The following is a 55,231-nucleotide window of genomic DNA, read 5'->3' on the forward strand; positions in this document are numbered from 1 at the left end:
GACGCAGAGCGTCGAGAACTGCATTCTCACGCTGGAGCGTGAGGAACGATAATCTCGACTTCGTGCTGATGCTTTGCGTCGGTCTGTACAGACAATCCGATTATCGTGCGACGCTCCGCGTCGTCATGCCGTTCTGGACGCTCCGCGTCCTCTTGGCACGCTGGAGCGTGAGGAGCGAGGTGCTAGCCTCTTTCATGCACCAATCGGCCACCCGACCAGGTCTGCTTCACCGTCCGGTCATCACCGATGGTCATCAGCACGAACAGAATCTCTTCGATGGTCTTCGCCTGCTTCAAGCGATACGACAGCAGCGGGGTGGCGTTGTAGTCGAGCACCAGGAAGTCCGCCTCGTTGCCGGGCTTCAGGCTGCCGACCTTGTCTTCCAGACGCAGCGCCCGCGCGCCGCCCAGCGTTGCCAGGTACAGTGACTTGAACGGATTGAGCCGCGCGCCCTGCATCTGCATGACTTTGTAGGCCTCGTTGAGGGTCTGCAGAATCGAAAAGCTGGTGCCGCCGCCCACGTCGGTGCCCAAGCCGACATTCACCTTATGCTTCTCGGCCATCGGCAGGTTGAACAGGCCGCTGCCCAGAAACAGGTTGGAGGTCGGGCAGAAGGCAATCGCCGAACCGGTCTGCGCCAGTCGGGCGCATTGTTCGTCGCACAGGTGCACGCCGTGGGCGAACACCGATCGCTCGCCGAGCAGGTTGAAGTGATCGTAGACGTCCAGGTAATGCTTGCGCTCCGGGAACAGCGCCTTGACCCACTCGATCTCCTGAAGGTTCTCGCTGATGTGGGTCTGCAGGTACAGGCCGGGATACTCGGTGAGCAACTGGCCAGCCAGACTCAACTGCTCCGGGCTACTGGTCGGCGCGAATCGTGGGGTCACTGCGTAACTCAAACGTCCTTTGCCATGCCAGCGTTCGATCAGTGCCTTGCTGTCGGCGTATCCGGATTCTGGCGTATCAACCAGGTAATCCGGCGCATTGCGGTCCATCATCACCTTGCCGGCGATCATGCGCAGATCAAGTGCCTGGGCCGCACTGAAAAACGCCTCGACCGATTCCTTGTGCACACTGCCGAACACCAGCGCCGTGGTCGTACCGTTGCGCAGCAGTTCCTTGATGAAGATGTCGGCCACCTGCGCCGAATGCGCGGGGTCGGCGAACTGGCTTTCGCAGGGGAAGGTATAGGTGTTGAGCCAGTCCAGCAGTTGCTCGCCGTAGGAGCCGATCATGCCGGTTTGCGGCAAGTGAATATGGGTGTCGATGAACCCTGGTGTAATCAGTGCGTCCGGGTATTCGATCAACTCGACATCGTCGTCGAGGCGCTCCAGCAAATCGGCAGCGTGACCCACCGAAACGATCTTGCCGTCCTCGACCAGTAGCAAGCCGTCGGCAAAGTATTCATAGGATGCCTCCAGCACCACTTCGGCCGGGTCGGCGAGGCTGTGAACGATGGCGGCTCGGTAGGCTTTACAGCAGGAAACTGAACTCATGGCACTCTCGTTGTGACTCATTGCGACTGACTGCGGCGCGATGCAGGCAGCAGTCTGGCGATAGGTTCGGCGTTGGCGGTGTGTTGGCCAAAGCTGACATTGTAAGTGGCGATTATTTCCGCGGCGATCGACACCGCGATCTCGATGGGCAGCTTGCCTTTGACCTCGGCCAGGCCCATCGGGCAACGCATGCGTTGCAGCAGACTGGCGTCGAAACCGCGTTCCCGCAAGCGATGTTCGAACTTGACCCGTTTGGTTTTCGAGCCGATCAGCCCGAAGTAACCGAAGTCGCCACGCCTGAGGATGGCGGCCGTCAGTTCCAGATCCAGCTGATGGTTGTGGGTCATCACGATGCAATAGGTGCCGACCGGCAGTTGCGCGACCTCGTCGACCGGCTCGTCGTTGATGATCTTCATCACGCCCTCGGGCATCGGCTCGGGGAATTCCTGCTCACGGCTGTCGATCCAGCGCACCCGGCAGGGCAGGCTGGCCAGCAGCGGCACCAGCGCGCGGCCGACGTGACCGGCACCGAACACGGCGATCTGCGCGACGGGCTCGCCCATCGGTTCGAACAACAGCACGTTCACGCCGCCGCAGCACTGGCCCAGGCTTGCACCCAGGTTGAAGCGTTCCAGGCGCGTCTGCCGGGTGCCGCTGGCAAGCATCTCGCGGGCGATTTCCATGGCCTTGTATTCCAGGTGGCCGCCACCGATGGTGTCGTGGATGTGCTCGGCGCAGACCACCATTTTCGATCCGGCATTACGTGGCGTGGAGCCCAGCTCCTCGATGATCGTCACCAGAATGCCGGGTTCTCCACGGGCCTGCAGCTCGGCCAGGGCGCTGATCCAGTTGTTCATTTCTGCTCCAGGACAGAGTGATCCAGGCCAGGCGCCTTCGCGAGCAAGCTGGCTCCCACGGGGGCGTCCTGAATAGGTGAAGACGAGCCTGGCGAAGCTTCACTTGCTCGCGAAGAGGCAGAAACAGTCGGCTCGGCCCTTTCGCTGGGGGCAAGACGCGCAGCGCTGTTCTGGCGCATCTGTTCACAGCCCCACAGCACTTTTTCCGGTGTCGCCGGGGCGTCGATGTTCGGTTGATGACGGTAGTCACCCAAGCTCGCCACGGCGTCCTTGATGGCACACCAGGCGGCAATGCCGAGCATGAACGGCGGCTCGCCGACGGCCTTGGAATGAAACACCGTGTCTTCAGGGTTCTTGCGGTTCTCTACCAGCTTGATGCGCAGATCGAGCGGCATGTCCGCCACTGCCGGGATCTTGTAGGACGCCGGGCCGCTGGTCATCAGCTTGCCCTTGTCGTTCCACACCAGTTCCTCGGTGGTCAGCCAGCCGGCGCCCTGAATATAGCCGCCTTCGACCTGACCGATATCGATGTCCGGGTTCAGCGACGCGCCGACGTCGTGCAGGATGTCGGTGCGCAACATCTTGTATTCGCCGGTCAGCGTATCGACGATGACTTCCACGCAGGCAGCGCCAAAGGCGTAGTAATAGAACGGCCGGCCACGCGCCTGGCTGCGGTCGTAAAAAATCTTCGGCGTCTTGTAATAGCCGGTGCTCGACAGCGACACCTGGCCCATCCATGCCAATTGCGCCAGCTCGGCGAACGGCAGGAGCAGCTCGCCGATCCGCACATGGCCATTGCGGAACTCGACCTCTGCTTCGCTCACCTGATAGTGCCTGGCGGCAAACTCCACCAGCCTTTGCTTGAGGATTTCAGCGGCATTCTGTGCCGCCTTGCCGTTCAGGTCCGTGCCGCTCGAAGCCGCAGTGGGCGAGGTGTTCGGCACCTTGTCGGTGTTGGTCGCGGTGATCTGGATGCGCTCGATGTCCACCTGGAACACCTCGGCCACGACCTGCGCGACCTTGGTGTTCAAACCCTGGCCCATTTCGGTGCCGCCATGGTTCAGGTGGATGCTGCCGTCGGTGTAGATATGAATCAGCGCACCGGCCTGATTGAGAAAGCTGGCGGTGAACGAGATGCCGAACTTGACCGGTGTCAGCGCCAGGCCTTTTTTCAGCACCGGGCTGCCGGCATTGAACGCACGAATCGCTTCGCGGCGCTCGGCGTACTGGCTGCTTTGCTCAAGGTCGGCGGTCATCTCTTCCAGCAGGTTGTGTTCGACCGTCTGGTAATAGTGGGTGACGTTGCGCTCGGTCTTGCCGTAATAGTTGGCCTTGCGCACGTGCAACGGGTCCTTGCCGAGGAAACGTGCAATGCAGTCCATGACCTCTTCGATGGCGACCATGCCCTGCGGGCCGCCAAAGCCCCGGTAGGCGGTGTTGGAGGCGGTGTGCGTCTTGCAGCGGTGGCCGTTGACGGTGGCTTCGCCCAGGTAATACGCGTTGTCGGCGTGAAACATGGCGCGGTCGACGATGGACGCCGAGAGGTCCGGCGAATAGCCACAGTTGCCGGCCAGATCCAGCTGTATGCCCTGCAAACGACCGTCATCGTCGAAGCCCACGTCGTACTCGATGTAGAACGGGTGGCGCTTGCCGGTCATCTGCATGTCTTCGAAGCGTTGCAGGCGCATCTTGGTGGGCTGGCCGGTCAAGTGGGCAATCACGGCGCACAGGCAGGCCGGGCTGGCCGCCTGGGTTTCCTTGCCGCCAAAACCACCGCCCATGCGGCGCATGTCCACCACTATGCGGTTCATCGGCACGCCCAGTACCTCGGCCACCAGCTTCTGGATTTCCGTGGGGTTCTGGGTCGAGCAATAGACAATCATGCCGCCGTCTTCGGTCGGCATCACCGAGGAGATCTGGGTTTCCAGGTAAAAATGTTCCTGGCCGCCAATGTGCAGGTTGCCCTGCAGGCGGTGGGTTGCGCGCGCCAGCGCAGCGGCAGAGTCGCCACGCTTGTGGGTATGGCTGTCGAGCACGAAATGCTTCTGGCGCAGCGCCTGGACCACATCCAGCACCGGTTGCAGGTCTTCGTATTCGATGATCGCCGCCATGGCCGCCTGGCGTGCAATGTCCAGGTCGCGAGCCGCCACCGCGAGCACCGGTTGCCCGACGAACTCCACCTTGTCGATGGCCAGCAGCGGGTCGCCGGGCAGCAATGGCCCGATGTCCTTGAGCCCCGGAATATCCTGATGGGTAATCGCGATGCGTACACCTTCGAAGGCGTAGCAGGGCGAGGTATCGATGCTGACGATACGCGCATGGGCACGGTCGGAAAGGCGTGCGTAGACGTGCAACTGGTTGGGGAATTCCAGGCGGTCATCGATGTACACCGCCTCGCCGGACACGTGCTTGTCGGCACTGTCGTGCTTGACGCTGCGGCCCACGCCGGTGTTCAGACCCTGCTGAAATACCGCCAGCATCTCGGCTTGGGTGGTGTTTGGGGAATGCTCAGACATAGTCAGTCACCCGCGTTGGAACGGCTGGGGTCTGTAATTCGATGAAGTACTTGCGCAGCAGGTTTTGCGCGCTCAACAGGCGGTATTCCTTGCTCGCCCGGAAATCCGACAGAGGAGTGAAGTCCTCGCTCAGTGCCGCGCAGGCGCGCTCGACGGTTGCATGGTTCCATGTTTGCCCGATCAGCGCCTGTTCGCAGGCCGCTGCACGCTTGGGAATCGCTGCCATACCACCGAACGCTACGCGAGCCTCGTGGATGACGCCGTCTTCCAGGGTCAGGCGAAAAGCCGCGCAGACCGCCGAGATATCGTCATCCAGCCGTTTGGAGACTTTATAGGCGCGGAAAATCTGTCGCGCAGAGGCGGTGGGCACGATGATCTTTTCGATGAACTCGCTTTCCTGACGGGCCGTGACCTTGTAGTCGATGAAATAGTCTTCCAGCGCCAGGGTGCGCTGACTGTTGCCTTTGCGCAGTACGACCTGCGCACCAAGGGCGATCAGCAGCGGCGGGGAATCGCCGATGGGGGAGGCGTTGCCGATGTTGCCACCCAGCGTGCCTTGATTACGGATCTGCAACGAGGCGAAGCGCTGCAGTAACTCGCCAAAGTCCGGGTATTCGGCTTTCAGCGCTGCATAGCAATCGGTCAGCGGGGTTGCTGCACCGATCTCCAGGCGGTCGTCGAAACGCTTCACACCCTTCATCTCGTTGATGTGTCCGACGTAAATCATCACCGGCAACTGTTTGTGAAACTGCGTGACTTCCAGGGCCAGATCGGTGCCGCCGGCCAGCAGACGCGCCTGTGGATGGCGGTCGTAGAGGTCCGCCAGATCCGCCACGGTCAGCGGAATGAAGCAGCGTTTTTCGCCGTCATTCAGTTCATCGGTGCCGGCCGGGGCGATGGCGCGTAGGCGTTCGACGGTTTGCGCCTGGCGCTGATCGAACTGGTCTGGCAGGCGCTGCGCGCACGACTGCTCGGCGGCGGCCAGAATAGGGCGATAGCCGGTGCAGCGGCACAGGTTGCCGGCCAGGGCTTCGTGGGCCTGATGGGCATCGGCTTCGCTGCTGTTCTTTTGCAGGGCAAACAGCGACATCACGAAACCCGGGGTACAAAAGCCGCATTGCGAGCCATGACACTCGACCATCGCCTTCTGCACGCTGTGCAACTGGCCCTGATGCTTGAGGTCTTCGACGCTGATCAATTGTTTGCCGTGTAGCGACGCCATGAATGTCAGGCACGAATTGAGGCTGCGATAACGCAGTGTTTGCTCGCCGTCGGCGTCACTGTGCAACTCGCCCACCACGACGGTGCAGGCACCGCAGTCACCACTGGCACAACCTTCCTTGGTCCCGGGCTTGTGTGCCTGCTCACGCAGGTAGGTCAGCACGGTCATGTTCGGATTCAGGCTGCGCTCGGTTTTTAGCTCTTGGTTCAAAAGGAACTGAATCACGGCGCAAAGCCCTCACGTTTATTGTCATCAGACATGTCGATGAATCTATCAGCTCTGTTTATTGGGTCAATTTGTTTCTGACCTCAGAGTCAGGAAATTGAGTTTTTCGGTCATCTGCCGATCAAACAACCTCTGGTTCTTGAATCGCCTGCCGGCTGTATTCAAGGTTTTGCGTATTTCGTGCCAGTTTCCGTGTTTATGGCCCTGCGCCACTCGCGCCGGTTGCGATACACTCCGCGACTTGCATGCGGAACTGGTTTTTTCTGAAGGATAATCATGACGTTCAAGGCCCCGGACAGCCTCGCTGAGCAAATTGCTCATCATCTTGCCGAGCGGATCATTCGCGGTGAGCTCAAGCCTGGAGAGCGTATCCAGGAACAGAAAGTCACGCAGGCGTTGAACGTCAGCCGTGGCTCCGTGCGCGAAGCACTGCTGATTCTGGAGCGCCGCCACCTGGTGGTGATCCTGCCGCGTCGTGGCGCACAGGTTACGGTGCTCAACGCACACAATGTCACTAGCCTGTGCTGCCTGATGAGCGAGCTGTACATTCTGCTGGCCAACGCGGTGGTCGAGCGCTGGAAGACCGAGGAGGATCTTGCGCCGTTCGTGCAGATACAACAGCGTCTGCAGGGCAGTTTCGAGCAGCAGGACGTCAACGCATTCGTCGAAGAGAGCTTCAATGTGATGCGCGCGGCCTATCCGTTCGCCAACAACCCGTACCTCGAGGAAACCGTCGAGAACCTGCAGCCTTCCATGAGCCGCAGCTATTTCCTCGCGCTTGAGCAACGCAAGGCCGATATGGGCGACTACCTGGCGTTGTTCGACGAACTGCTTGGCGCAGTGGTGGCGCGGGATATACCGAAGATTCGTGTCGTGCTGGTCAGCTACTGTCAGCGCAGCTGCCAGCTGGTGCTGGCCGCCCTGGCAAAGGGCTGACGCCGTGCGCCTGAAGTGCATCAAGCTGGCGGGGTTCAAATCTTTCGTCGACCCCACCACGGTGAACTTCCCCAGCAACATGGCGGCTGTCGTCGGCCCCAATGGCTGTGGCAAATCCAACATCATCGACGCCGTGCGCTGGGTCATGGGCGAAAGCTCGGCCAAGAATCTGCGCGGCGAGTCGATGACCGACGTCATCTTCAACGGCTCCACCAGCCGTAAACCGGTCAGCCAGGCCAGCATCGAACTGGTCTTCGACAACTCCGACGGCACGCTGCTGGGCGAGTACGCGGCATATGCGGAAATCTCCATTCGCCGCAAAGTGACCCGCGACAGCCAGAACAGCTACTACCTCAACGGCACCAAATGCCGCCGTCGCGACATTACCGACATCTTCCTCGGCACCGGTCTGGGGCCGCGCAGCTATTCGATCATCGAACAGGGCATGATCTCCAAGCTGATCGAAGCCAAGCCCGAAGACCTGCGCAACTTCATCGAAGAAGCCGCGGGGATTTCCAAGTACAAGGAGCGGCGCCGGGAAACCGAAAACCGCATTCGTCGCACCCACGAGAACCTGGCGCGTCTGACCGACCTGCGTGAAGAGCTCGAGCGTCAACTGGAGCGTCTGCACCGACAGGCTCAGGCCGCCGAGAAGTATCAGGAATACAAGGCTGAAGAGCGCCAGCTGAAAGCGCAATTGTCGGCCCTGCGCTGGCAGGCGCTGAATGATCTGGTGGGTCAGCGCGAGGCGGTGATCGGCAATCAGGAAGTGGGCTTCGAGGCGTTGGTGGCCGATCAGCGCAGTGCCGATGCCAGTATCGAAAGGCTGCGCGACGGCCACCATGACCTGTCTGAACGCTTCAACCTGGTGCAGGGCCGCTTCTATTCGGTCGGCGGCGACATTGCCCGCGTCGAGCAGAGCATTCAGCACGGTCAGCAGCGGCTGCGCCAATTGCAGGATGACCTGCGCGAAGCCGAGCGTGCCCGCCAGGAAACCGAATCGCACCTTGGGCACGACACCACCTTGCTCGCCACCCTCGGCGAAGAGCTGGAGATGCTCGAGCCCGAGCAGGAAATGACCAGCGCCGCCGCCGAGGAGTCGGCCATCGCTCTGGAAGACGCCGAAGCGGCCATGCAGGGCTGGCAGGAGAAGTGGGACGTCTTCAATCAACAATCCGCCGAGCCGCAGCGTCAGGCACAGGTTCAGCAGTCGCGCATTCAACAGCTGGAACAGAGCATCGAACGCCTGGCCGAGCGCCAGCGGCGTCTGGCCGAAGAGCGTCAACTGCTGGCCGCCGACCCGGAAGATGCGGCCATTCTGCAATTGAGCGAAGACCTCGCCACCCGCGACATGACCCTTGAAGAGCTGCACATGGGCGAAGAGCAGGCGGTCGAGCGTCTTGAGCAATTGCGCGAGGCGTTGCAGCACGCCAGTCAGGCGCAACAGCAGGCGCAGGGCGAGCTGCAACGTCTCAATGGCCGGCTGGCGTCCCTGGAGGCGCTGCAACAGGCTGCACTTGATCCGGACACCGGCACTGCCGAGTGGCTGCGTGATCAGCAACTGGCCGAGCGACCGCGTCTGGCCGAGGGGCTGAGCGTCGAAGCCGGCTGGGAACTGGCCGTGGAAACCGTGCTTGGCGCGGATTTGCAGGCGGTGCTGGTGGATGACTTCGACGGGCTCGATCTGACCGGTTTTCAGCAGGGCGATCTGCGCTTGCTCAGCGCGGGTGCTGACACGGTTCGCGCGCCGGGCAGCTTGCTGGAAAAGGTCGACAGCACGGTTGATCTGTCCGCCTGGCTGGGCCAGGTGATTCCGGTCGAGAACCTGGACGAGGCGCTGGCGCGACGCGCACAACTCAGCGCCGGGCAAAGCCTGATCAGTCGTGACGGCTACTGGGTGGGGCGGCACTTTTTGCGTGTACGCCGCGCCAGTGAAGCGCAGAGCGGTGTGCTGGCGCGCGGTCAGGAATTACAGCGGCTGGGTCTGGAACGCGATGAGCGCGAAGCGACGCTGGCCACTTTGGAAGAGCAACTGCTGGTCTTGCGCGAGCAACAGTCGCAGGAGGAAGACGCGCGTGAGCAGTTGCGCCGTCGCGTGCAGGACGAAACCCGTCAGCAAAGCGAACTGAAAGCGCAGCTTTCGGCGGTCCGGGTAAAAGTCGAGCAATTGACCCTGCGGCGCACCCGCCTTGATGAGGAGCTGGCCGAGCTGGGCGAGCAGCGCGCTGTCGAGCACGAGCACCTTGGCGAATCGCGCCTGCAATTGCAGGACGCGCTGGACAGCATGGCGCAGGATACCGAACAGCGCGAGGTGCTGCAGGCGCAGCGTGATGCGCTGCGTGAGCGTCTGGACCGGATACGTCAGGATGCGCGGCAACACAAGGATCACAGTCATCAGCTGGCGGTGCGTCTCGGCTCGATCAAGGCGCAATACGATTCAACCCGTCAGGCGCTGGAGCGCCTGCGCATGCAGTCCGAAAGGCTTACCGAGAAGCGCGAGCAACTGAGCCTTAATCTGGAGGAGGGCGAGGCACCGCTCGAAGAGCTGCGCCTCAAGCTTGAAGAGTTGCTGGAACGGCGCATGGTGGTCGATGACGAAATGCGCATCGCCAAGAATGCACTCGAAGACGCTGACCGCGAATTGCGTGAGGCAGAAAAACGCCGCACCCAGGCCGAGCAGCAATCGCAACTGCTGCGTGGCCAGCTGGAGCAACAGCGCCTGGAGTGGCAGGCGCTGACGGTGCGTCGCACAGCCTTGCAGGACCAGCTGCATGAAGACGGCTACGACCTGCACGGCGTACTCGCCACGCTGACGCCGGAAGCCAGTGAGCAGGCCGCCGAGCAGCAACTGGAAAGCATCGCCGGGCGTATTCAGCGCCTGGGCGCGATCAACCTCGCGGCCATCGACGAGTATCAGCAGCAGTCCGAGCGCAAGCGCTATCTGGATGCGCAGGATGCCGATCTGGTCGAAGCGCTGGACACTCTGGAAAACGTCATCCGCAAGATCGACAAGGAGACCCGAAACCGCTTCAAGGATACCTTCGATCAGATAAATAGCGGAATTCAGGCACTTTTCCCAAAAGTTTTCGGTGGTGGCTCCGCTTATTTGGAACTGACAGGCGAAGATTTACTCGATACTGGGGTGACAATCATGGCGCGTCCCCCTGGCAAGAAGAACAGCACCATTCATTTGCTGTCGGGCGGTGAAAAAGCCCTGACGGCGCTGGCGCTGGTGTTTGCCATTTTCAAACTCAATCCTGCGCCGTTTTGCATGCTTGACGAGGTGGATGCGCCGCTGGATGACGCCAACGTGGGTCGCTATGCACGCTTGGTGAAAGAAATGTCACAAACGGTGCAGTTCATCTACATCACCCACAACAAGATCGCCATGGAAATGGCCGACCAACTGATGGGGGTGACGATGCACGAGCCCGGCTGTTCGCGGCTGGTAGCGGTGGATGTGGAGCAGGCGATGGCGCTGGTGGATGCCTGATTCGACGCCTCGTTCTGCGGACAAGTGGCCGCCCGGAGGCCTGAAAATGAGACGCTGGTACATGAGATGGCAATTTGGGCGGCGAAGAGACGTAACAGACGGTGTAAAGTTACCTTTGGTCGTGCTAGTTTAGTGACCACTTTTTATTTTCGCGTGGGCGAATTGCCAGTCAGAACATAGACTTGGCACCACGTATTAAAGGGGTTTAGGCCCTTATTTTCAGATTTCTTCATTAGAGGCACTGGATTACATGGAAATCGGTCTGCGCGAGTGGCTGATCGTCATCGGCATAATAGTCATCGCCGGTATTCTCTTTGATGGCTGGCGCCGTATGCGCGGCAGCAAGGGTAAATTGAAATTCAGACTGGATCGGAGCTTCTCCAACCTTCCGGACGAAGAAGAAACCACCTCTGCCGAAGTGCTGGGGCCGCCCCGTGTGCTGGATACGCACAAGGAGCCGCAGCTCGACGAGCACGATCTGCCGTCCATGAGCGCCAGCCCGCGTGAAGGCAAGCGCAGCAACAGCGACAAACGCAGTGACAAGAAGCGCAAGGACGAGCCACAGCAGGGCGACCTGAACCTGGATCTCGACGGCCCGAGCCTGTTCACCGGCCGCGACGACGATTTCCCGGACGACAAGCCTGCCCAGCGCATTACCGAAGACAAGGACCTGCCTCCGGTTGAGGAAGTACTGGTCATCAGCGTGATCTCGCGCAGCGAAGGCGGTTTCAAGGGCCCGGCACTGTTGCAGAACATTCTGGAAAGCGGCCTGCGTTTTGGCGAGATGGATATTTTCCACCGTCACGAGAGCATGGCTGGCAACGGCGAAGTGCTGTTCTCGATGGCCAATGCGGTCAAGCCCGGCGTGTTCGACCTGGACGATATCGACCATTTCAGCACCCGTGCAGTGAGCTTCTTCCTCGGCTTGCCAGGCCCTCGTCATCCCAAGCAGGCATTCGACGTGATGGTTGCCGCCGCTCGCAAACTGGCTCACGAGCTGGATGGCGAACTGAAGGATGATCAGCGCAGTGTCATGACCGCGCAGACCATCGAGCATTACCGCCAGCGCATCGTCGAGTTCGAGCGTCGTGCGTTGACCCAGCGTCGCGGTTAAGCAATCCCTTGGGCAGGTCCCCGATCATGAGCGTGCTGCGGTACGCCCTGTCGGGGCCTGACCTGAACAGAACAGAGCCAACAGATTAAGCAGCCTCGGCTGCTTTTTTGCTTTTTGAGAGAACACCGTATGAAGGCCGTCGAAACCCGAATCCTGGAACTGCGTGCACAGCTGGATGAGCACAACTACCGCTACCACGTTCTGGATGAACCGAGCATTCCGGATGTCGAGTACGACCGCCTGTTTCACGAGCTCAAGGCCCTGGAGGCGGAAAACCCCCATCTGGTTACTCCTGATTCGCCGACGCAACGGGTCGGAAGCGCTGCCTTGTCGGCGTTCACCCAGGTGCGTCACGAAATGCCGATGCTCAGCCTGGGCAACGCGTTCGAAGAAAACGACATGCTCGAATTCGATCGGCGGGTGGCCGAGGGGCTGGACTTGCCGGCCGGCGACCTGTTTGGCGAAGGCAGCAAGGTGCAGTACAGCTGCGAACCCAAGCTGGACGGCCTGGCAGTCAGCCTGTTGTATCGCGACGGCGCACTGGTGCGGGGCGCGACACGCGGCGACGGAACCACCGGCGAAGACATCAGTGTCAACGTGCGCACAGTGCGTAATATCCCGCTCAAGCTGCAAGGCAAGGGCTGGCCGGATGTGCTGGAAGTGCGCGGTGAAGTGTTCATGTCCAAGGCCGGTTTCGAGCGCCTCAACGCCAGTCAGCTGGAAATCGGCGGCAAGACCTTCGCCAACCCGCGCAACGCAGCAGCGGGCAGTCTGCGTCAGCTGGATTCCAAGATCACGGCCAACCGGCCGCTGGAGTTCTGTTGCTATGGCCTGGGCCAGACGTCGGCAGAAATCGCCGACACGCATATCGGCGTGCTTGAAGCGCTGAAAAAATGGGGCATGCCGGTCAGTCGCGAGCTGAAACTGGCGAATGGCGTCGAGGAGTGCCTGGCCTATTACCGCGATATCGGTGAGCGACGCCTGGCGCTGACTTACGAGATCGACGGCGTGGTGTTCAAGGTCAATAACCTGGCAGCGCAGCGCGAACTGGGCTTCCGCGCCCGTGAGCCACGCTGGGCGATTGCCCATAAATTCCCCGCCATGGAAGAGCTCACCGAACTGCTGGATGTCGAATTCCAGGTGGGCCGTACCGGCGCAGTGACGCCGGTCGCGCGGCTCAAGCCGGTCAAGGTGGCAGGCGTCATGGTCGCCAACGCCACGCTGCACAACATGGACGAAGTGGCGCGGCTCGGCCTGATGATCGGCGACACGGTGATCATCCGGCGTGCCGGTGACGTGATTCCGCAGGTGGTGCAGGTCGTTGCCGAGCGCCGCCCCGAGAATGCCAGGGCAGTGCAGGTTCCGCAGACCTGCCCGGTGTGCGGCTCGCACGTCGAGCGCACGCAACTGATCAAACGCAGTAAAGGCAAGGAAACTGTCACCGAGGGCGCGGTGTATCGCTGTGTCGGGCGTCTGGCCTGCGGCGCGCAACTCAAGCAGGCGATCATCCATTATGTGTCGCGTCGCGCCATGGACATCGAAGGGCTGGGTGACAAGACCATCGAGCAACTGGTCGATGAGAAACTCATCGGCTCGCCTGCCGATCTGTACAAGCTGAAATACGAACAGATCATCGACCTGGAAGGTTTCGCGGAAATCTCCAGCAACAAGCTGCTCAAGGCCATCGCCGACAGCCGACAGCCGACCTTGGCACGCTTCATCTATGCCTTGGGCATTCCCGATGTGGGTGAAGAGACGGCCAAGGTCCTGGCGCGTTCGCTGGCGTCGCTGGAGCGTGTCAAACAGGCCTTGCCGGAAGTCCTGACCTACCTGCCGGATGTCGGCCTGGAAGTGGCTTACGAGATTCACAGCTTCTTCGAGGACGAGCACAACCGTAGCGTCATCGATGCGCTGCTCGGTGAATGCGGGCTGCAATTGCAGGACCAGGGCGAGCTGGGCGCCGAGTTCGCGGCCAGCACCACACTGGAAGGGCTGATCGACAAACTGCACATTCCGTCGGTAGGGCCGGGTGCTGCGCAGAAACTGGCGGACCGGTTCGGTACGCTGGAGGCCATCATCAGCGCCGACTGGCTGGACATGCGTCAGGCACTGCCGGAGAAACAGGCCAAGTCGGTCCGTGACTTCTTCGACGACAGCGCAAACGCCGAACGCGCCCGCGCCATCGAAGCCCAGCTCAAGGACTTCGGCATGCACTGGCGCAGCGAGAAAAAAACCGTTGAAGGCTTGCCGCTGGCTGGCCAGACCTGGGTGCTGACCGGCTCGCTGGAACGCATGAGCCGCGATGTCGCCAAGGAAAAGCTCGAAAGCCTCGGCGCCAAGGTGTCCGGCTCGGTCTCGGCCAAGACCCACACCGTGGTCGCCGGGCCTGGTGCCGGCTCGAAACTGACCAAGGCCAACGAACTGGGTCTTACCGTGCTGGACGAAGACGCACTGCTCAAACGCCTGACCGAGCTGGGCGTGGCGGTTGATTGAGGGAGGCCGACGCTCCGTATGCCCTGATGATCGTGCGACGCTTCGCGTCGCATGCAGTTCTGGATGCTCTGCGTCCGATCTTGAGTGTGAGGGGGCGGCGTAGATCTGTGACGCGGAGCGTCACGCACTGCAATCCCACGCTGGAGCGTGAGGAACGATAATCCCCACTACCGTGCGACGCACCGTTTTGGCCCATGAACACGCTGTCAGCCTTATCATCCATGCCGCTCGATAATATTTTTGAACCCCTGAAGCGTCGGCATGATCTAGTCCATGCAAGGCCAACGGGAGATCGCCATGTACCGCTTCTTCGAGCAATTGAGTTCACGCATCACCGCCCCATTTGTCGGCGAATCCAAACGTAACAGCAAGGTCTGGCAGTGCACCTGTGGCCAGTCGGTGTTTTTCCCCAATACCCAATGCCTGGCCTGTTCTGCAGCACTGGGCTACCTGCCTGAGCAGGGGCGTGTCGCTACGCTCGAAGCAGGGCCTGAGCCAACTACCTGGCGCTTGAGCGATGAGCCAGGTGCCGGGCTGTATCGGCGTTGCGCCAACCTTGGCACCCCGGCAGCCTGTAACTGGCTTTTTCCAGAGCACAATGCCGGCGAATTCTGTGTCGCCTGCAGCCTCAATCACACCATTCCAGACCTGTCCGTGATTGAAAACGGCGAGCGCTGGCGCAAGGTCGAGACCGCCAAACGGCGTCTGGTCGCGCAATTGATTTCTCTGGGGCTGCAGGTCATTCCCAAGACGATTGACGAAGAAGCTGGCCTGGCCTTCGATTTTGTCGGTGTCGATCTGGAAGGCAACCTGCCAACCACAGGCCATGCCAACGGCCTGATCACCCTGAACATCGAAGAAGCCGACGACGCACACCGTGAAGCGATGCGCGTACAGATGCACGAACCCTATCGCACCTTGCTCGGCCATTTCCGTCATGAAGTCGGTCATTACTACTGGGATCGGCTCATCGCCAATACCCACTGGCAGGACAGCTATCGCAACCTGTTCGGCGACGAGCGCGCCAGCTATGCCGACGCCCTCGATCACCACTACAAGAACGGCGCGCCGGACAACTGGCAGGAAAGCTTCGTCAGTGCCTACGCGACCATGCACTCATGGGAAGACTGGGCCGAAACCTGGGCGCATTACCTGCACATGATGGATGCGGTCGACACCGCGCTGGGGTTTGGCATGAGTGCTCGCGACATGGAGCTCGATTACCAGCCGTTTCCGCTGGAAGTGCTCTACGACCCTCAGCATCCGGGCGGCCCGGCGTTCCTGTCGTTCGTCAATGCCTGGATCGAGCTGGCGAGCATGCTCAACGAGCTGTCACGCAGCATGGGGCAGCCGGATTTCTATCCGTTCGTGCTGCCGCCAGCGGTTATCGCCAAGCTGCACTTCATCCATCTGGTGATTCAGGATGCCGGTGGCAAGGCTGATGAGGTTCTGCAGGCCCAGTAACGCGGGTCGTGCCTGACACGCTTTGGCGGCGTGTCAGGCACTTGTTCAAAAGCGGGTCAAAGCGTCAGGGTCAGCCTGCGCTCGAAACCGATACGTCCGCGATACGCCTCACCGGTATCCACCCAGCCCTGGCCTGTATAAAGCCCGATGGCAGCCAAGTTGTCCGCGTCCACCGACAGCATCAATTGACTAATGTCCGGCCATTTCAGGCGCAACGCCGCAGGCAACGCTTGCAGGCACGCCTTGCCCAGCCCCTTGCCCTGTTCGCGGTGATCGATCTGCAACGCATGCAGTGTCGCCGTCAGATCCTCCTGAGCCCAATGCGGCAGGCAGTCATCGCGCTTGAGCAGCAAGAAACCGACGGGCTTCTCGTCACTGAGCAGCGCGAGGCCGTAAATATTCGGGCTGGGTTTGACCAGAAGCGTATTGAGCGCGGTGTAGATGTCGCCGGAGAACTGTATCTGTTCCTGCGTCACCTCGAGGTATCCGAGCTGTTGGCGTTGAGAGGCGGTAAGGTCGTGGTAGTCGACCAATCGAGTCTGCATGAGCAACCTGCTGGCTGATTATTTTTGAGGCGGGCAGGGTACAGGATCGAACGGGGCCATTTCGAGGATTTGTCACGCCGATGAGCAATACGCATTTGCCTTTCAGCCCCGGCACACAAGTGCTTGAGCCCCCTCGAAATTTTTATCCGCAGCAACGGTTGTAAACTCGCGCAAGACCGGTACAATGGCGCGGCTCGCCAACTGGTGAGTGTCGTTATGGTGACCCCATCGGTCCCCCCGCAACGATTACCCGTGAACCTGGTCAGAGCCGGAAGGCAGCAGCCACAGCGGGAACATTGTGTGCCGGGGTGTGGCTGGTGGGGGCACCACCTATCTCAAGGCCCTTTCTGAAAGGCGCCTGCTCGTAAAAATAACAGCCTGTTCCTGTTTCGACTGCGCCCTGCGCTGGCGAGAACTTCGTGCGTCTGTAAAAACAGTCTGTCCGGCACGGAGATAACCGCCGGATGTCTCCAATCCGGCGGTTAATCCTGCGTGGCCTGCCTTACTTCCATCGCGCCATGAATATGGACCTGCCGGTCTCACTCGGTGAGCGATGTACCAGTTTAGGAATGCTTTCTTCGGTAATGCCTTTGCCAGCAAAGAAATAGAAGCGGTCTTGCTTGGCTTCTTTGGTCTTTTGTGCGACCACCTCGGCGCTCACAGGGTTCATTTCTGCATATTGCCCGTTCGTAAACACGGCTTTTGAATCCGGCGACGTGACAAACTCTGTGCCGCGGCCTTCTATCGCTGAGATGCAAATGACTTTCAGCGGTGCTCTGTCTTGATGCCATTGCTCTGAGCGCGGATTGTCCGCGCGCCGCAGTTGAAATTCGTGGGGGCGTAATTGCTGTTTTCTTCCCGTGAGCGAGGCAGCGATGTCTTTTGCGACTGCCGTTACCGAGCGCTCGTGCTCGGTCGTCCGCAGGTCAACGACTTTACCGACGGTTTCGTTTCGCCATGCAGGGTTACTGAGACGGCTTTGCTCAAGCAAATAGCTTTTCGTGTGCTCCGACATGCGAACGCTGAAATATCCTTCCTTTTCTAGCTTTGCAGTCTTTTGCTGAATTTTCTCGGGTTCCAGCTTCAATTCATCAAAGGGCTGGGGCTGTGGCTGGGTGTAATACGTCGACGGGCCAGCTCCGCCACGGATGCTAAAGGTCATGGGTATTTTCCTCTGAGGTGATGTGATCTTTAACCATGGCTAGCCTTGTGGCCATTTGGTCTCCCTCCTCCACGGCAGGAGTTTGAGTGGCGATGAGTAGAAGAATGGTTCCATGCCGGCCAGCTCGGCAATCAGGAGAGGGCGTGGTGTGATTTCCAGTGCTCTACCAGCAGCCAAATCAAACTGAACCCTCACTCTTACACATCCCCTAACCCCTTACGCGTCGCTTGAAACCGTTTTACGGCAAGGGGCAATTCAAGTCGCTGCGGGTGTCACGGGCTTTTCGGTCAGGCGTCTCGCAGCAGTGGAGCCGGGGGCCGGATGGAACAGGACATCATCAGATTTTTCACAGACTCGCAATTTTTGAGCATATCGCTCGCTAACTGGATATTGGCTATCTTCGCCTCGACCCTGAGTTTTATTCTGGTCAGGGGCGTGATCGGTTTTGTGCTCAGAAAGATGCGTTCGCGTGCGGATGCGCCCAGCACGCATATGCGATACATCGTGGTGCAGGTGCTGTCGGGCACCAGTAATACCTTGTTGCTGCTGGCTTCGATCCTGATCGGCATCGGCATGCTCGATCTGCCGGAACGCTGGCTCGGGCGGGTCAGCAGCCTATGGTTCGTGGTCGCCGCATTGCAGGTCGGGTTGTGGGCGAACCGGGCGATCGCGCTGGCGTTGCAGCGCTACTTCGTGCGTCACAACGCTGGCGGCACTTTTCAGGGCAGTGCGCTGGCCACGTTGAGTCTGTGGGGCGCGAAAGTGTTGCTGTGGGCCACGGTGGTCATGGCGATGCTGTCGAACGTCGGGGTCAATATCACCGCGTTCGTCGCCAGCCTCGGGGTCGGCGGCATTGCGGTCGCGCTGGCGGTGCAGAACATTCTGGGCGACGTGTTTGCCTCGCTGTCCATCGCCGTGGACAAGCCTTTCGAGGTCGGCGACTTCATCGTCGTCGGTGCGCTGTCCGGCACGGTCGAGCACGTGGGCCTCAAGACCACGCGGATCCGCAGCCTGGGTGGCGAGCAGATCGTGATGGCCAACGCCGACATGATCAACAACACCATCCAGAACTACAAACGCTTGCAGGAACGACGCATCGTCTTCGAATTCAGGCTGACCTATGACTGCTCGGTCGATCAGATCAGGGAAGTGCCGAAGAAAGTCGAAGCGATCATCAACGCGCAGAAGCTGGCGCGTTTCGACCGTTCGCATTTTCGGGGTTTTGGCGAGACATCACTGGAGTTCGAGACCGTTTTCATCGTGCTCGACCCCAGCTACAACGTCTATATGGATGTGCAGCAGGCGATCAATCTGGACATCATGGAAGCCTTTGCCGAACTGGATGTGCGTTTCGCGTTCCCGTCCCGCACGGTGTACGTGGCGTCCCTGCCACCGGTTAAAACCGCTCGTCCGACTGCGCTGGAGGCTGCCGACGCGACGACCTGACGGGATCAGGCCGGAAACTGCAGTGCGTTGGTCAGGTCGCCCATCGGCGTCTGGCCTCGCGCAATCATGGCCTCGTCGCGGCGTTTCAGGCCGTCGAGTTTTTCCAAGCCATGCACGCGGGTGATCAGGCGCAGGATCGAGGCGGTGTCGTAAACCGTGTGGTCGACCTTGCCCTTGCGGGCGAAAGGGGAGATGACCAGCGCCGGAACGCGGGTGCCGGGACCGAAGCGGTCGCCTTTTGGCGGTGCGACGTGGTCCCACCAGCCGCCGTTCTCGTCGACGGTGATGACGATCACCATGTTGTCCCACTGCGGGCTCTTGCGCAGCACCTTGACCACCCGGTCGATGTGCCGGTCACCCGCAGCCACATCGGCGTAACCGGCGTGCATGTTCAGGTTGCCCTGGGGCTTGTAGAAGGTTACCGCAGGCAATTTGCCCGCTTCGGCATCGGCGAGGAAGCGATTGGTGCTCGACTCGTCACCCAGCCCACCATCACGCAGGCGCTTCTTGCGCTCTTCAGGGTGCTGCGGACCCTGCTGCTTGAAGTAGTTGAACGGCTGGTGATGGTATTGAAAGTTGGGGATTTTCGGGATCCCGGTGGAGTCCTTGAACTCATCCAGCGTCACTTGCCAGGCGCCGGCATACCAGGCCCAGTCAACATTCCTTTTCGACAGCTTGTCACCGATGTGCTCGTGGCTTTGTGGAACCAGCACGTTGGGTAGATCCGGTTTCGAGTAATCAGGGTTCTGCGGGTCGCGCAGCCAGGTTGGCCAGTACGGCGGGGCCATGGTGTTGACCGCGTAGTTGTCCGGCGTAATGGCGCTGGGGCCGAATTGTGGCGGCCCGTCCATGGCGCTGGCCGGCGACTTGTCGAGCGGTTTGAGGCGCGGGTCCAGCGGGTTGAAGCTCTGCAAGGTGGCGATTTGCGACTTGGCCGGAGATTCGGCGGCGTTCGGGTAAACAGGCGCCGTGGCTGAAATCAGGTACTGGTGGTTGAGGAACGAGCCGCCGAAAGCACCCTGGAAGAAGTTGTCACACAGCACGAACTCCTTGGCTACGTCCCACAGGCGCAGCGAGTACTGAGTCTGTGCGTAGTTGCCCATGGTCAGGCCGCCCGCATCCGCCCAGGCCACGAAGCGGTCGTTCTTGCCGTCGTTGATCTGCATCTGATTCTGGTAAAAGACGTGCCACAGGTCGCGGGTCACCAGGCTCAGCGGCAGGTCTTCACCGTTTGGCCCCTTGAGCGGGAACGGCGCGTTGGGCAGGTCTTGCTGAAACTGCTCGCCCACCGGATAGGTCACGCCATCGACGGTTTGCGGTCCGACCTGCAGCACGCCGCCCCAGGCCGGAGGCAGTTTGGACAAGCGCGTGCCGTCGCGGTCGCGTTGCTCGTAATCGGAAGGCCTGAGCGAGGAGAGTGGCTTTTCGACACCGGGGAAATCGCCGAACAGGTTATTGAAGCTGCGGTTCTCGGCGTAGATCACCACAATGGTTTTCACATTTTCGCGCAAGGCGCGATCCAGCGCGGGTCCGGCAAGGTGATGATGCCGTTCGTTGTCGCCAGGCGGCTTCTCGTGGGCGGAAACGTAACTGCTAAGGGTGACACCTGCACCCAATGCAGCCATCCCGCCCAGAAAACGACGGCGGCTGGGGTTTTCGTTGGTATCTTCGTCGTCTGGTCTGTCGCTCATCGCCAAATACTCGCGCTGGTTAATGTGTTACCAAAGATTTCACGCGAGCGTAACCATGGAATATGACGCTATTGCGACAGCGCAGATCAAGGATCAGGGGGTGGTGGGCGTGGTGTAGTGATCGATGATCTGCTGGATCTCGCCAGACAGACGCATCTGCACCAACGTGCGCAAAATTCTGCCCACTGGCAGTTCGGGGTTATTGCGGATCATGCAGGCGGCCGGCTGTTCGGCGACCATTGATATCGGCATGAGCTTCTTGCCGGCAGGCAGGTTCCGGTTGGTCCATTCGAGGATCAACTGATTGGTCACCGCATAGTTGTAGCGCCCGGCCATCAGTTTGCCGAGCGTTTGGTTTTGCGTGCGTGCATCTTCACGGACCAGTTTATGCGCCTCGAAAAGATGCTGCAGGGCCGGGTAGGTGTAGCCCAGCACGGTGCCGACGGTTTCGTTGTCGAACTGCTCGGGGTAGGGGCCGGCAGCCGTTGCCGCCGAAGCGACCAGCCAGTCGCGCTGATAGAGAATCGGCAGGCTCCACAGGTAGTCCCCGGACAGGTCGGGGTACCACGCCTGTGCGCTGTAGCAGTGCATGTCGACTTCGCCACGCTCGAGCGCCGACTGGATACGCAGGCGCGGCATCACGTGATAACGGGCTTCGAGGCCCACATGGTGCGCAAGGCTTTGCATGATGTCGAACAGAATGCCGGATTCGGGACGAAAGTCGGTAATGTGCATCATCGGCATGGTCCAGCCTTCGTTGACTGCAAAGCTCAAGGTTCCCTGCGCCGCGCGACCGGTTTGCGGCAACAGCAATAGCAGACAGAGCGCTGCTGCACGAGGCAGCCGCGGCGTGGTGAAGGCCCGAATAAAGCGCGTCAATTGAGTCATTTGCACAGCTTAGCCACAATAGAGACGGACACCAGATGCAATTTTGCCCCTGCTCGGCTAGCATTGGCGGTCTTCCGCTTACCAGTTGCGACGGTTTTAAATGAGTTATCAGGTTCTTGCACGTAAATGGCGTCCGCGCTCGTTCCGCGAAATGGTCGGCCAGGCTCATGTGTTGAAGGCCCTGATCAACGCGCTGGACAGCCAGCGCCTGCACCATGCCTATCTGTTTACCGGCACCCGCGGCGTCGGCAAGACGACTATCGCGCGGATCATCGCCAAGTGCCTGAACTGTGAAACCGGCATTACTTCGACGCCCTGCGGCACCTGTTCGGTGTGCAAGGAGATCGACGAGGGCCGTTTCGTCGACCTGATCGAAATCGACGCCGCCAGCCGCACCAAGGTCGAAGACACGCGCGAGCTGCTGGATAACGTGCAATACGCGCCCAGCCGCGGCCGCTTCAAGGTCTACCTGATCGACGAAGTGCACATGCTTTCCAGCCACTCGTTCAACGCCTTGCTCAAGACGCTTGAAGAGCCGCCGCCCTACGTCAAGTTCATTCTCGCCACCACCGATCCGCAAAAGCTGCCGGCGACCATTCTTTCGCGCTGCCTGCAGTTCTCGCTGAAAAACATGACGCCTGAACGCGTGGTCGAGCATCTGACCCACGTGCTGGGCGTCGAGAACGTGCCCTTCGAAGACGACGCGCTATGGCTGCTTGGGCGCGCCGCCGATGGTTCGATGCGTGATGCGATGAGCCTCACCGATCAGGCCATTGCCTTCGGTGAAGGCAAGGTCATGGCTGCCGATGTACGTGCGATGCTCGGCACGCTGGACCACGGTCAGGTGTTCGATGTACTGACCGCACTGCTGGAAGGCGATGCCCGCGGGGTGCTGGAGGCGGTACGCCATCTGGCCGAGCAAGGCCCTGACTGGAATGGCGTGCTCTCGGAAATCCTCAACGTGCTGCACCGTGTGGCGATTGCCCAGGCGTTGCCGGAAGGCGTCGACAACGGTCATGGTGATCGTGACCGGGTGCTGGCCCTGGCGCAGGCCCTGCCTGCCGAAGACGTGCAGTTTTACTACCAGATGGGCTTGATTGGTCGTCGTGACCTGCCATTGGCCCCTGATCCGCGTGGCGGCTTCGAGATGGTCCTGCTACGCATGCTGGCGTTCCGTCCTGCCGACAGCGATGACGCGCCGAGGCAGCCGCTAAAGCCAGTGGGGATCAGCCAGGCCACGGTTGATTCCCGAAAAGCAGTGGCTGATGCGACACCTGTTGCATCGGCAGCTCCCGCAGTGTCGACCGCCCCGGTGATGGCTGCGCCCGACCCGGCCTTCGAAGCGCTGCCGCCTGCAGCAGCCTCGATGCCGGTCGCCGTCCGGCCAGAGCCTGCGGTACAGCCAGAATCGAAGCCAGAGCCACAAGCCGCGCCGGTCGAAGACCTCGACCTGCCGTGGAATGAACCGAAATCCCCGGCTGCCGAACCCGCCGCCGAAACTGCGCCCCCTAGCGAATCTGTTGCCGAATCTGATGCCGAGCCAGTAGCCGAGCCGGTTCTGGAGACCGTTTCCGAGCAGCCCGACCTGACGCCCATGCCGACGCCTGCGCCCGCCAGCCCGGTGCCGGCCGCACCTGAAGCCGAGCCTGCACAGCCGGCCGCCGAGCAGCCGGTCACGCCGGCAATGCTCGAAGCCATCCCGGACTCTGCGTATCTGTCCACGCACACCGATTCGATGTCTTCCGACTCCGGGCCGATGGGGCGTGACGACGAGCCGCCAGCGGATGACGATTACGTCGAGCCGGATATCGACATAGACCCGGCGTCCTACAGCTATCTGGACGAGCTGGCCCACGAAAGTGTCGTCGAGCTTGAAGCCGTCGAGCCCGAGCCTGCTCCAGCCGCCAAACCGGCCACCGGTCTTGCGGCCGAGTGGCTGGACGTGTTTCCCAAGCTGCCGATCTCCGGGATGACCGGCAGCATCGCGGCCAACTGCACACTGATCTCGGCCGATGGCGACAACTGGCTGCTGCACCTGGACCCGGCGCACAGCGCGCTGTTCAACTCGACGCAGCAGCGGCGCCTGAACGATGCGTTGAACCAGTACCATGGGCGCACGATCAATCTGAGTATCGAGCTTATCAAGCCCGAACAGGAAACCCCTGCGCAGGCTGCTTCACGATTGCGTGCCGAGCGCCAGCGCCAGGCCGAAGCCTCGATCCAGGCCGACCCGTACATCCAGCAGATGCTGCAACAGTTTGGCGCTGTGATCCGGGAAGACACGATCAAACCGGTGGACGCGCCTGCGGTGCAGGCTCAATAACTGAACACAGGGCGCCACTGGCGCCACGCAAACGAACCATCCATTTTCGAGGAGATATCCCATGATGAAAGGTGGCATGGCTGGCCTGATGAAGCAGGCGCAGCAAATGCAGGAAAAAATGGCCAAGATGCAGGAAGAACTGGCCAACGCGGAAGTTACCGGTCAATCGGGCGCAGGCCTGGTGAGCGTGGTGATGACCGGTCGTCATGACGTCAAGCGCATCAATCTGGACGACAGCCTGATGCAGGAAGACAAGGAAGTGCTGGAAGACCTGATCGCCGCCGCCGTCAACGACGCTGTGCGCAAGATCGAGCAGGCCAGCCAGGACAAGACGGCTTCCATGACCGCTGGCATGCAGTTGCCGCCCGGTATGAAGCTGCCGTTCTGACGGTCGCCCGGGTCATGATCAATGCCAGGCCCCGTGCCTGGCATTTTTCTGTCTGCTGTCTGGCTGGCCGGGCGCCGCGATGCGGCTTCAGTACCACCATCAGCATTTGGCCTGATCGACTGAATTGAGCGACAATCGTCCCCCGTCTCTGGAGTGCCCCATGTCTGAGCCCATTGAAAACCTCACTGTCGACGCCGAGCTGGATGCCGTCGGGCTGTTCTGTCCGGAACCGGTGATGATGTTGCACCAGAAGGTGCGTGATCTGCCTGCGGGCAGTCTGCTCAAGGTCATCGCAACCGATCCGTCCACGCGCCGCGATATCCCGAAATTCTGTGTATTTCTTGGTCATGAGCTGGTTGCGGAGCGAGCCGAAGAGGGCACGTTCCTCTACTGGATCCGCAAGAAGTCCGACTGATCGCCACATCGCTGCAACCCGCGCCTGTTCACGACGCACCTGTTCCCGATTCGAGCAGGTCCCTGTTCGCCAGATCCAGAGAGTCTTCCATGCGCATTGTTGCTGACGAAAATATTCCCCTGCTCGACGCCTTTTTTACTCATTTCGGTGAGATTCATCGTTTGCCGGGCCGCGCCATGGACCGAGCCGCCGTGGCTGATGCAGACATCCTGCTGGTTCGCTCGGTCACCGCAGTGACCCGCGAACTGCTTGAAGGCAGCTCGGTGCGTTTTGTCGGGACCTGCACCATTGGCACTGATCACCTCGATCTGGACTGGTTTCAGCAAGCCGGTATCCAGTGGGCCAGCGCTCCGGGCTGCAATGCGCGCGGCGTGGTGGACTACGTGCTCGGCAGCCTGTTGACCCTGGCTGAAATCGAGGGTGTTGACCTTGCGCAACGCACCTACGGTGTGGTCGGTGCGGGGCAGGTGGGTGGTCGGCTGATCAGCGTATTGAAGGCTCTGGGCTGGAACGTACTTGTTTGCGATCCGCCACGCCAGGCTGCCGAAGGCGGTGACTTCGTCAGCCTCGACGAGATCCTGCAGCGCTGTGACGTCATCAGCCTGCACACGCCGCTGAGCAAAGCCGGGGCGTCACCGACCTGGCACCTGCTCGACGACGCGCGTCTGCGTCAGCTCCGGCAGGGTGCCTGGCTGATCAATGCCAGCCGTGGCGCCGTGGTGGATAACGCAGCGCTGCACGACATCCTGCTTGAGCGGGAAGACCTGCAGGCCGTGCTGGACGTGTGGGAAGGCGAGCCGCAGGTCAAAGTCGCGCTGGCTGACTTGTGCGTTCTGGGTACACCGCATATCGCCGGTTACAGCCTGGATGGCAGGCAGCGCGGCACGGCGCAGATCTATCAGGCGCTGTGTGGCTTTCTTGATCAGCCTGCGACGATCAAGCTGGACGATCTGCTGCCAAGACCCTGGCTGGCGCAGGTCAGCCTTGACGCGGCCTGCGACCCGGTCTGGGCGCTCAATATGCTGTGCCGTGGCGTGTATGACCCGCGTCGTGACGATGCGGATTTCCGCCGCAGCCTGACCGGTGACACCGCCAGCCAGCGTCTGGCCTTCGATGCATTGCGCAAGCAGTACCCGCCACGCCGGGAAATCGAAGGGCTGAAGGTACGCCTGGAGGGCGAGTCCGAACCATTGGCGCACCTGGTGCGGGCACTGGGCGCGGTGCTGGTCTGATCGCCAACCGGGCTATCGGGCAATAAAAAACCCGACCTGGTGGTCGGGTTTCAAATGTCTGGTACGGCTCGGTTTTATTTTTCCGGTGTTACCCAGTGCTTGTCGCATTCCTGGCAGGCAGCCTGAACCATTTCTTCGGTGATCAGGACTTCTTCCCCGTGCTGGTCGAGAATGGCACCGCCAACCGGCAGATTGGGCGTGGCTCGAACGACTTGAACTTCGTTGCTGCGCTCTTGCGGGTTCATGGTTTTCTCCTTTCATCAGGTAACGGCGTTAAGTTAACCGCGCTTGATGACCGGTCCGTGACAGGTACTGTCAGCCGCTCAAACGCGCTCCAAGTGCAACAGATATGATGCAAATCTGCCAGCAGGCGCTTAGATCGATGTCTTATAGCGGCCTCTGTAAAGCAGTCATAACCTGACTCTGCAAGCCGGCCGCAAGTTCATTCGAAATGATGTTCGGCGCACCCGGCAACACAGGTGTAGGCTTTGCAATTCAGACAGATCGGGCAGACAGGCAGGTTCATCGTTCATGATTTCACGGATTACCCGACGTCATCGCCAGGCCTTGCGTCTGGCTGCGAGTTTCATCGCGCCGTATCGCTGGCAGGCGCTCGGCGCATTGCTGGCAATGGTCATTACCGCGGGCATCACCCTGTCGATCGGGCAGGGCATCAAGCTGATGGTCGATCAGGGGTTCATGACCCGTTCACCGCAGTTGCTCGAACGCTCGATCGGGTTTTTCATGCTGCTGACGGTCGGCCTCGCGGTCGGAACCTTCGCCCGTTTCTATCTGGTGTCGTGGATCGGCGAGCGAGTGGTTGCCGACTTGCGCAAGAAAGTATTCGATCACCTGATCGAACTGCATCCGGGCTTCTACGAGAACAATCGCAGTTCGGAAATCCAGTCGCGACTGACCGCCGATACCACGTTGTTGCAGTCGGTGATCGGCTCGTCACTGTCGATGTTCCTGCGCAATGCGCTGATGGTCATCGGCGGCATCGTGCTGTTGTTCATCACCAACCCCAAACTCACCAGTATTGTGGTGGTGGCGTTGCCGCTGATCATCGCGCCCATTCTCATGTTCGGGCGGCGGGTACGAAACCTGTCGCGCGAGAGTCAGGACCGGGTCGCCAATGTAGGCAGCTACGTGGCCGAGTCCCTGGGGCAGATCAAGACGGTGCAGGCCTACAATCATCAGCCGCAGGACAAACAGCGCTTTTCGCATACGGTGGAGCAGGCGTTCGAGACCGCTCGTAAACGCATCCTGCAGCGCTCCTGGCTGATCACGCTGGTGATCGTCCTGGTGCTGGGGGCGGTGGCGGTGATGTTGTGGGTGGGCGGCATGGACGTGATCAGCGGCCGCATTTCCAGCGGTGAGCTGGCAGCGTTTGTGTTTTACGCGCTGATGGTCGGCATGGCGTTCGGCACGTTGAGCGAGGTGATTGGCGATCTGCAGCGCGCCGCCGGTGCGGCGGAGAGGATCGGCGAGCTGCTTAAGGCGCGCAGCGAGATCAGCGTGCCGACCACGGACCTGCAGAGCCTGCCGCAGCGCATCAGTGGGCGCCTGGCGCTGGAGAATGTCACCTTCGCCTACCCGTCGCGCCCCGAGCGCAATGCGCTGGATGACCTGACCCTGAGCATCGAGCCCGGTGAAACCCTGGCGCTGGTCGGGCCCTCCGGCGCGGGCAAGTCGACCATTCTGGATCTGCTGCTGCGTTTTTACGACCCGACTCAAGGGCGCATCCTGATCGAGGGGGTGCCGATCGCGCAGCTCGACCCCCATGATCTGCGCCGCTGCTTCGCGCTGGTTTCACAATCGCCTGCACTGTTTTTCGGCAGTGTCGAAGACAACATTCGTTACGGTAACGCCACCGCGAGCCTTGAGCAGGTAGAGGCGGCGGCGCGCATCGCCCATGCGCATGAGTTCATTCTCGACATGGCCGACGGCTATCGTACGCATCTGGGTGAGGGCGGTGTGGGCTTATCCGGCGGACAGCGGCAGCGTCTGGCGATTGCCCGCGCCTTGCTGGTCGACGCACCGATCCTGTTGCTGGACGAGGCGACCAGTGCGCTGGACGCGCAGAGTGAGCACTTGATTCAACAGGCCCTGCCGAGCCTGATGCAGGGGCGTACCACGCTGGTCATCGCCCACCGGCTGGCCACGGTGCAGAATGCCGACCGGATTGCCGTCATGGATCGGGGGCGGTTGGTGGCCGTGGGCACCCATCAGCAGTTGATCGCCAGCAATCCGCTTTATGCGCGACTGGCGGCGTTGCAGTTCAATGCCGGGGTTGAGTAGGAGAGGGCGAGAAGGGCGTGTGGGCAACGTGGGAGGTCAAGCCTCCCACTCGCTGAGCCTCAGCGATATTCGCACAGGTAGGCGGTATCGACTTTGACCTTGATCTGGAACTTGCTGTTGGCCGGTACGTTGAACTGGTTACCGGTGGCAAAGGTTTCCCAGTCAGTGCTGTCCGGAAGCTTCACGCTCAACTCGCCGGAGATCACATGCATGATTTCCCGTTGCGCCGTACCGAACTCATATTCGCCCGCTGCCATGACACCGATGGTTGCCTCACCATCGGCCTGGGTGAAGGCGATGGATTTGACGGTGCCGTCGAAGTACTCGTTGACCTTGAACATGGGCGATTCCTTTTGAAAGGGCTGAAAATGGCTCGCCAGTATGCCCAACACGGTAAAACTCGTCACGCCCCTTGCAGGTCGATGCTGACGAAGCGTCGACCTGCAGCGGCATTCAATTGGGCAGGATCAACGGCAGCAGTCTGGCAGTATTGCGCGCATCGACCAGAGCGCGGTGCTGCTGCCCGCTGAACTGCATGCCTGCCAGTTGCAAGGCACTGTTCAGTCCCATCGGTTTCTGCAAGTGGCGGGCCTGGGCGAAGCGCTGTTTGAGATTGACATGCGGCATGCTGGACAGCGCACTGTCGAGGTGATGATGGCGCCATTCCTCTTCCAGTTGCTGACGATCGTAGTCCCCCCAGCTGGCCCAGCCCACGATGCGTGCACGGTGATGGCTCAACCAGCGCTCGAACTGTGGCCACACCGTCGTCAGTGGCGCAGCGCTGTCGATGCTGCTCTGGTTGATATGGGTCAGCTCGCGGCAGAAATGGGTCAGCAACGGCCTGCGTGCCGGGCGCACGAAGCGCTCGAAATGGTCCAGCTCGCGTCCGTCCTGGTTGACCAGCGTCGCGCCTATCTCGATGACTTCCATTTCTGCGACCGGCCATCCACCTTCTTCGGTCGTGGCCTCAAGATCAATCACCAGCCAGTGCGGCATCATCAAGCTTCCTTACGATAGTCAATGGCTTCAGCGTAGCCAGATTAACCCGTTGCGCACACTCTGGGCTTTGCATCGGCACCCTTGTTGTTACAACTGCCCCTACAGTGACCACAGGTGATTGCATTGGTGCCTCGCGGGCCGCTGTCACTCGCCTGGACGAATACTGCAAGCGCACCGCAGAGCACTGACGCCGTCGATTTGACAGTTGTTTAAATCACGGAAACCGCATAGCTTGAACGGCTTTGATTGATGTCGTGTTTTATGAAAAGACTTGCAGTGTTAATTGACGGTGTGGCGCGCGGGATCGTTACCGGTGTCATGCTCTTCATTCCGTTGATGGCAACGCAGCAGGTCTTCGCCGCGCAAATCGTGCGGGTGGCCGCAGTGCATTTCCCCCCTTACATGGTGCGCCCTGAAAAAGGTGAGGACGCCGGTCTTTTACCCAGGCTGGTCGAAGCACTCAATGGCGAGCAGGACGAATATGAATTCGTGATGATTCCGACATCGGTGCCTCGGCGTTTTCGTGATTTCACGGAAGGGCGTTTCGATGTTGCAGTCTTCGAAAACCCCGAGTGGGGCTGGAAGGACATTCCCCATGAACAGCTCGATATGGGGCTAGAGGATGCCGAGGTCTATGTGGCGCGCCGGGTGGAAGGACGCGGGCAGGATTACTTCGACACTCTGGCTGACAAACGTCTGGCATTGTTCAGTGGCTATCATTATGGATTTGCCAACTTCAATACCGATCAGAAGTACCTGAGCGAGCACTTCACCATTACCTCCACGTACTCCCACGACAGCAACTTGCTGATGGTGGTGCGCGGCCGCGCCGATATTGCGCCTGTTACCCGTTCGTACCTGATTGATTTCATGGCGCATAACAAGGAAGAAGCGGCGCAGTTGATGGTGTCCGACCGTATCGATCAGGTCTACCGTCAATACGCGTTGTTGCGCCCGAATGGCAGCATCGACGTGTCGCACTTCAAACAGCTACTGGAAAGGTTGCGTGCAGATGGGCAGTTGGCGAAGATTTTCGAGCCACTTCATATCAAGGTGCTTCCGGTGAATGCCGAGATGCCCGGCAACTAGCAGGGGCAGGTTTTGCACCTGCCACCCGGAGGCACTCAACGGTCGTTGGCGTCCTTGGCATCCATCTCTGCGTTGCGCTCGTGGACGCGCTTGAGCTGTTCTTCAGTGAGGGGCAGTTTCTTGGCTGTGTCGCGCAGCATCATCAGACCGCCGACGACCGAGCCAATGGCTACGAGCAGAATTAACCAGGCATACCAGGGCATAGCGCTCTCCTTGTTGTGATACCGGTTTGAGCAGCACAGCTGCCCAATGGTTCAAGTGTATGCGCCCTGAGGGGTTGCGTGCGAAAGCATTCGCCTGCAACCCCTAAGAAGCTGGCAATTACTTCCCGGTCAGCATCGCGTCGGTCGGCGCGTCGGCGCGCGATTTGGCGGTCAGGCTGAAATAGATGAAGCCGATGGCCATCAGGCCCAGGAAAATCAGGCCGATCAGTGCGTTGAACCAGGCCATTGCCACCAGGCACACGACGGCCAGCGCCAGCGCGATGCCGGGCACTACCGGATAACCGGGGGCGCGGAACGTGCGCTCCAGGCCAGGCTCGGTCTTGCGCAGTTTGAACAGGCTGAGCATGCTCATGATGTACATGACGATGGCGCCGAATACGGCCATGGTGATCATCGCAGCGGTCAGCGTCATGCCGCTCAGGTTGATCAGGCCATCGCTGTAGATTGCGGCGATGCCGATCAGGCCGCCGGCGATGATTGCCCGGTGCGGTGTCTGGAAGCGCGAGAGTCTGGCCAGCGAGGCGGGCAGGTAGCCGGCGCGGGCGAGGGCAAAGAACTGGCGCGAGTAGCCCATGATGATCCCGTGGAAGCTGGCGACCAGACCGAAAAGGCCAATCCACACCAGCATGTGCAGCCAGCCGGAGCTGTCACCGACCACGGCTTTCATGGCCTGCGGCAGCGGATCGTTGATGTTGGCCAGGGTGCGCCAGTCGCCCACGCCACCGGCAAACAGCATGACGCCGATCGCCAGTATCACCAAGGTCAGAATGCCACTGATGTAGGCCTTCGGAATGGTGCGTTTCGGGTCCTTGGCTTCTTCGGCGGCCATTGCAGCGCCTTCGATGGCCAGGAAGAACCAGATGGCGAAGGGGATGGCAGCGAACATACCAGCAATGGCTTCGGGTCCGAAAGTCTGTGAACCGGCCCAGCCGTTCAGGGCGAAATTGCTGAAACTGAATGCAGGTGCGACGACGCCCATGAACACCAGCAATTCGGCGACGGCCAGAATGCACACCACCAGCTCGAAGGTTGCCGCGAGCTTCACGCCCACGATGTTGAGCGCCATGAATACGATGTAGGCGCCAACTGCCGCATGCTTGGGGTCAAGACCCGGGTACTGCACATTAAGGTACGCACCGATCGCCATGGCAATGGCCGGTGGCGCAAAGACGAATTCGATCAGAGTGGCCATGCCGGCGATCAGTCCGCCTTTTTCGCCAAAGGCGCGACGGCTGTAGGCGAATGGACCGCCCGCGTGCGGGATGGCCGTGGTGAGCTCGGTAAAACTGAAGATGAAACAGGTGTACATGGTGGCAACCATCAGGGCTGTTACCAAAAAGCCCAACGTACCCGCGACGCCCCAGCCGTAGCTCCAGCCAAAGTATTCGCCGGAAATCACCAGCCCGACGGCGATCCCCCATAAGTGAATCGTGCCGAGTGTCGGCTTGAGTTGCGTGCTCATTGTTATCTCCCTGAGATTCGATAATCGTTGAAACATCCTGTTGCAGAGGCCGTGCCAGTGCACTGTTCATTGTCGTGTTGCTTCAAAACAGGTCGTTTGTGGAACGTCAGGATGAACAGATTCACCCTGTTGTGCAGATTCGGTGCAGGCTAACGTAGCGATGGTCGCTGCAGGTGCAGGAAATCGTGACTTTTTACGACCGCCACTGGACAAATGCTGTTCTATGGGTCCCGCCGGTGCGCCGGTTCGGCTACAATGCGCGCCGATTTCGACTTACCTGAGACCACGCTCATGTCCGCCTGCCAGACTCCTGTCATCGTCGCCCTGGATTTTCCGACCCGTGAAGCCGCCTTGCGCCTGGCTGATCAGCTCGATCCCAAGCTGTGCAGGGTCAAAGTCGGCAAGGAACTGTTCACCAGTTGCGCGGCCGACATCGTCGAGATCTTGCGCCACAGGGGCTTCGAAGTGTTTCTGGATCTGAAATTCCACGACATCCCCAACACCACGGCGATGGCGGTCAAGGCGGCGGCCGAGATGGGCGTGTGGATGGTCAATGTGCACTGCTCGGGCGGCTTGCGCATGATGGCGGCCTGCCGGGAAGTGCTTGAGCAGCGCACCGGTCCACAGCCGTTGCTGATCGGTGTGACCGTTCTGACCAGCATGGAACGTGAAGACCTGGCCGGTATCGGTCTGGACATCGACCCGCAGGTGCAGGTGCTGCGCCTCGCTGCTCTGGCCGAGAAAGCCGGAATGGATGGTCTGGTCTGCTCGGCGCTGGAAGCGCAGGCTCTGAAAGCCGCTCACCCGTCATTGCAACTGGTGACACCTGGCATCCGCCCGGCGGGCAGTGCGCAGGACGATCAGCGTCGTATCCTGACCCCTCGTCAGGCACTGGATGCAGGCTCTGACTACCTTGTCATCGGTCGCCCGATCAGCCAGGCGGCTGACCCGGCGAAGGCCTTGGCGGCGGTGGTTGCCGAGCTGGCTTGAGTGGATGGATGCGTAGCGCCACGGCGCGTTACCCGCATAGCGGAGAAGGGCTGTGACGCTGCGAAAAGCCTGCGGGTTTATTCCACTTTCAGGATCAGCTTGCCCTGATTCTCGCCGCTGAACAGCATCTGGAAGGTTTCCGGGAACGTCTTGAGGCCGTCCACGATGTGCTCCTTGCTCTTGAGCTTGCCTTCCTTGATCCAGCCGGCCATGACCTGGCCCGCTTCTGCAAAGCGCTCCGGGTGGTCCAGTACGATGAAGCCTTCCATGCGAGCACGGTTGACCAGCAACGACATGTAGTTGGCCGGGCCTTTGATCGCCTTGGTGCTGTTGTACTGGCTGATGGCGCCACAGATCACTACACGCGCGCCGACCGCCAGCTGGCTGAGTGCCGCATCGAGGATGTCGCCACCGACGTTGTCGAAGTATACGTTCACGCCATCCGGGCAGTGGCGTTTCAGACCGTCCATGACGTCTTCGGATTTGTAGTCGATGGCTGCGTCAAAGCCCAGCTCCTCGGTCAGCAGACGGCATTTTGCCGTGCCTCCCGCGATGCCGACGACCCGGCAGCCCTTGAGCTTGGCGATCTGCCCGGCGACGCTGCCGACAGCACCAGCTGCGCCGGAAATCACCACGGTATCACCGCTTTTCGGTTGGCCGACGTCCAGCAGCGCCAGGTAGGCGGTCATGCCGGTCATGCCCAGTGCCGATATATAAAGCGGCAGGGGCGCAAGGCTGGTGTCCACCTTGTAGAAGCCCTTCGGTTCACCGGCAAAGTAGTCCTGCACGCCCAGGCGTCCCTGGACGTGGTCCCCTACGGCGAACTTGGGGTTTTTCGATTCTATTACTTCACCCACGCCGATGGCACGCATCACTTCGCCCAGCTCTACGGCTGGAATGTAGGATTTGCCCTCATTCATCCAGCCACGCATTGCCGGGTCCAGTGACAGGTATTTGCTCCTGACCAGAATCTGCCCGTCGGCAAGTGCGCTGACCGGGACTTCCTGATAGGTAAAGTCTTCACGGCGCGCATCGCCCGAAGGGCGCTTGGCGAGCAGGAACTGGCGGTTGGAAAGATCGGTCATGGCAGGGTCTCCTGAAAAGGGTTCAAGAATGGATTCAAACGCTCATCGCGCCATTCGGGCAAGAAGCGATCACCCAGCGAATGCCGTTTGATCCATGTGGTTGATAGGAGTCCGTTGCGCCACTGGCGTTCAGACGGATCTGCGGATGAAACATTCTGACGACGGATATGGCTTGAGTCGCCCCCCCTCAGTGCTCTAGATTCCTTGTTCGATCAACGCTTGGAAGACATTATGCCTGCTACCTCTTCGAACACTCTCCACCCCCGGGCTCTGCGAGCTGGCGACGCCGTTGCGCTGGTATCTCCGGCAGGGCCTGTGGACCCCGGCAAAATCCAGGCTGCGGTGGCGGTACTCGAGGGGTGGGGGCTGCGTCCACGGGTCTATCCGCATGCGCTGGGCAACTACTCGTTCTATTCCGGGACCGATGAACAGCGGCTCGCCGACCTCAACGCCGCGCTGGCCGATCCGGAAATCCGTGCGGTCCTGTGCACTCGCGGTGGTTATGGCGTGCAAAGGATTGTCCAGCAGGTGGATATGGACGCGGTGCGTTGTGACCCCAAGCTGGTGACTGGCTTTTCTGACATCACCGCGTTGCACGGTGCGCTGTGGAACCACGCGCGCCTGGCGACCATCCATGGACCGGTCGCTTCGCAGCTGGAACGTGGTGGCCTGTTCGTCAGCGGTATGCGCCATGTGCTGATGAGCACCGAGCCGGTCTTGCTCAAGGCTGATGCGGCCTCGCCAACGGCCAGGGTCAGAACGGCTGGCAGCGCACAGGGCCTGCTGCTGGGTGGCAACCTGAGCATCCTCGACACCTCTGTGGGTACGCCGTTCATGCCTGACCTGAGCGGCGCAATCCTGCTCATCGAAGATGTCAACGAACCCGCCTACAGGGTTGACCGCATGCTCACCCACCTGGGCAACTGCGGGATTCTTGCGTCTCTGGCCGGCATTGCCGTCGGCGAATTTACGCCTGCCGCGAACACTGGCCGCACCATCAGCCCCGCCGATGTGCTGATGGAGCGGCTGGGCAGTCTTGGCATTCCGGTGCTCGGCGGTGTGCCGGTAGGGCATGAAAATCCCAATCAGGCCGTGCCACTGGGCACTCAGGCGATACTCGATGCCGACGCCGGAACCCTGCTGGTGGCCGCCGCCGCGCGTAGTTGATGTCTCTGCCGCGCTGCTGGCGGCTGGCCTAATCGGTCTTGCGTGTGTTCAGGATCAGCAAGGTCAGCAAGCCCGCGACGATGCCCCAGAATGCCGAGCCTATGGAAAACAGCGTCAGTCCTGAAGCGGTCACCATGAAGGTGATCAAGGCGGGTTCGCGCTCACTCGGCTCGGCCATTGCAACGGTCAGGCCATTGGTGATCGACCCGAGCAATGCCAGCGCAGCAATCGAGAGCATCAGTTCCTTGGGGAACGCACTGAACAGACCCGCCAGGGTGGCACCGAAAATGCCGGCTATTGCATAGAAAATCCCGCACCAGATCGCCGCTGTATAGCGTTTGGACTTGTCTTCGTGCGCATGAGGGCTGGTACAGATGGCGGCACTGATTGCTGCCAGATTGATCCCGTGGCAGCCAAATGGTGCCGTGAGCAATGAGGCAAAGCCGGTCACCGATATCAGTGGTGAGGTCGGCGGGAAGTAGCCGTCGGCCCGTAACACGGCCACACCGGGCATGTTCTGCGAGGTCATGGCCACCACGAACAGCGGGATGCCGATGCTGACCGTCGCCGCCCATGAAAATTCGGGAGTGGTCCAGACCGGCATGGCGACTTCCAGCGCCAGGCCGTCAAAGTTCAGCAGCCCCAGCATGCCTGAAATGCCGATGCCGACCAGCAGCGCGAGCAGCACCGAGTAGCGCGGCGACAGGCGCTTGACCAGCAGGTAAGTGAAAAACATGCCCAGCACCAGGCGGGTGTGGTGCTGTGCGGCAATAAAGATCTCACTGCCGATCCGGAACAGAATCCCTGCCAGCAAGGCCGCGGCCAGCGAGGCTGGCAGACGCCGCACGATGCGCTCGAAACTGCCGGTCACCCCGCACAGAATCACCAGCAGCGCGCTGGTGATGAACGCGCCAATGGCCTGCGGGTAGCTGACACCGCCCAGGCTGGTGATCAGCAGTGCAGCGCCGGGTGTCGACCACGCCACGGTAATCGGCATGCGGTAGCGCAGCGAGAGGCCGATGCTGCACACCGCCATGCCCATGAACAGCGCCCACAGCCAGGATGAAATCTGCACGCTGCTCAGCCCTGCCGCCTGGCCCGCCTGGAACATCAGCACCAGCGAACTGGTGCAGCCGGTCATCATGGCGATGAAACCGGCCACCACCGCCGACGGCGATGAGTCTGTCAGCGGGCGCAATGGCACCTTGAGGGATTGGTTCATGCTGGGCGTTCCTTGAAACGGGCAGGTAGCAAAGGGCGCCAAGCCTAAACGCCTGGCCGCTCGGCCTTGCAATACAGCGACACGAGTAAACGCCAGCACAGTTACAGCTGTGGCGTTTACTCGGCGTCAGTCCCCGTCGGGCAGGCACCGGACTGCAGGGTCTGGCCCAGCGCCCGATTGACCGTCAGCCAGCCATCCACGGCATCCTGACCCGCCTCGGCGAACACCCGCTGCAGCAGTTTGACCTGTTCGCGGCGCAAGCCCTGTTCAAAAAGAGCGCCTTCGTCGGTGAGGCCCAGCAGCCGTTTGCGCTTGTCATTCTCGGGGGCCGCGCTGTGCACCAGATTCATGGCGATCAGCTGGCGCAGCGGGGCATTGAGGGCCTGTTTGCTGACGCCCAATACGGTGAGCAGCTCCTTGACGCTCAGGCCGGGGTAGCGGGCAATGAAAAAGACGATGCGCTGGTGCACGCGACTGAAGCCGCGTCTGGCCAGTATTTCATCAGCCTTGGCAGTGAATGCCTGATAGCCGAAGAAGAACGCTTCCATGGCCATTTGTTGATTGGCAGGTTTTTTAAGGTCAAGCATGTTGACGTATCCGGGTTGATCGTCGTAATTTGAGTCAACCAGTTTGACGTATTTCCAATTGTCTCGGCTACAGGTAACTGCCATGGCTTTCTCCGAACGCGTTTCCCGTCTGAAAAGTTCTCTGATCCGCGAGATCCTCGCCGCCGCTCAGCGTCCGGAAGTGATGTCGTTCGCCGGTGGTCTGCCCGCCGAGGCGATGCTACCCAAAGTAGAGTGGGCCGACATGCCTGTTGCGCTGGGCCAGTACGGCATGAGCGAAGGTGAACCTGCGTTGCGCGAAGCGCTGGCCGCCGATGCCCGTGCCCTGGGTATCGACTGCGACGCCCGTCAGGTCATGGTGGTCAGTGGTTCTCAGCAGACACTGGACCTGGCGGCCAAGCTGTACATCGACAAAGGCACCGAAATTCTTCTCGAGGCGCCCACCTATCTGGCGGCGCTGCAGATATTTCAGCTGTTCGGCGCCGACTGCATCACTGTGCCGCTGCAGGCCGAAGGCCCGGACCTGCTTGCCATGCGTCAGCGTCTGGAGCAGCACAAGCCAGCGTTCGCCTACCTCATCCCGACGTTCCAGAACCCCTCGGCGGTACGCTACAGCCAGGCCAGTCGCGATGCCGTTGCGGCCTTGCTCGACGAGTTCGGTGTCACGTTGATCGAGGACGAGCCGTACCGTGAACTGAGCTTTGACGGCGGCAGTGCCAGGCCGATTGTCAGCGGTCTGAAGACGGCCAGCTGGATTTACACCGGCACGGTTTCCAAGACGCTGCTGCCGGGCCTGCGAGTGGGCTATCTGATCGCCAGCCCTGATCTGTTTCCGCACTTGCTGCGTCTGAAGCAGTCGGCCGATCTGCATACCAATCGCCTCGGCCAGTGGCAGGCCTTGCAGTGGATTGGTACTGAGCACTATCGTGAGCATCTGGTGACGCTGTGCGAGTTTTACCGGGGCCGTCGTGATGCGTTCGAGAGCGCCTTGCAAACGCATTTTTCCGACCTGGCCACCTGGAACAGCCCGCAAGGCGGACTGTTCTTCTGGTTGACGCTGAAGCAGCCGCTGGACACGCGCACCTTGCTGGATACAGCGCTGGCGCACGATGTGGCGTTCATGCCGGGCGAACCTTTCTTTGCCGATCCGGACGCCAACCACGGTCACTTGCGGCTCAATTTCAGCCATATCGACCCTGCACGGCTCGATGAGGGTATAAAACGTCTGGCGTCGGTGGTCCGCGCAGCACACCTTCTGCAGGCCGCCTGATTCAAGACGTCAACATAGACGCAGCAAGGGAGCAGTCTGATGTACAAGGTTTATGGCGATTACAACTCGGGCAACTGCTACAAGGTCAAGCTGATGCTTAACCTGCTGGGCAGCGAGTACGAGTGGGTGCCGGTGGATATTCTCAACGGCGAAACCCAGACCCCGGCGTTTCTGGAAAAGAACCCCAACGGCAAGATTCCGGTGCTGGAGCTGGAAGACGGCACTTGCCTGTGGGAGTCCAACGCGATTCTCAACTTTCTGGCTGACGGCTCTTCGTACCTGCCGAGCGAACCGAGGTTGCGCACCCAGGTGCTGCAGTGGCAGTTCTTCGAACAGTACAGCCATGAGCCGTCGGTCGCGGTGGCCCGTTTCATCCAGTTCTATCTGGGCCTGCCGGCCGAACGCATGACCGAGTACCGGGCCATGCAGAAGGCCGGCTATCGCGCACTGGCGGTTATGGAACAGCAGCTCGACCGTACGCCGTTTCTGGTCGGCGAGAACTTTTCCATCGCCGACATTGCCTTGTATGCCTACACCCACGTCGCGCATCAGGGCGGTTTCGATCTGGCACCCTATACCGGGATCCGTCGTTGGCTGGATCGGGTAAAGGCGCAGCCGGGTTATATCGGTATGCTGGACTGACACATTCGTCATTTGAACAAAGGGAAATGTATGCGCGTTCCAATCGTACTTCTGGGCGCTTTCATTGCGCTGGGGATCGGCTGCTCGGCCCAGGCCGAGGACTGCGATGCCAATCAGGCCAGCATGAACCGCTGCGCTGCCAATGAGCAGGCAGCGCTCGATGCCGATCTCAACAAACAGTACAACGCGCAGATGGCGTGGTTGAAAACCCCGGCGAAAAAGCAGGCACTCAAGGATGCGCAACGAAAGTGGATAGCCCTGCGTGATGCCGATTGTCTGTATCAGGCGGGCAAGCCCGAGGACTCAGGCTCTATCTGGCCATTGCTGCAGTCGCAATGCCTGGCCGAGCAGACCCGCGTACGACTCAAGCAACTGCAAGCCTATGTGGCCTGTCGCGAGGAAGGTTGCCCGCGCTGAGAGGCGCTGGGCAAACAGCGGTCAGATCGCTCCGAAGCGCTGGTTCAGGTAGTCGATGATCACCCTGGATTCATACATCCACACGGTTTTGTCGCCTTCCTCGATGCGCAGGCAAGGCACTTTGATCCTGCCGCCCTCGTTAAGCAGGGTCTGGCGATCGAGCTCATTGTTTTTCGCATCGCGCAACGCGACCGGAACATTGAGGCGGCGCAGGGCGCGACGCGTCTTCACGCAGAACGGGCAGGCATGGAACTGATACAGCGTCAGGTCCTGAGCCGCTTCAGCGACAGCCGCCTGGGCCTGTGGGTCACGTTTTTTCCTGCTCGGGCGAGTCAGGAAATCGATGCCGATGACGAGTTGGCCAAGGCCGACTCTTAACGCTTTCATGAACAAGGTCATACCTCTTGCGGGCGGTGGCGTGCCCAGCCGTGCGTTCAGCGTGCCTCACAGCAGGTGAACGCAGGCTGAACGATCACTTGATCAGGCTGAGAAACTCACTGCGGGTGGCCGCGTTTTCACGGAACTCGCCCAGCATCACCGAGGTGATCATGGCCGAGTTCTGCTTCTCGACGCCACGCATCATCATGCACATGTGCTTGGCTTCGATCACCACCGCAACGCCCAGCGCGCCGGTGACCTGCTGGATGGCCTCGGCGATCTGGCGGCTGAGGTTTTCCTGGATCTGCAGACGACGGGCATACATGTCGACGATTCGTGCCACTTTCGACAAACCAAGCACCTTGCCCTGCGGGATATAGGCTACATGTGCCTTGCCAATGAACGGCAGCAGGTGGTGCTCGCACAGCGAGTACAGCTCGATGTCCTTGACCATCACCATTTCACTGGCATCGGAGCTGAACAGTGCGCCGTTGGTCACTTCTTCCAGGGTCTGCGTGTAACCGCGACACAGATACTGCATGGCCTTGGCGGCGCGCTTGGGGGTGTCCAGCAGACCTTCGCGCGAGACGTCCTCGCCCAGTTGCCCGAGGATGGCGGTGTAATTCTGTTCCAGTGTCACAGAGGGTGATTCCGTATAGGTTTCAGAGCGGTACGTTTGGGGCTGTACCGATTTTTTACCAATCGAGCTGGTGTCCCGTTTGCCGATCCCGCTCCAGTGGAGTTGGGCGATTTCGCATACGTAACCTGCGGATCTCGTTGATTGGCGATGAATGCGGGGTTTATCCCGGCGATTGGGCACATGGTAGCGTAGGTGTGCTCGCAATTGTACTGCCGTTGCCTCGTAATGCTTTCGCAATCAGCGCCGGTTTTTAGACTTTGCCCGGCGTTGCGCTATAGCCCGGTGCTTTTCAGTGTCGCAGAAAAGCGAATGCAGGGAGCATGCGTTTTGGCTTGGGCTCTCCGACATGCGTTTCTGTTGCCTTGATTGGAGCGCTGGAATGAAATATGCCGTAGCTTTTTCAAGCGTTTGCAAAGCAGATGTGAAGCGTATCCTTGCTTCATGAAGGCGGCTTGTGAGATGCAGGCCAGAGTCTGATAGGAGGTTGGATGCCGAGTCAAAAGGACGAGCTGGAACTTGAGAAACTCCAGGCTGAGGTTCACAAGTTTGTGGCTGAGGCACGAAAAATGATCGCGGAGACCAATAAGCTCCAGCGCGAAACGAGCTTTTATCCATTTGTGGCGGCTGGTGGGTTGATCACCGTAATCGTTACTGCTGCCGCTTTCATCCACAAGCTCCAGGCAGCCAGTATCCAGTAGCGGACAGCGACTTGCAGCGCTTGAGATTCAGTCTGGACCAAGCGAAAGTGTGTACGCAACGCATGAATCGGCATTTCGAGAGAAGATGAGTATGAGTCACGATCAAGTCATAAAGCGGATGCGCGAAGACCTCGAGCAGTTGGGCAACGAGGTCCGCAACATGCCTGCCCATGAACCACGAAACGTTCTGGTGTCTGCTGCATCCGGTGCAGTATTTGCTCTGGTTTTTTCATGGCTTGCATTCAAGGTCTGGTTCTGAACGCCTGCGATAGCTATGCCAGGGCAGTGAGTCGTCTGAGTCAGGTCCAAAGTCGTATGGCTTTTTGTGTCTGGCGGTTGTTTTGTTTGCCCTGAAAAATCCGCTTTTACAGCTTTTGTATCCTCTCGCTTACACGTTGGCGACCAGATCGCTACCCACTTCCGGTGTCCATTGCGGTCTGAGTAGGCAGGTCATTAATCCATTGCCTGTCTTTAGAGAGTAAACCCGGATGTTGAGTCGAGTAGCAAAAATAGCGTTGTTCGCGATTGTACTGTCGTCGGTTTCCGGTTGCTGGCCGTTCTGGCCTGGCCCGGGCGGACATGGCGGCGGCGGTGGCGGGCATCATGAGGGCGGTGGTCCTGGTCCTGGCGGTCCTGGCCCGGGTCGCTGAGTCACCAGCGGGGCGGCAGCATGCTGCCCCGCGTACGAGTCTGACTGACTGGAAGGGCGCGGCGGGTTTTACTCGTCGCGCCCTTCCATCATGGTGCGCCTGAGGATTACGTACACCGCGCCTGCACCGCCGTGTTTGGCCAGGCAGGAGCAAAAGCCCAGTACCTGCGGATGCTGACGCAGCCAGGTGTTGACGTGGCTTTTGATCATGGGTCGCTTGCCGTCCAGGCGTACCGCCTTGCCATGGGTGACGCGTACGCAGCGTACTTCCAGGCGGGTAGCTTCAGCCAGAAATTCCCACAGCGTTTCACGCGCCACTTCCACGCTCATGCCATGCAGGTCCAGGCTGCCCTCGAAGCTGATCTGCCCGAGTTTGAGCTTGCGCATCTGGCCTTCCTGCACGCCGTCACGCGACCAGCTCAGGACATCTTCAGGGCCGACGTCGATCACGAATTGATCCGACAAGCCGTCGACGGTCACCGAGTCGGTGCGCACAGTCGCCGACTGGCGCAGGCGGGCCAGCATTTTTCGATCGGTCTTGGGTTTGCCGACATCGGCGTGTTCATGCTTGAGCGGCTTGACGCCGCGTGTCTCGCTTCTGAACAGGGAAAAATCGTCGTCTTGCATGGGGCCTCCGCGAAGGAGGCCATTCTAACCGTTCAGGCGAGAGGGTCAGTTGTGTTTTTTCATCAGGTGCGAAGAGATGCTCAAGCCGCCGCCACTGCGCTGACGACGGCAGCGGCGCCACAGCCAGGCGCCGATGTACAGCACCAGCAATCCGCCGATGGCGACAAACGCCGCGCCGCCCGGGCTGGCGTTGAGTTCGCCCAGCATCTGCGGATGAACCGTGAGGCTGGAGGCACCGGCAACAGTCAGCAACAGGCCGGCGACCACAAGGAGCAGTGCGATCAGCGTACCGATGCGTTTGCCCCAGTTGCCCTGACCCCTGGGGCGCAGGCGACGTGCATCGAAACCATCTGACGTTTTCATGCCTTTTCCTCAACAGGTATCAGCTCAATGGAGTATCGGCGCTCTGACCCGGGGAAGGAGGGGTGGTTCCCGCCTTCGGGGCGATGCATGACGGCAAAGGATGGGCGGTTATGTGAACGCTGTCACACGTTTCCTCGCCTGTGTAGCGTCAGACAAGGTCTTTGGTCAGTGCCAGGGTGGCGAAGTTGTCGGCCATGATTGCCATCTCGGTTCTGTGCACGATCTCCGCGCTGACCACGCCGTGCGGGCTCGGCAGGTCACGGGTTGCGCAGGCATCGTCGATCAGGGTGCAGCGATACCCGTAGTCCTTGGTGGCGCGAACCGTGGTGCTGATACTCGAATGGCTCATGAAGCCACAGACGATCAGGTCCAGGTGCCCCAGACTCTGCAGCAGCTCATGCAGTCCGGTGCCATTGAAAGCATTGGGCAGGCGTTTCTCGACCAAGTGTTCATCGCCCTGCGGCAACAGCTCCGGCACCAGTTCCCCGCGCTCGCCATGTGGGTCGAACGGGCCGCCCACGGTGCCCAGATGGCGGATGTGCACGATCGGGCACTTCACCGCACGTGCTTTCTCGACCAGCCGGCCGATGTTGGCCATCGCTTCCCTGACGCCGGTCAGGGCCAGCGGGCCGCGGAGGTATTCTTTTTGCGCGTCGATGATGATCAGCGTCGCGTTACTCAGATGGGCGGGCGCATGCACCCGGCCGCTGAGCTGAAACATGGTCTTTAAATCGGACATTCACGGGCTCCTTTGTGTGGGGCTTTTGCGACATTGTCCTCTGGCTGAAGCGTTCTGGGAATGGCAACCATCGCAGGCCACGGTTTTTATGGCCTGCAGGGCAGTTGGAGGAGGGGGTGGCTGGCGGTTTGCCTTGATGGCGGTAGACGAATCATGGAAACTTCGCGGCCTATCGGGTACGAAGAATGCACGTTGTTCGTAACCAGACTGTTCACCGAGGCTCGTCTTACAGCAGTTCGTTGCCTTTCAAGGAGTTTGTCCATGATCACTTCCCGTCTGCGTACTGTGCGCGACCATATACGCTGGGCCGTCAGCCGCTTTCACGAGGAAGACGTATTTTTCGGTCATGGCACCGACAATGCCTGGGATGAAGCGCGGCAACTGGTGCTGGGGGCGCTGCACTTGCCTTGGGAAATTGCCGACAGCTACCTGGATTGCCGTCTGGAAGTCGACGAAATATCCGACCTGCAACGCTTGATCAAGCGGCGCATCGACGAGCGCGTGCCAACCCCGTATCTGCTGGGCGAGGCCTGGTTCTGTGGCATGTCGTTCATTGTCGATGACCGCGTGTTGATCCCGCGTTCGCCGATCGCCGAGCTGATCGAAGAGCGTTTCGCCCCCTGGCTGGCCGATGACCCGGCGCGGATTCTCGATCTGTGCACAGGCTCCGGTTGCATCGGTATCGCCTGCGCGGAGGTCTTTCCCGATGCCGAGGTGGCCCTGGCCGACCTGTCCTATGACGCACTGGAAGTGGCCAATCAGAACATCGAGCGTCACGGCATGGACGATCGCGTCTACACCGTTCAGGGCGACGGATTCGATGGCCTGCCGGGTCAGCGCTTTGACCTGATCGTGTCCAACCCGCCCTACGTGGACGCCGAAGACTTTGCCGACATGCCCGACGAGTATCAGCATGAGCCAGAGCTGGCGCTGGCCTGTGGCAGCGATGGTCTGAACCTGGTCCGCCGCATGCTCGCCCAGGCCGCCGATCATCTGAACGAGAAGGGCCTGTTGATCGTCGAGGTCGGCAATAGCCAGGTGCACGTGCAGGCACTGTACCCGGAGGTCGATTTCGCCTGGCTGGACTTTCAGCGGGGTGGGCATGGTGTGTTCATGCTCACGGCAGAACAGTGCCGCGACCATCAGGCACTGTTCCAGTCAAAGGTTTGAGGTCAAGAGCCGCGATAACCGGCTGAGGCTGAGGCAAAAGGGAGGCTGATATCAGCCTCCCTTTTTTATAGGCGCGTCTTTTATCGGTGCGTCGCGATCCAGATCAGCAGGCCGGCCTGGAACACCGCGAAGGTCACCAGGCAGGCAATCGTGAAGCGCAGGCCGCTGTCTTCACGCTTGTACTTGCTGACCCGGTCTTCATGCTGGCGAATCGTCACTTCCTGCTCGATCAGATTTTTCTCGGCCTTTTCAAGCATCTGCGAGGCTTCGAGAATCTCGATGATCTGCACCTTGTCGTTGTTCCAGGTGCTGTGCAGGTTGCCGACGTGTACATCCTTGATCGCGCCTTTCATGTGCTGGGCATCGGCATATGTCACTTCAAAACCCAGAGTGCGCAGAAAGTGATCGCGACGCAGACGTGTGTCTTCGTTCAGACCGTCCTTGCTGGCCAACGCCACGCCTTCAATCTTGTAGGAAGACCATCTTTTCTGCGCCCAATGCACCGCATGAGCAATCATGAAGCGCCCGATGCCACGGTTCCATGGCTCGATCTGCAAGCCTGACTCGGGACCGAAGCGCACCATGCGTTTTTCGTGGTCGGCCCAGATATCCAGATGGTTCTGTTCCTTGCGGACCCGCTGACCTGGCAATTGCACCGTGATGCGCAGCAGGCTCAAAGCCTTGCTGTGCCGCTCGGCACGGCCGAACTGTACGAAGCGCAGAGGGCGGCCGCCGGTCGCGCGGTCGGTGGGCAGTGGCGACAGACGCAGCATCTGAAAGCTTTCGGGCAGAACGTCTTCCCACGGCTGCGGTGGCACCGGCACTGCGACTTCTGCGCTGGCCGGTTCTGCGAGGGTTTCAGTCATGGTATTTGCGTCTGTCATAAGGGTGTCCTTTCCTGGGCCTTGCCCCGGAGCACGTTTGCCGGGGCATAAAGGTGCCGAAACACTAAGGTGCCGGAACACAGGGCCAGCACATTGCTATCGGCCAGATTCGCCAGGACTGAAGGACTTTTGACTAACGCGCTGCCGATCTTTTTTCCGGGTTGGGCAGTGCCTTGATGAAGCTCAGGATCCGCTTGGTCACTTCACTGGCCAGCGGCTGGGTCGGATTGCGGTAGGAGAGCAGTTGCTGCTGCAAATCGTCCGGGACGATGCGCAGCACATGATTCATACCGTCGATCAAGGCCAGTTGTGCATCCGGTCTGGCTTTCTGCAGCAGCAGCGCGTCACCCACACCGACCTGAATGTCGTTGCGACCCTGAACGATCAGCGCCGGAATGTGCAAGGCACCGAAAGCCTCCGCCGGGTCCTGGCGGAACAGCGAGATCAGGTACGGCTGGACACTGGGGCGGAAGACCACTTCCAGCTCGGCGGGCACGTTGTCATCGGTCTTGCCGGCCTTGAGTTCGTCGAGCAACTGATCGCTGCGCTGCAGCAGGTCCGGGGGCAGGCGCTCCTGAAACTGTTCGCGCAGCACCTGATCCACCGGTCGCCCGGTGCCGGCCACGGAAATCAGTGCCGCTGCACCTACCTTTTCAGCCGCCAGCGTCGCCACCAGCGCGCCTTCGCTGTGGCCCAACAGAATCAACTGGCCAAGGCGCGGGTTGGCTTTCAGCGCTCTGGCCCATAGCTGCACATCGGCCACATAACGCTCGACGCTCAGGTTGCGTTCATCCGGTGTGACCGCCTTGCTGGCCGCGACGCCCCGTTTGTCGTAGCGCACGCTGGCGATATTGTTGCTGGCCAGGATCACCGCCAGACGTTTCATGCTGTCGTTGCGTCCACCTTCCGGGTTGTTGCCGTCGCGGTCGGTGGGGCCGGAACCGGCGACGATCAACACCACCGGTACCGGTTTGTCGGAGCGCGGCATGAGCAGCGTGCCGTACAGCTTGCCGTTTTCGGTGTCCACGCTTATCGGCCGCTGCACCGCGCTGGGCGCCGCAGCGCTGGCGGTTGCGGCGGTCAGGCTCAGGATCAGGGTTATCGGCACGGCCAGCAGACGCAGCGCGTTGGGAACTCGAAGCAGGGAAATACCGGATAACATCGCAAGGCCATCATTGGGGGAGTCACGCTTGGACGCACGCGGTGACAGAAGGTTCGAGGATGAACTGAACCGCGAGCCTGCGTATACTGGCGCGCTTGGTTTAACGATCTGGTTTTTTGGCTGATTTTTCGGAGCGCCCGCATGTCCGGCAACACTTTCGGCAAGCTGTTCACTGTCACCACCGCCGGCGAAAGCCACGGCCCGGCGCTGGTCGCTATCGTCGACGGCTGCCCGCCGGGGCTGGAGCTGGACCTGCAAGACCTGCAGCGCGACCTGGACCGACGCAAGCCGGGCACCAGCCGCCACACCACGCAGCGTCAGGAGGCCGATGAGGTCGAGATTCTCTCGGGTGTCTTCGAGGGCAAGACCACCGGCGCCTCCATCGGCCTGCTGATCCGCAACACCGATCAGAAATCCAAAGACTATTCGGCGATCAAGGACCTGTTCCGCCCGGCCCACGCCGATTACACCTATCACCACAAGTACGGCATCCGCGACTACCGCGGTGGCGGACGCAGTTCGGCAAGGGAAACCGCCATGCGTGTGGCTGCGGGGGCCATTGCCAAGAAGTATCTGGCAAGCCAGGGCATCGTCATTCGCGGCTACATGAGCCAGCTGGGCCCGATCCAGATCCCGTTCAAGACCTGGGATTCGGTAGAAGACAACGCGTTTTTCTGCCCCGACCCTGACAAGGTCCCGGAACTGGAAGCCTACATGGACCAGCTGCGACGTGATCAGGACTCGGTCGGTGCGAAAATCACCGTGGTCGCAGAAGGCGTGATGCCGGGTCTCGGCGAGCCGATCTTCGATCGTCTGGATGCTGAGCTGGCCCACGCGCTGATGAGCATCAACGCGGTCAAGGGTGTGGAAATCGGTGCCGGTTTCGACTGTGTTGCCCAGCGTGGCACCGAGCACCGCGACGAGATGACGCCACAGGGTTTCCTGTCCAATCACGCGGGCGGCATTCTCGGCGGCATTTCCTCCGGCCAGCCGGTCATCGCGCACTTGGCGCTCAAGCCGACCTCAAGCATCACCACGCCAGGGCGTTCGATCGATGTCGATGGCAACGCCGCCGACGTCATCACCAAGGGTCGGCATGACCCGTGTGTCGGCATCCGTGCCACGCCGATTGCCGAGGCAATGATGGCCATCGTTCTGCTCGATCACTTGTTGCGTCACCGCGGTCAGAACGCCGACGTCAGCGTCAACACACCTGTGCTGGGGCAGGTGTAATGCACGCCGTCACGGTTGCGGACTGCTAGCGTGGCGCAACCTGCCGGCGGGCAGCTGCCTTACTGGCGGCTGTCCGGGTTCTACGTATGCTATTTCGCCTTGCTGGGCCTGTCGGCGCCTTTCATGGCTCTTTACCTGCATCATCTGGGTTTTTCCAGCGCACGGATCGGCGAGCTGGTCGCCATTCCCATGCTGATGCGCTGCGTCGCGCCCAATCTCTGGGGGTGGCTGGGTGATCACACCGGTTGGCGTCTGACCATTGTGCGGTCTGGCGCCATCTGCACGTTGCTGGCGTTTTCGCTGATCCTGGTCGAAAAAAGCTATGCTTGGCTGGCGATGGTCATGGCGCTCTATGCGTTCTTCTGGCACGCCGTCCTGCCGCAGTTCGAAGTCATCACCCTCGCACACCTGCAAGGCCAGACCGCGCGTTACAGCCAGATCCGCCTGTGGGGCTCGATCGGTTTCATTCTGGCCGTCGTGGTGCTGGGGCGGGTATTCGAATGGTTCAGCCTGGACCTGTTCCCCTACATCGCGCTGGCGATCATGTCGGGTATCGTTGTCAGCAGCTGGTGGGTGCCGAATGCGCATCCCGCACCGTCGAGCCGCGAAACCGGGGCGGGCGGCTTTCTCAGGCAACTGGCGCGACCCGGTGTATGGGCGTTCTACCTCAGTGTCGCGCTGATGGTGCTCAGCCATGGCCCGTATTACACCTTTTTGACCCTGCACCTCGAAGAACTCGGTTACAGCCGCGGCCTGATCGGCCTGCTATGGGCGGTCGGCGTGGTGGCTGAAGTGCTGATGTTCATGGTCATGAGCCGGGTTCTGCAGCGCTTTACCGTGCGCCAGGTACTGTTCGCCAGCTTCCTGCTGGCCGCATCGCGCTGGCTGCTGCTGGGTCTGTTTGCCGATCACCTCACCGCGCTGCTGATTGCGCAGGTGATGCACGCCGCCACGTTCGGCAGCTTTCACGCCGCTGCCATTCATTTCGTTCAAAGTAGCTTCGGCCCACGTCAGCAAGGTCAGGGGCAAGCGCTGTATGCCGCCTTGTCCGGGGTCGGCGGGGCGTTAGGCGCTCTGTATTCCGGTTACAGCTGGAACGCGCTGGGGCCGGCCTGGACCTTTGCCATTGCCAGCCTTGCAGCCTTTGCCGCTGCCGTCATGATTGTCACACCCAAGAAAGAGGAAGGTGTATGAGCCGCGAACAATTGAGCCTGGAGATCATCGAAGCCGGGCGTTTTCTGTACGGCCGTGGCTGGTCGCCTGCCACCAGCAGCAATTACTCCGCGCGCCTTTCTGCCAGCGAGGCGCTGTTGACCGTGTCCGGCAAGCACAAGGGCCAGTTGGGCCCTGACGATGTGCTGGCCACCGATCTGGCTGGCAACAGCCTGGAGCCGGGTAAAAAGCCTTCTGCCGAAACCTTGCTGCATACCCAGTTATACAGCTGCAGGCCGCAGGTCGGCGCGGTGTTGCACACCCACTCGGTAAACGCGACGGTGTTGTCGAGGCTGACCACGGCCGATCATCTGGTGTTCGAGGATTACGAGCTGCAAAAGGCCTTTAGCGGCGTGGTCACTCATGAGTCGCAGGTCGTGGTGCCGATTTTCGACAACGATCAGGACATTGCCCGTCTCGCGGCAAAGGTGCAGCCTTGGCTGGACACCCATCCCGAGTGCGCTGGCTACCTGATCCGCGGTCATGGTCTCTACACCTGGGGTGCGAAAATGAGCGACGCCTTGCGCCAGATCGAAGCGTTCGAGTTCCTGTTCGAGTGCGAACTGAAAATGCGTGCGGTCTTGAACCGCTGACAACGTCTTGCCAAACCAGCCTGTAAGCCTGACCGGCCTGTAAAAGCCGGAGGGCGTTGCACCAAACCGAGGATTCACGCATGAGCAGCCTGTCCGTTTATCACGTTTCAAGCCCTGATATGCCCAACAAGGTGCTGACCCATCTGGAAGACATCGCGTCGACGCTGGCCGAGCATGGCGTGGCGTTCGACCGCTGGGAGGCCGCCACGCCGATCACTCCCGGTGCCAGTCAGGAAGAGGTGATCAGCGCCTATCGCACGCAGATCGACAGGCTGATGACCGAACGCGGTTATGTCACCGTGGACGTCATCAGCCTCAACAGCGATCACCCGCAAAAAGCCGAATTGCGCGCCAAGTTTCTTGAAGAGCACCGCCACGGCGAAGACGAGGTGCGCTTTTTCGTTGCCGGGCGGGGCTTGTTTACCTTGCACATCGACGACTATGTGTACGCCGTGCTGTGCGAAAAGAACGACCTGATTTCCGTACCGGCCGGCACGCGGCACTGGTTCGATATGGGCGAAAACCCGCACTTCGTTGCCATCCGCCTGTTCAACAACCCTGAAGGCTGGGTAGCAAACTTTACCGGTGAAGACATTGCCGGCCGTTTTCCACGGCTGGAAGACTGACAGGAGCCCCATTCTGATGCCCATCAAAGCTATCCTCACGGATATCGAAGGCACCACCAGTGCAGTGAGTTTCGTGTTCGACGTGTTGTTTCCGTTCGCCAGAAAGCACCTGCCCGCATTCGTTCGCGAAAATGCCGAGCAACCGGCCGTGGCGCAGCAGTTGCAGGCGGTGCGCGAGCAGGCCGGTGAGTCGGACGCCGATGTCGAGCGCGTCATTGCAATATTGCTGGAATGGATCGCCGAAGACCGCAAGGCCACACCCCTCAAGGCTCTGCAGGGGATGGTCTGGGAGCAGGGCTATAACGCCGGACAGCTCAAGGGTCATGTTTATCCGGATGCTGTCGATGCTCTGAAACACTGGCATCAACAAGGCTACCGACTTTACGTTTATTCCTCGGGCTCGATTCAGGCTCAGCAATTGATTTTCGGCTGTTCCGAGGCGGGCGATCTGTCCGGCCTGTTCAGCGGTTACTTCGATACGACCTCCGGCCCCAAGCGCGAAGCGCAGTCCTACCGCACGATCGCCCAGGCAATGGATTGTCCTGCCGAGGACATTCTGTTCCTGTCGGATATCGTCGAAGAACTCGATGCTGCACAGGCCGCCGGCATGGCCACCTGTGGTCTTGCGCGTGATGGCGGGGCGCTCGCCGGGCACCCGCACGTATCCAGTTTTGCGCTTATCGACCCAGCATCTTTCTAGAAGACTTCCGTCTGCTGTGCGCGGCATCGTCCTGATGCCGCTGCATTGAAACCTGCCTGCCGCAAGGCTCACACACTACTTTTGTAGGACGTTTCCTGCTTTCGAGTGAGCTGTTGCCTGGTTGAAAGTACGTTGAATCTGTTTGTTCTGTTCGCCGTTTTTCAACGTGATTATTCGTGTAAGTTCTGCGCCATCGTCACTGGGTCACGGACAACACCTGTACCGATTCCCGGGCGAAGAAGGAGCGGCAGCGATGGGCAGTGCCATGACAGAAAGCGCGACCAGGGACTTATTGATACAGCAGATGGTGAGCACGATTAGCGAGCTCGATGGGCAGACCGCCATCGAAAATGCACTCGAATGGTTACGGCGCGAATGCAACAGCGAGCGCGCGATGTTCTTTCAGTTCAAGGGCCCGGTGTTGCTGACGTTCATCACCTCCAACGTCGACGAAGCGTGGGGCGACGCCTACCGCCAGCACGATTTGATCACGCAAGACCCTGTGATCCGTTGTTATCGTAATCAACTGGGCTTCCTTAACTGGCAGGATGCGTTCAGGCAATACCCGGTCTCCGCCTTTTATGACGAGCTTGTCGACGCCTGTGAACTGCTTCCGGCCATCTCCTATGGCTACACCAATCATTGCCGTGGTGCCGACAGCGTGACATCGGTGTGTACCCTGGGCGAAGTGGAGCGGCCCATCAGCGCTGAACAAAAGTACCTCATGAGCAGTCTCATGCCGGTACTGCACAGTGTCGCGCGAGGTCTGAAGTTTTGTTCACGCGGCCTGACTCATCGCGAGCTGGAAGTATTGCAGTGGGCCAGAGACGGGAAAACGGCCTGGGAGATCTCGATGATCCGCGACGTGTCGGAGTCGACGGTGAAGTACCACCTCAAGACCATCTACTCCAAGCTGGGCGTTGCCAACAGGGCGCAGGCGGTGGGCGAAGCACTTTGTCGTGGTCTGATCAGGTAGCGGGTCGACAAAACGCAGGCAAAAAAAAGCCGCGAGAACAAAGTGTAATCGCGGCAAACAAGGGATGAGAGAGCGTACAGCGGGTGCCACCCAAGAGGGTGGCGGGCAAAATCAACGTGTGTGGTACGTCGGCAGATCGAAACGGTGCTGGCTTTGCAGCATCGAGATAGCTGGCAGCTCGCTGGCTTGTGCAGCCAGGTCACGGCGGATGGCGCTGATTACCCATTCCAGTTGAACCGGAGTGTGCAGCTGAGCATAAGAGACTGAGCGACGGATCTGCTTACCATCCTGGGTACGCAGTGACAACAGAACACCACCATCAGGACGCGGCTGAGTGGTTACTGTGTAGTCGGAGAATACGGAAGCGAATTTTTCTTGAATAAAAGTCATGTGAGGCGGCTCCATTGCTCATGGGATAACAAGCTTGCAAGTACTATTGCAGTGTCTGTGCCAGACTTTCTCTTAAATTAAATCCTTTAAAATCAATAACTTGAAATATCTTCTATTTTCAGGCTTCGTGCATTTTGCATGAACACCCGTCGTGCGCCCTGCATTTTGCCGTTTCTTGCACGATAGGGATCGGGCAGAAGGGGGATTGCATAGCTTCTGGCGATCAAGAGCAGGCATTGCGCATCCGGATCGATGCTGATCGAACAGCTGGCGAGAGTTGAGGTCAGTGTTTTATCGATGCCGGGTCAACGCATACCCGGAGTACCGTGCGCCAAGGAGTAGTTAATGACCGATACAGATATCAGCGCTTCGAAAACCATGACTGAAGACGAAGCTGCCGAGTTCGCCGAGCAGGTATTCGATGTGGCTCGCCAGGGAAATGCCGTCATGCTCGAGCGTCTGCTTGAAAAGGGCCTGCCGGCAGATCTGCGCAACCACAAGGGCGATACGCTGCTGATGCTGGCCAGCTATCACTGCCATGCGGATGCGGTCCGTGTGCTGCTGAACCACAAGGCTGATCCTGAAATCCGCAACGATAACGGCCAGAGCCCCATCGCCGGCGCAGCGTTCAAGGGCGATCTGGCAGTGGTCAGGTTGCTGGTCGAGGCGGGTGCCGATATAGACGGTGCCTCTGCTGACGGGCGTACCGCACTGATGATGGCGGCGATGTTCAATCGCAACGAAATAGTCGATTACCTGATCAGTCAGGGCGCGGACCCGCATGCCACCGATGCCAAGGGCATCACTGCACTGGGCGCCGCTCAGGCAATGGGCGCGACCGTCACCATTGAGCAGTTGACCAAAATGGGCGTGCAGGCAGCCCGGTCCTGACAGCGAGTGCACTGACAGCAAGGCATGAACACATAGAGGCGCGATGGATTTACCGTTATCCTTCGCGCCTCTTTTTTTGCCCGCTATCAGGATCGCCCCCATGAAAGACTCACTGGTCGAATTAATCAGCAAAGTCAGCTCCGGCTGCATGGGCGACGATGAGATCGTGCATATCGCCGATGAAGCCGCGCAGGCGTATGCCGATCCGCAGGCATTTCTGGCCGCCAACCCTGATATCAACTACGACGATACATTCCCGATCCCGCTGGGCGAGTGGGTCGTGGTGGGCAGTCTGCCGGAAACCGTTCTGTTCCAGGCCGACAGCTACATGGACCTGTTCGAGCAGATCGTTCAGTCGTTTGGCAAGGACGTGACCTTCAACATCAAGCCCAGGCAGCTGGCCAAGGTAGAGCCGCTGGTCGCGCTCAATCGCATTCAGATTCAGTTGAGCAGCATGAACAAGGAGATGGGCGGCTATGTGCTGATGAACTTCAGCCAGCCACTGGATGACGAGCTGCAAGCGGTGCTGGTGTACGGCCGTGACGAAGCGCGCGTAGTCGAACTGGCAGCATCGGCCGGCATCCATGCCGCACCTGCACTGCAAGCATTGCGCGGTTAACCCAGCGCTGTATCGAGAAACATCATCACCGCAAAGCCGCCCATCAGGCCCAGGGTTGCCGAGGTCTGATGGCCATTGCGGTGGGTTTCCGGGATGACTTCATGGGACACCACGAAGATCATCGCGCCTGCCGCCAGCCCCATGCTCAACGGGTAGGCGATGGCAAAGCCGCTGGAGATACCCAGGCCCACCAGTGAGCCCAGTGGCTCCATGAGGCCGGAACCGATGGCCACCAGCATCGCCTTGAAGGCCGACAGACCGGTCGCACGCAGGGCCAGCGCAATGGCCAGCCCTTCGGGAATGTCCTGAATGGCGATGGCGGTGGTCAATGGCAGGCCGACGTTCATGTCGCCGCTGGCGAAACTGACGCCAATCGCCATGCCCTCGGGCAGGTTATGCAGGGTGATCGCCAGCACGAACAGCCACACCCGGCTGATCCGTTCCGAATGAGGTCCCTGGCGGCCTACGCTTTCATGCTCGTGCGGGGTGAACTTGTCCAGCCCCAGCATCAGCAGCACACCCAACCCCAGACCGGCGACAACCGTCGCAGCTGCCCAAGGGCCGCTGTCGGTAATGTGCCGGGCGGCTTCCAGGCCTGGAAGAATCAGCGAGAACGAGCTGGCCGCCAGCATCATCCCGGCGGCAAACCCGAGCATGATGTCCTGAACGCGTTGCGAGACGTTGCGCAGGGCAACCGCCATCACTGCGCCCAGCGCCGTCGCCAGAAAGCCCGCGATACCGCCCAGCAAGGCGTGATTGAAGTTGACCTGACTGGTGCCATAGAAGGCGTTGTAAAGACTGATGCCACCGAGGCCGACGACGATCAGCAGGGCGAGGGCGAAGCCCAGGCTTACCAGCGGGCTGCCCTGAAGCTGGTTTAACCAGGCCGCCCAGGGCGTTCGGGATGATGCGGGCGTAGGCATTGATAGGGCTACCTGTGTAAAGGGGGAGAAGCAATGGTGACTGAAATACAAAGTCGACCCCGTCTGGGAGCCCGAGAATATAAGGTTGGTTCAACGGAACCCCCGAACGGCGCTACTATCCTAGGAGGGTAAGCATTCAATTTAGGGGCAACACCATGGGTTCTAGCTTCAACGGCCTGGTCGGCTTGATCATTCTGGCGCTCGATATCTGGGCCATCATCAACGTCTTGAAAAGCGGTGCCGAGACGGGCAAGAAAATCCTCTGGGTATTGCTGATCGTACTGCTTCCTGTGGTGGGCCTGATCATCTGGGCAATCCTCGGGCCGCGTGGCAACGTACGCATGTGATACGTCCACACGCTGGGCAAACAACGCTTGATTACCTTGGGTAATCAGGCGTTTTTCGTTTCATGCGCGGG

The 55,231-nt window shown here is 60.3% G+C and carries 54 protein-coding genes and 1 other RNA gene; 30 read left to right on the forward strand and 25 right to left on the reverse strand.

Annotation, left to right across the window (positions count from 1 at the left end; translation table 11 throughout):
* Nucleotides 1-182 precede the first annotated feature (182 nt).
* The 4 genes from guaD to xdhA are packed head-to-tail and all read right to left on the reverse strand — an operon-like array spanning nt 183 to nt 6,316.
* Entirely contained in the window at nt 183-1,496 is a 1,314-nt protein-coding gene (gene guaD, locus P406_RS18950; protein ID WP_046237017.1) for a guanine deaminase, read from the reverse strand.
* 17 nt (nt 1,497-1,513) lie between these two features.
* The gene (gene xdhC / locus P406_RS18955) at nt 1,514-2,353 is read right to left on the reverse strand and encodes a xanthine dehydrogenase accessory protein XdhC (protein WP_046237018.1); all 840 of its coding nucleotides are present in this window, start codon (nt 2,351-2,353) and stop codon (nt 1,514-1,516) included.
* The gene (xdhB, locus tag P406_RS18960) at nt 2,350-4,869 is read right to left on the reverse strand and encodes a xanthine dehydrogenase molybdopterin binding subunit (RefSeq protein ID WP_046237019.1); all 2,520 of its coding nucleotides are present in this window, start codon (nt 4,867-4,869) and stop codon (nt 2,350-2,352) included. Before xdhB ends, xdhC begins: the two co-directional genes overlap by 4 nt.
* Entirely contained in the window at nt 4,862-6,316 is a 1,455-nt protein-coding gene (gene xdhA / locus P406_RS18965; RefSeq protein WP_046237020.1) for a xanthine dehydrogenase small subunit, read from the reverse strand. The genes xdhB and xdhA overlap by 8 nt, the downstream gene beginning before the upstream one ends.
* A gap of 276 nt (nt 6,317-6,592) precedes the next feature.
* On the opposite strand from xdhA, the gene P406_RS18970 reads away from it, so the two are divergent.
* From P406_RS18970 to P406_RS18990, 5 genes are all read left to right on the forward strand, one after another.
* On the forward strand, nt 6,593-7,252 hold the full coding sequence (locus P406_RS18970; protein WP_004410596.1) for a GntR family transcriptional regulator: 660 nt from the start codon (nt 6,593-6,595) through the stop codon (nt 7,250-7,252).
* 4 nt (nt 7,253-7,256) lie between these two features.
* Nucleotides 7,257-10,745: a chromosome segregation protein SMC gene (gene smc / locus P406_RS18975; RefSeq protein ID WP_046237021.1), complete on the forward strand. Its 3,489-nt coding sequence runs from the start codon at nt 7,257-7,259 to the stop codon at nt 10,743-10,745.
* A 250-nt stretch (nt 10,746-10,995) separates the two neighbouring features.
* Complete coding sequence (zipA, locus tag P406_RS18980) at nt 10,996-11,859, forward strand: cell division protein ZipA (RefSeq protein ID WP_003415827.1); 864 nt, start codon at nt 10,996-10,998, stop codon at nt 11,857-11,859.
* Nucleotides 11,860-11,988: 129 nt separating this feature from the next.
* The gene (gene ligA, locus P406_RS18985) at nt 11,989-14,352 is read left to right on the forward strand and encodes an NAD-dependent DNA ligase LigA (RefSeq protein WP_046237022.1); all 2,364 of its coding nucleotides are present in this window, start codon (nt 11,989-11,991) and stop codon (nt 14,350-14,352) included.
* Nucleotides 14,353-14,649: 297 nt separating this feature from the next.
* Nucleotides 14,650-15,816, forward strand: a complete 1,167-nt coding sequence (locus tag P406_RS18990; protein ID WP_032698400.1) for a zinc-binding metallopeptidase family protein — start codon at nt 14,650-14,652, stop codon at nt 15,814-15,816.
* 56 nt (nt 15,817-15,872) lie between these two features.
* Here P406_RS18990 and P406_RS18995 read toward each other — a convergent pair whose 3' ends face one another.
* Nucleotides 15,873-16,361 (reverse strand): GNAT family N-acetyltransferase, encoded by a 489-nt coding sequence (locus P406_RS18995; protein ID WP_046237023.1) that lies wholly within the window; start codon nt 16,359-16,361, stop codon nt 15,873-15,875.
* Nucleotides 16,362-16,587: 226 nt separating this feature from the next.
* Here P406_RS18995 and ffs point away from each other — a divergent pair.
* Nucleotides 16,588-16,684, forward strand: an RNA gene (gene ffs / locus P406_RS28100) — signal recognition particle sRNA small type.
* Between the two features lie 179 nt (nt 16,685-16,863).
* On the opposite strand, the gene P406_RS19000 is transcribed toward ffs, so the two are convergent.
* Nucleotides 16,864-17,523 carry a DUF1826 domain-containing protein gene (locus P406_RS19000; protein ID WP_046237024.1) on the reverse strand — a complete coding sequence of 220 codons (660 nt, stop codon included), beginning with the start codon at nt 17,521-17,523 and terminating at the stop codon, nt 16,864-16,866.
* A gap of 321 nt (nt 17,524-17,844) precedes the next feature.
* Between P406_RS19000 and P406_RS19005 the strand changes: the two genes are divergently transcribed.
* Nucleotides 17,845-18,969 carry a mechanosensitive ion channel family protein gene (locus P406_RS19005; RefSeq protein ID WP_046237025.1) on the forward strand — a complete coding sequence of 375 codons (1,125 nt, stop codon included), beginning with the start codon at nt 17,845-17,847 and terminating at the stop codon, nt 18,967-18,969.
* Between the two features lie 5 nt (nt 18,970-18,974).
* Here the strand turns inward: P406_RS19005 and P406_RS19010 are convergent, their stop codons facing one another.
* Both P406_RS19010 and P406_RS19015 read right to left on the reverse strand, forming a co-directional pair.
* Nucleotides 18,975-20,660, reverse strand: a complete 1,686-nt coding sequence (locus P406_RS19010) for an acid phosphatase (protein ID WP_003415833.1) — start codon at nt 20,658-20,660, stop codon at nt 18,975-18,977.
* 93 nt (nt 20,661-20,753) lie between these two features.
* A complete protein-coding gene (locus P406_RS19015) occupies nt 20,754-21,548 on the reverse strand; it encodes a substrate-binding periplasmic protein (protein ID WP_046237026.1) in 795 nt (264 codons plus the stop codon).
* Between the two features lie 100 nt (nt 21,549-21,648).
* Here P406_RS19015 and dnaX point away from each other — a divergent pair, with 100 nt between their 5' ends.
* From dnaX to pdxB, 4 genes are all read left to right on the forward strand, one after another.
* Nucleotides 21,649-23,871: a DNA polymerase III subunit gamma/tau gene (gene dnaX / locus P406_RS19020; protein WP_046237027.1), complete on the forward strand. Its 2,223-nt coding sequence runs from the start codon at nt 21,649-21,651 to the stop codon at nt 23,869-23,871.
* 61 nt (nt 23,872-23,932) lie between these two features.
* Complete coding sequence (locus tag P406_RS19025) at nt 23,933-24,259, forward strand: YbaB/EbfC family nucleoid-associated protein (protein ID WP_002552818.1); 327 nt, start codon at nt 23,933-23,935, stop codon at nt 24,257-24,259.
* 160 nt (nt 24,260-24,419) lie between these two features.
* Entirely contained in the window at nt 24,420-24,674 is a 255-nt protein-coding gene (gene tusA, locus P406_RS19030; protein ID WP_046237028.1) for a sulfurtransferase TusA, read from the forward strand.
* Nucleotides 24,675-24,763: 89 nt separating this feature from the next.
* Nucleotides 24,764-25,906 carry a 4-phosphoerythronate dehydrogenase PdxB gene (gene pdxB, locus P406_RS19035; RefSeq protein WP_046237029.1) on the forward strand — a complete coding sequence of 381 codons (1,143 nt, stop codon included), beginning with the start codon at nt 24,764-24,766 and terminating at the stop codon, nt 25,904-25,906.
* Nucleotides 25,907-25,980: 74 nt separating this feature from the next.
* On the opposite strand, the gene P406_RS29445 is transcribed toward pdxB, so the two are convergent.
* Nucleotides 25,981-26,151, reverse strand: coding sequence for a PA1571 family protein (locus P406_RS29445; RefSeq protein ID WP_046237030.1), 171 nt, complete (start codon nt 26,149-26,151; stop codon nt 25,981-25,983).
* 286 nt (nt 26,152-26,437) lie between these two features.
* Between P406_RS29445 and P406_RS19045 the strand changes: the two genes are divergently transcribed.
* The gene (locus P406_RS19045; RefSeq protein WP_046237031.1) at nt 26,438-28,207 is read left to right on the forward strand and encodes an ABC transporter transmembrane domain-containing protein; all 1,770 of its coding nucleotides are present in this window, start codon (nt 26,438-26,440) and stop codon (nt 28,205-28,207) included.
* A gap of 59 nt (nt 28,208-28,266) precedes the next feature.
* Here P406_RS19045 and ppnP read toward each other — a convergent pair whose 3' ends face one another.
* Both ppnP and P406_RS19055 read right to left on the reverse strand, forming a co-directional pair.
* A complete protein-coding gene (gene ppnP, locus P406_RS19050) occupies nt 28,267-28,548 on the reverse strand; it encodes a pyrimidine/purine nucleoside phosphorylase (RefSeq protein ID WP_003343080.1) in 282 nt (93 codons plus the stop codon).
* 112 nt (nt 28,549-28,660) lie between these two features.
* Nucleotides 28,661-29,203, reverse strand: a complete 543-nt coding sequence (locus P406_RS19055; protein ID WP_003315164.1) for a 3'-5' exonuclease — start codon at nt 29,201-29,203, stop codon at nt 28,661-28,663.
* A gap of 252 nt (nt 29,204-29,455) precedes the next feature.
* On the opposite strand from P406_RS19055, the gene P406_RS19060 reads away from it, so the two are divergent.
* Nucleotides 29,456-30,295 carry a substrate-binding periplasmic protein gene (locus P406_RS19060; protein ID WP_032698369.1) on the forward strand — a complete coding sequence of 280 codons (840 nt, stop codon included), beginning with the start codon at nt 29,456-29,458 and terminating at the stop codon, nt 30,293-30,295.
* Between the two features lie 35 nt (nt 30,296-30,330).
* On the opposite strand, the gene P406_RS26840 is transcribed toward P406_RS19060, so the two are convergent.
* Nucleotides 30,331-30,498, reverse strand: a complete 168-nt coding sequence (locus tag P406_RS26840; protein ID WP_003315162.1) for a DUF2897 family protein — start codon at nt 30,496-30,498, stop codon at nt 30,331-30,333.
* A 118-nt stretch (nt 30,499-30,616) separates the two neighbouring features.
* Nucleotides 30,617-31,981, reverse strand: coding sequence for an ethanolamine permease (gene eat / locus P406_RS19065; RefSeq protein WP_003415841.1), 1,365 nt, complete (start codon nt 31,979-31,981; stop codon nt 30,617-30,619).
* Between the two features lie 291 nt (nt 31,982-32,272).
* Here eat and pyrF point away from each other — a divergent pair, with 291 nt between their 5' ends.
* Nucleotides 32,273-32,971: an orotidine-5'-phosphate decarboxylase gene (pyrF, locus tag P406_RS19070; RefSeq protein WP_046237099.1), complete on the forward strand. Its 699-nt coding sequence runs from the start codon at nt 32,273-32,275 to the stop codon at nt 32,969-32,971.
* 77 nt (nt 32,972-33,048) lie between these two features.
* On the opposite strand, the gene P406_RS19075 is transcribed toward pyrF, so the two are convergent.
* Nucleotides 33,049-34,056: an NADP-dependent oxidoreductase gene (locus P406_RS19075; RefSeq protein ID WP_046237032.1), complete on the reverse strand. Its 1,008-nt coding sequence runs from the start codon at nt 34,054-34,056 to the stop codon at nt 33,049-33,051.
* Nucleotides 34,057-34,287: 231 nt separating this feature from the next.
* Between P406_RS19075 and P406_RS19080 the strand changes: the two genes are divergently transcribed.
* Nucleotides 34,288-35,223, forward strand: coding sequence for a S66 peptidase family protein (locus P406_RS19080; protein WP_046237033.1), 936 nt, complete (start codon nt 34,288-34,290; stop codon nt 35,221-35,223).
* A gap of 28 nt (nt 35,224-35,251) precedes the next feature.
* On the opposite strand, the gene P406_RS19085 is transcribed toward P406_RS19080, so the two are convergent.
* Together P406_RS19085 and P406_RS19090 are read right to left on the reverse strand one after the other, a co-directional pair.
* Entirely contained in the window at nt 35,252-36,445 is a 1,194-nt protein-coding gene (locus P406_RS19085; protein WP_046237034.1) for a benzoate/H(+) symporter BenE family transporter, read from the reverse strand.
* Nucleotides 36,446-36,561: 116 nt separating this feature from the next.
* Nucleotides 36,562-37,032, reverse strand: a complete 471-nt coding sequence (locus P406_RS19090) for a MarR family transcriptional regulator (protein WP_046237035.1) — start codon at nt 37,030-37,032, stop codon at nt 36,562-36,564.
* An 82-nt stretch (nt 37,033-37,114) separates the two neighbouring features.
* Between P406_RS19090 and P406_RS19095 the strand changes: the two genes are divergently transcribed.
* Genes P406_RS19095 through P406_RS19105 form a run of 3 tightly spaced genes read left to right on the forward strand, consistent with a single transcriptional unit; the run spans nt 37,115 to nt 39,340 of the window.
* Nucleotides 37,115-38,281, forward strand: coding sequence for an aminotransferase-like domain-containing protein (locus tag P406_RS19095; RefSeq protein WP_046237036.1), 1,167 nt, complete (start codon nt 37,115-37,117; stop codon nt 38,279-38,281).
* A 39-nt stretch (nt 38,282-38,320) separates the two neighbouring features.
* Nucleotides 38,321-38,923 carry a glutathione S-transferase family protein gene (locus P406_RS19100; RefSeq protein WP_003343108.1) on the forward strand — a complete coding sequence of 201 codons (603 nt, stop codon included), beginning with the start codon at nt 38,321-38,323 and terminating at the stop codon, nt 38,921-38,923.
* Nucleotides 38,924-38,953: 30 nt separating this feature from the next.
* A complete protein-coding gene (locus P406_RS19105; RefSeq protein ID WP_003415849.1) occupies nt 38,954-39,340 on the forward strand; it encodes a lysozyme inhibitor LprI family protein in 387 nt (128 codons plus the stop codon).
* A 21-nt stretch (nt 39,341-39,361) separates the two neighbouring features.
* On the opposite strand, the gene P406_RS19110 is transcribed toward P406_RS19105, so the two are convergent.
* Nucleotides 39,362-39,739 (reverse strand): glutaredoxin family protein, encoded by a 378-nt coding sequence (locus tag P406_RS19110; protein ID WP_082100864.1) that lies wholly within the window; start codon nt 39,737-39,739, stop codon nt 39,362-39,364.
* Nucleotides 39,740-39,812: 73 nt separating this feature from the next.
* Nucleotides 39,813-40,358 (reverse strand): GTP cyclohydrolase I FolE, encoded by a 546-nt coding sequence (gene folE, locus P406_RS19115; RefSeq protein WP_003343112.1) that lies wholly within the window; start codon nt 40,356-40,358, stop codon nt 39,813-39,815.
* Nucleotides 40,359-40,846: 488 nt separating this feature from the next.
* On the opposite strand from folE, the gene P406_RS29450 reads away from it, so the two are divergent.
* Together P406_RS29450 and P406_RS29455 are read left to right on the forward strand one after the other, a co-directional pair.
* Entirely contained in the window at nt 40,847-41,056 is a 210-nt protein-coding gene (locus P406_RS29450) for a hypothetical protein (protein WP_003343114.1), read from the forward strand.
* Between the two features lie 91 nt (nt 41,057-41,147).
* Nucleotides 41,148-41,315, forward strand: a complete 168-nt coding sequence (locus P406_RS29455; protein ID WP_003405800.1) for a hypothetical protein — start codon at nt 41,148-41,150, stop codon at nt 41,313-41,315.
* Between the two features lie 459 nt (nt 41,316-41,774).
* Here P406_RS29455 and P406_RS19125 read toward each other — a convergent pair whose 3' ends face one another.
* From P406_RS19125 to P406_RS19135, 3 genes are all read right to left on the reverse strand, one after another.
* Nucleotides 41,775-42,332, reverse strand: a complete 558-nt coding sequence (locus P406_RS19125) for a Smr/MutS family protein (RefSeq protein WP_004410179.1) — start codon at nt 42,330-42,332, stop codon at nt 41,775-41,777.
* Between the two features lie 45 nt (nt 42,333-42,377).
* The gene (locus tag P406_RS19130; protein WP_046237037.1) at nt 42,378-42,695 is read right to left on the reverse strand and encodes a hypothetical protein; all 318 of its coding nucleotides are present in this window, start codon (nt 42,693-42,695) and stop codon (nt 42,378-42,380) included.
* A 148-nt stretch (nt 42,696-42,843) separates the two neighbouring features.
* A complete protein-coding gene (locus P406_RS19135) occupies nt 42,844-43,434 on the reverse strand; it encodes a cysteine hydrolase family protein (protein WP_004410186.1) in 591 nt (196 codons plus the stop codon).
* Between the two features lie 261 nt (nt 43,435-43,695).
* Between P406_RS19135 and prmB the strand changes: the two genes are divergently transcribed.
* A complete protein-coding gene (gene prmB / locus P406_RS19140; RefSeq protein WP_046237038.1) occupies nt 43,696-44,604 on the forward strand; it encodes a 50S ribosomal protein L3 N(5)-glutamine methyltransferase in 909 nt (302 codons plus the stop codon).
* A gap of 80 nt (nt 44,605-44,684) precedes the next feature.
* On the opposite strand, the gene P406_RS19145 is transcribed toward prmB, so the two are convergent.
* Nucleotides 44,685-45,488, reverse strand: coding sequence for a hypothetical protein (locus P406_RS19145; protein WP_003396390.1), 804 nt, complete (start codon nt 45,486-45,488; stop codon nt 44,685-44,687).
* 133 nt (nt 45,489-45,621) lie between these two features.
* Nucleotides 45,622-46,650, reverse strand: coding sequence for an alpha/beta hydrolase (locus tag P406_RS19150; RefSeq protein ID WP_046237039.1), 1,029 nt, complete (start codon nt 46,648-46,650; stop codon nt 45,622-45,624).
* A 141-nt stretch (nt 46,651-46,791) separates the two neighbouring features.
* Here P406_RS19150 and aroC point away from each other — a divergent pair, with 141 nt between their 5' ends.
* The 6 genes from aroC to P406_RS19180 all read left to right on the forward strand — a co-directional run bounded on the left by aroC (nt 46,792) and on the right by P406_RS19180 (nt 51,990).
* Complete coding sequence (gene aroC / locus P406_RS19155) at nt 46,792-47,883, forward strand: chorismate synthase (RefSeq protein ID WP_046237040.1); 1,092 nt, start codon at nt 46,792-46,794, stop codon at nt 47,881-47,883.
* Between the two features lie 30 nt (nt 47,884-47,913).
* Nucleotides 47,914-49,077, forward strand: coding sequence for an MFS transporter (locus P406_RS19160; RefSeq protein ID WP_046237041.1), 1,164 nt, complete (start codon nt 47,914-47,916; stop codon nt 49,075-49,077).
* Nucleotides 49,074-49,688 (forward strand): methylthioribulose 1-phosphate dehydratase, encoded by a 615-nt coding sequence (locus tag P406_RS19165; RefSeq protein ID WP_003415859.1) that lies wholly within the window; start codon nt 49,074-49,076, stop codon nt 49,686-49,688. Before P406_RS19160 ends, P406_RS19165 begins: the two co-directional genes overlap by 4 nt.
* A gap of 80 nt (nt 49,689-49,768) precedes the next feature.
* A complete protein-coding gene (locus tag P406_RS19170) occupies nt 49,769-50,314 on the forward strand; it encodes a 1,2-dihydroxy-3-keto-5-methylthiopentene dioxygenase (RefSeq protein WP_003343133.1) in 546 nt (181 codons plus the stop codon).
* A gap of 16 nt (nt 50,315-50,330) precedes the next feature.
* Entirely contained in the window at nt 50,331-51,014 is a 684-nt protein-coding gene (gene mtnC, locus P406_RS19175; protein ID WP_046237042.1) for an acireductone synthase, read from the forward strand.
* A gap of 253 nt (nt 51,015-51,267) precedes the next feature.
* Complete coding sequence (locus tag P406_RS19180; RefSeq protein WP_046237043.1) at nt 51,268-51,990, forward strand: helix-turn-helix transcriptional regulator; 723 nt, start codon at nt 51,268-51,270, stop codon at nt 51,988-51,990.
* Nucleotides 51,991-52,101: 111 nt separating this feature from the next.
* Here the strand turns inward: P406_RS19180 and P406_RS19185 are convergent, their stop codons facing one another.
* Nucleotides 52,102-52,380 carry a DUF3509 domain-containing protein gene (locus tag P406_RS19185; protein ID WP_003315128.1) on the reverse strand — a complete coding sequence of 93 codons (279 nt, stop codon included), beginning with the start codon at nt 52,378-52,380 and terminating at the stop codon, nt 52,102-52,104.
* Nucleotides 52,381-52,725: 345 nt separating this feature from the next.
* Here P406_RS19185 and P406_RS19190 point away from each other — a divergent pair, with 345 nt between their 5' ends.
* Both P406_RS19190 and P406_RS19195 read left to right on the forward strand, forming a co-directional pair.
* Nucleotides 52,726-53,271, forward strand: a complete 546-nt coding sequence (locus P406_RS19190) for an ankyrin repeat domain-containing protein (protein ID WP_046237044.1) — start codon at nt 52,726-52,728, stop codon at nt 53,269-53,271.
* 100 nt (nt 53,272-53,371) lie between these two features.
* The gene (locus P406_RS19195; protein ID WP_003371543.1) at nt 53,372-53,890 is read left to right on the forward strand and encodes a hypothetical protein; all 519 of its coding nucleotides are present in this window, start codon (nt 53,372-53,374) and stop codon (nt 53,888-53,890) included.
* On the opposite strand, the gene P406_RS19200 is transcribed toward P406_RS19195, so the two are convergent.
* A complete protein-coding gene (locus tag P406_RS19200) occupies nt 53,887-54,813 on the reverse strand; it encodes a ZIP family metal transporter (protein ID WP_046237045.1) in 927 nt (308 codons plus the stop codon). The genes P406_RS19195 and P406_RS19200 overlap by 4 nt on opposite strands.
* A gap of 155 nt (nt 54,814-54,968) precedes the next feature.
* Between P406_RS19200 and P406_RS19205 the strand changes: the two genes are divergently transcribed.
* The gene (locus P406_RS19205) at nt 54,969-55,160 is read left to right on the forward strand and encodes a PLDc N-terminal domain-containing protein (RefSeq protein WP_003315122.1); all 192 of its coding nucleotides are present in this window, start codon (nt 54,969-54,971) and stop codon (nt 55,158-55,160) included.
* The last annotated feature ends 71 nt before the right edge of the window (nt 55,161-55,231 follow it).

The sequence above is a fragment of the Pseudomonas syringae pv. coryli str. NCPPB 4273 genome (assembly GCF_000972175.1).
GTDB lineage: Bacteria > Pseudomonadota > Gammaproteobacteria > Pseudomonadales > Pseudomonadaceae > Aquipseudomonas > Aquipseudomonas syringae.

What these genes read in the sequence shown, in the direction of transcription:
- P406_RS19165 (WP_003415859.1), top strand. Translation starts at nt 49,074, where the DNA reads ATGAGCCGCGAACAATTGAGCCTGGAGATCATCGAAGCCGGGCGTTTT.
- P406_RS18970 (WP_004410596.1), top strand. Translation starts at nt 6,593, where the DNA reads ATGACGTTCAAGGCCCCGGACAGCCTCGCTGAGCAAATTGCTCATCAT.
- P406_RS19085 (WP_046237034.1), bottom strand. Translation starts at nt 36,445, where the DNA reads ATGAACCAATCCCTCAAGGTGCCATTGCGCCCGCTGACAGACTCATCG.
- zipA (WP_003415827.1), top strand. Translation starts at nt 10,996, where the DNA reads ATGGAAATCGGTCTGCGCGAGTGGCTGATCGTCATCGGCATAATAGTC.
- P406_RS19110 (WP_082100864.1), bottom strand. Translation starts at nt 39,739, where the DNA reads ATGACCTTGTTCATGAAAGCGTTAAGAGTCGGCCTTGGCCAACTCGTC.
- pyrF (WP_046237099.1), top strand. Translation starts at nt 32,273, where the DNA reads ATGTCCGCCTGCCAGACTCCTGTCATCGTCGCCCTGGATTTTCCGACC.
- P406_RS19125 (WP_004410179.1), bottom strand. Translation starts at nt 42,332, where the DNA reads ATGCAAGACGACGATTTTTCCCTGTTCAGAAGCGAGACACGCGGCGTC.
- pdxB (WP_046237029.1), top strand. Translation starts at nt 24,764, where the DNA reads ATGCGCATTGTTGCTGACGAAAATATTCCCCTGCTCGACGCCTTTTTT.
- P406_RS18995 (WP_046237023.1), bottom strand. Translation starts at nt 16,361, where the DNA reads ATGCAGACTCGATTGGTCGACTACCACGACCTTACCGCCTCTCAACGC.
- P406_RS19015 (WP_046237026.1), bottom strand. Translation starts at nt 21,548, where the DNA reads ATGACTCAATTGACGCGCTTTATTCGGGCCTTCACCACGCCGCGGCTG.
- P406_RS26840 (WP_003315162.1), bottom strand. Translation starts at nt 30,498, where the DNA reads ATGCCCTGGTATGCCTGGTTAATTCTGCTCGTAGCCATTGGCTCGGTC.
- eat (WP_003415841.1), bottom strand. Translation starts at nt 31,981, where the DNA reads ATGAGCACGCAACTCAAGCCGACACTCGGCACGATTCACTTATGGGGG.
- P406_RS19150 (WP_046237039.1), bottom strand. Translation starts at nt 46,650, where the DNA reads ATGTTATCCGGTATTTCCCTGCTTCGAGTTCCCAACGCGCTGCGTCTG.
- P406_RS29445 (WP_046237030.1), bottom strand. Translation starts at nt 26,151, where the DNA reads ATGAACCCGCAAGAGCGCAGCAACGAAGTTCAAGTCGTTCGAGCCACG.
- P406_RS19145 (WP_003396390.1), bottom strand. Translation starts at nt 45,488, where the DNA reads ATGACAGACGCAAATACCATGACTGAAACCCTCGCAGAACCGGCCAGC.
- P406_RS19190 (WP_046237044.1), top strand. Translation starts at nt 52,726, where the DNA reads ATGACCGATACAGATATCAGCGCTTCGAAAACCATGACTGAAGACGAA.
- P406_RS19045 (WP_046237031.1), top strand. Translation starts at nt 26,438, where the DNA reads ATGATTTCACGGATTACCCGACGTCATCGCCAGGCCTTGCGTCTGGCT.
- xdhC (WP_046237018.1), bottom strand. Translation starts at nt 2,353, where the DNA reads ATGAACAACTGGATCAGCGCCCTGGCCGAGCTGCAGGCCCGTGGAGAA.
- P406_RS29455 (WP_003405800.1), top strand. Translation starts at nt 41,148, where the DNA reads ATGAGTCACGATCAAGTCATAAAGCGGATGCGCGAAGACCTCGAGCAG.
- tusA (WP_046237028.1), top strand. Translation starts at nt 24,420, where the DNA reads ATGTCTGAGCCCATTGAAAACCTCACTGTCGACGCCGAGCTGGATGCC.
- P406_RS19025 (WP_002552818.1), top strand. Translation starts at nt 23,933, where the DNA reads ATGATGAAAGGTGGCATGGCTGGCCTGATGAAGCAGGCGCAGCAAATG.
- aroC (WP_046237040.1), top strand. Translation starts at nt 46,792, where the DNA reads ATGTCCGGCAACACTTTCGGCAAGCTGTTCACTGTCACCACCGCCGGC.
- P406_RS19060 (WP_032698369.1), top strand. Translation starts at nt 29,456, where the DNA reads ATGTCGTGTTTTATGAAAAGACTTGCAGTGTTAATTGACGGTGTGGCG.
- P406_RS19010 (WP_003415833.1), bottom strand. Translation starts at nt 20,660, where the DNA reads ATGAGCGACAGACCAGACGACGAAGATACCAACGAAAACCCCAGCCGC.
- dnaX (WP_046237027.1), top strand. Translation starts at nt 21,649, where the DNA reads ATGAGTTATCAGGTTCTTGCACGTAAATGGCGTCCGCGCTCGTTCCGC.
- ligA (WP_046237022.1), top strand. Translation starts at nt 11,989, where the DNA reads ATGAAGGCCGTCGAAACCCGAATCCTGGAACTGCGTGCACAGCTGGAT.
- P406_RS19135 (WP_004410186.1), bottom strand. Translation starts at nt 43,434, where the DNA reads ATGTCCGATTTAAAGACCATGTTTCAGCTCAGCGGCCGGGTGCATGCG.
- P406_RS19200 (WP_046237045.1), bottom strand. Translation starts at nt 54,813, where the DNA reads ATGCCTACGCCCGCATCATCCCGAACGCCCTGGGCGGCCTGGTTAAAC.
- P406_RS29450 (WP_003343114.1), top strand. Translation starts at nt 40,847, where the DNA reads ATGCCGAGTCAAAAGGACGAGCTGGAACTTGAGAAACTCCAGGCTGAG.
- P406_RS19055 (WP_003315164.1), bottom strand. Translation starts at nt 29,203, where the DNA reads ATGCCGCACTGGCTGGTGATTGATCTTGAGGCCACGACCGAAGAAGGT.
- P406_RS19180 (WP_046237043.1), top strand. Translation starts at nt 51,268, where the DNA reads ATGGGCAGTGCCATGACAGAAAGCGCGACCAGGGACTTATTGATACAG.
- P406_RS19105 (WP_003415849.1), top strand. Translation starts at nt 38,954, where the DNA reads ATGCGCGTTCCAATCGTACTTCTGGGCGCTTTCATTGCGCTGGGGATC.
- prmB (WP_046237038.1), top strand. Translation starts at nt 43,696, where the DNA reads ATGATCACTTCCCGTCTGCGTACTGTGCGCGACCATATACGCTGGGCC.
- P406_RS19185 (WP_003315128.1), bottom strand. Translation starts at nt 52,380, where the DNA reads ATGACTTTTATTCAAGAAAAATTCGCTTCCGTATTCTCCGACTACACA.
- P406_RS19100 (WP_003343108.1), top strand. Translation starts at nt 38,321, where the DNA reads ATGTACAAGGTTTATGGCGATTACAACTCGGGCAACTGCTACAAGGTC.
- P406_RS18990 (WP_032698400.1), top strand. Translation starts at nt 14,650, where the DNA reads ATGTACCGCTTCTTCGAGCAATTGAGTTCACGCATCACCGCCCCATTT.
- P406_RS19195 (WP_003371543.1), top strand. Translation starts at nt 53,372, where the DNA reads ATGAAAGACTCACTGGTCGAATTAATCAGCAAAGTCAGCTCCGGCTGC.
- P406_RS19095 (WP_046237036.1), top strand. Translation starts at nt 37,115, where the DNA reads ATGGCTTTCTCCGAACGCGTTTCCCGTCTGAAAAGTTCTCTGATCCGC.
- ppnP (WP_003343080.1), bottom strand. Translation starts at nt 28,548, where the DNA reads ATGTTCAAGGTCAACGAGTACTTCGACGGCACCGTCAAATCCATCGCC.
- xdhB (WP_046237019.1), bottom strand. Translation starts at nt 4,869, where the DNA reads ATGTCTGAGCATTCCCCAAACACCACCCAAGCCGAGATGCTGGCGGTA.
- P406_RS19005 (WP_046237025.1), top strand. Translation starts at nt 17,845, where the DNA reads ATGGAACAGGACATCATCAGATTTTTCACAGACTCGCAATTTTTGAGC.
- P406_RS19075 (WP_046237032.1), bottom strand. Translation starts at nt 34,056, where the DNA reads ATGACCGATCTTTCCAACCGCCAGTTCCTGCTCGCCAAGCGCCCTTCG.
- P406_RS19130 (WP_046237037.1), bottom strand. Translation starts at nt 42,695, where the DNA reads ATGAAAACGTCAGATGGTTTCGATGCACGTCGCCTGCGCCCCAGGGGT.
- P406_RS19170 (WP_003343133.1), top strand. Translation starts at nt 49,769, where the DNA reads ATGAGCAGCCTGTCCGTTTATCACGTTTCAAGCCCTGATATGCCCAAC.
- P406_RS19205 (WP_003315122.1), top strand. Translation starts at nt 54,969, where the DNA reads ATGGGTTCTAGCTTCAACGGCCTGGTCGGCTTGATCATTCTGGCGCTC.
- guaD (WP_046237017.1), bottom strand. Translation starts at nt 1,496, where the DNA reads ATGAGTTCAGTTTCCTGCTGTAAAGCCTACCGAGCCGCCATCGTTCAC.
- P406_RS19080 (WP_046237033.1), top strand. Translation starts at nt 34,288, where the DNA reads ATGCCTGCTACCTCTTCGAACACTCTCCACCCCCGGGCTCTGCGAGCT.
- mtnC (WP_046237042.1), top strand. Translation starts at nt 50,331, where the DNA reads ATGCCCATCAAAGCTATCCTCACGGATATCGAAGGCACCACCAGTGCA.
- P406_RS19000 (WP_046237024.1), bottom strand. Translation starts at nt 17,523, where the DNA reads ATGACCTTTAGCATCCGTGGCGGAGCTGGCCCGTCGACGTATTACACC.
- P406_RS19090 (WP_046237035.1), bottom strand. Translation starts at nt 37,032, where the DNA reads ATGCTTGACCTTAAAAAACCTGCCAATCAACAAATGGCCATGGAAGCG.